The organism is Mycobacterium adipatum (assembly GCF_001644575.1).
Classification (GTDB): domain Bacteria; phylum Actinomycetota; class Actinomycetes; order Mycobacteriales; family Mycobacteriaceae; genus Mycobacterium; species Mycobacterium adipatum.
The window spans coordinates 2,163,937-2,221,607 of record NZ_CP015596.1; the positions used below are offsets into that span (position 1 = coordinate 2,163,937).

At 68.5% G+C, this 57,671-nt stretch carries 50 protein-coding genes (2 of these 50 only partly in view); 28 read left to right on the top strand and 22 right to left on the bottom strand.

Annotation, left to right across the window (positions count from 1 at the left end; translation table 11 throughout):
* The 4 genes in view from A7U43_RS10315 to A7U43_RS10330 are tightly spaced (at most 11 nt apart) and all read right to left on the bottom strand, a layout consistent with a single transcriptional unit that may run on beyond the window.
* Nucleotides 1–644: the 5' end (the start) of an ABC transporter family substrate-binding protein gene (locus A7U43_RS10315; RefSeq protein WP_067994385.1), read on the bottom strand. The gene continues 1,024 nt to the left of window position 1, outside the view; only the first 644 of its 1,668 coding nucleotides appear in the window; its start codon is at nt 642–644; its stop codon lies beyond the left edge, outside the window.
* Between the two features lie 11 nt (nt 645–655).
* On the bottom strand, nt 656–2,494 hold the full coding sequence (locus tag A7U43_RS10320) for a dipeptide ABC transporter ATP-binding protein (RefSeq protein WP_067994388.1): 1,839 nt from the start codon (nt 2,492–2,494) through the stop codon (nt 656–658).
* Nucleotides 2,491–3,375: an ABC transporter permease gene (locus A7U43_RS10325; RefSeq protein WP_067994391.1), complete on the bottom strand. Its 885-nt coding sequence runs from the start codon at nt 3,373–3,375 to the stop codon at nt 2,491–2,493. The genes A7U43_RS10320 and A7U43_RS10325 overlap by 4 nt, the downstream gene beginning before the upstream one ends.
* Entirely contained in the window at nt 3,372–4,349 is a 978-nt protein-coding gene (locus tag A7U43_RS10330; protein ID WP_067994394.1) for an ABC transporter permease, read from the bottom strand. Before A7U43_RS10330 ends, A7U43_RS10325 begins: the two co-directional genes overlap by 4 nt.
* Nucleotides 4,350–4,524: 175 nt before the next feature.
* Here A7U43_RS10330 and A7U43_RS29655 point away from each other — a divergent pair, with 175 nt between their 5' ends.
* The 10 genes from A7U43_RS29655 (at nt 4,525) to A7U43_RS10375 (ending at nt 17,341) form a co-directional block, all read left to right on the top strand.
* Nucleotides 4,525–4,695: a hypothetical protein gene (locus A7U43_RS29655; RefSeq protein ID WP_156525883.1), complete on the top strand. Its 171-nt coding sequence runs from the start codon at nt 4,525–4,527 to the stop codon at nt 4,693–4,695.
* Between the two features lie 320 nt (nt 4,696–5,015).
* On the top strand, nt 5,016–5,720 hold the full coding sequence (locus A7U43_RS10335; protein WP_082902401.1) for a response regulator transcription factor: 705 nt from the start codon (nt 5,016–5,018) through the stop codon (nt 5,718–5,720).
* A 4-nt stretch (nt 5,721–5,724) separates the two neighbouring features.
* The gene (locus tag A7U43_RS10340) at nt 5,725–7,257 is read left to right on the top strand and encodes a sensor histidine kinase (RefSeq protein ID WP_067994400.1); all 1,533 of its coding nucleotides are present in this window, start codon (nt 5,725–5,727) and stop codon (nt 7,255–7,257) included.
* 51 nt (nt 7,258–7,308) lie between these two features.
* Complete coding sequence (locus A7U43_RS10345; protein WP_067994403.1) at nt 7,309–9,126, top strand: glycosyltransferase family 39 protein; 1,818 nt, start codon at nt 7,309–7,311, stop codon at nt 9,124–9,126.
* Between the two features lie 56 nt (nt 9,127–9,182).
* Nucleotides 9,183–10,400 carry a glycosyltransferase gene (locus A7U43_RS10350; protein ID WP_231963562.1) on the top strand — a complete coding sequence of 406 codons (1,218 nt, stop codon included), beginning with the start codon at nt 9,183–9,185 and terminating at the stop codon, nt 10,398–10,400.
* A 29-nt stretch (nt 10,401–10,429) separates the two neighbouring features.
* Complete coding sequence (locus tag A7U43_RS10355) at nt 10,430–12,310, top strand: ArnT family glycosyltransferase (RefSeq protein WP_082902402.1); 1,881 nt, start codon at nt 10,430–10,432, stop codon at nt 12,308–12,310.
* 76 nt (nt 12,311–12,386) lie between these two features.
* Complete coding sequence (locus tag A7U43_RS10360; RefSeq protein ID WP_067994414.1) at nt 12,387–13,718, top strand: MFS transporter; 1,332 nt, start codon at nt 12,387–12,389, stop codon at nt 13,716–13,718.
* A gap of 116 nt (nt 13,719–13,834) precedes the next feature.
* Entirely contained in the window at nt 13,835–14,764 is a 930-nt protein-coding gene (gene cysD / locus A7U43_RS10365) for a sulfate adenylyltransferase subunit CysD (protein ID WP_067994418.1), read from the top strand.
* Complete coding sequence (cysN, locus tag A7U43_RS10370; RefSeq protein WP_067994419.1) at nt 14,764–16,614, top strand: sulfate adenylyltransferase subunit CysN; 1,851 nt, start codon at nt 14,764–14,766, stop codon at nt 16,612–16,614. Before cysD ends, cysN begins: the two co-directional genes overlap by 1 nt.
* On the top strand, nt 16,607–17,341 hold the full coding sequence (locus A7U43_RS10375; protein ID WP_067994422.1) for a 3'(2'),5'-bisphosphate nucleotidase CysQ: 735 nt from the start codon (nt 16,607–16,609) through the stop codon (nt 17,339–17,341). Before cysN ends, A7U43_RS10375 begins: the two co-directional genes overlap by 8 nt.
* A gap of 14 nt (nt 17,342–17,355) precedes the next feature.
* Here the strand turns inward: A7U43_RS10375 and A7U43_RS10380 are convergent, their stop codons facing one another.
* Together A7U43_RS10380 and A7U43_RS10385 are read right to left on the bottom strand one after the other, a co-directional pair.
* Nucleotides 17,356–18,228, bottom strand: a complete 873-nt coding sequence (locus tag A7U43_RS10380) for a universal stress protein (protein WP_067994426.1) — start codon at nt 18,226–18,228, stop codon at nt 17,356–17,358.
* 111 nt (nt 18,229–18,339) lie between these two features.
* Entirely contained in the window at nt 18,340–18,933 is a 594-nt protein-coding gene (locus A7U43_RS10385; protein ID WP_197499993.1) for a hypothetical protein, read from the bottom strand.
* 201 nt (nt 18,934–19,134) lie between these two features.
* On the opposite strand from A7U43_RS10385, the gene A7U43_RS10390 reads away from it, so the two are divergent.
* On the top strand, nt 19,135–20,007 hold the full coding sequence (locus tag A7U43_RS10390) for a universal stress protein (protein ID WP_197499994.1): 873 nt from the start codon (nt 19,135–19,137) through the stop codon (nt 20,005–20,007).
* 33 nt (nt 20,008–20,040) lie between these two features.
* Here the strand turns inward: A7U43_RS10390 and A7U43_RS10395 are convergent, their stop codons facing one another.
* The 7 genes from A7U43_RS10395 to A7U43_RS10425 form a co-directional block, all read right to left on the bottom strand.
* Nucleotides 20,041–21,051: a zinc-binding alcohol dehydrogenase family protein gene (locus A7U43_RS10395; RefSeq protein ID WP_068002376.1), complete on the bottom strand. Its 1,011-nt coding sequence runs from the start codon at nt 21,049–21,051 to the stop codon at nt 20,041–20,043.
* A 20-nt stretch (nt 21,052–21,071) separates the two neighbouring features.
* Nucleotides 21,072–21,554 (bottom strand): universal stress protein, encoded by a 483-nt coding sequence (locus A7U43_RS10400; RefSeq protein WP_067994431.1) that lies wholly within the window; start codon nt 21,552–21,554, stop codon nt 21,072–21,074.
* A gap of 140 nt (nt 21,555–21,694) precedes the next feature.
* The gene (locus tag A7U43_RS10405) at nt 21,695–22,933 is read right to left on the bottom strand and encodes an NRAMP family divalent metal transporter (RefSeq protein ID WP_231963563.1); all 1,239 of its coding nucleotides are present in this window, start codon (nt 22,931–22,933) and stop codon (nt 21,695–21,697) included.
* Nucleotides 22,930–23,763: a magnesium transporter MgtE N-terminal domain-containing protein gene (locus A7U43_RS10410; protein WP_231963564.1), complete on the bottom strand. Its 834-nt coding sequence runs from the start codon at nt 23,761–23,763 to the stop codon at nt 22,930–22,932. Before A7U43_RS10410 ends, A7U43_RS10405 begins: the two co-directional genes overlap by 4 nt.
* A 62-nt stretch (nt 23,764–23,825) precedes the next feature.
* On the bottom strand, nt 23,826–24,263 hold the full coding sequence (locus A7U43_RS10415; RefSeq protein WP_156525884.1) for a hypothetical protein: 438 nt from the start codon (nt 24,261–24,263) through the stop codon (nt 23,826–23,828).
* Nucleotides 24,264–24,401: 138 nt separating this feature from the next.
* On the bottom strand, nt 24,402–27,011 hold the full coding sequence (locus tag A7U43_RS10420) for a cation-translocating P-type ATPase (RefSeq protein WP_067994441.1): 2,610 nt from the start codon (nt 27,009–27,011) through the stop codon (nt 24,402–24,404).
* The gene (locus tag A7U43_RS10425) at nt 27,008–29,353 is read right to left on the bottom strand and encodes a heavy metal translocating P-type ATPase (protein WP_067994445.1); all 2,346 of its coding nucleotides are present in this window, start codon (nt 29,351–29,353) and stop codon (nt 27,008–27,010) included. Before A7U43_RS10425 ends, A7U43_RS10420 begins: the two co-directional genes overlap by 4 nt.
* Nucleotides 29,354–29,709: 356 nt before the next feature.
* On the opposite strand from A7U43_RS10425, the gene A7U43_RS10430 reads away from it, so the two are divergent.
* The 4 genes from A7U43_RS10430 to A7U43_RS10445 all read left to right on the top strand — a co-directional run bounded on the left by A7U43_RS10430 (nt 29,710) and on the right by A7U43_RS10445 (nt 33,023).
* Entirely contained in the window at nt 29,710–30,702 is a 993-nt protein-coding gene (locus A7U43_RS10430) for an Acg family FMN-binding oxidoreductase (RefSeq protein ID WP_067994447.1), read from the top strand.
* A 28-nt stretch (nt 30,703–30,730) separates the two neighbouring features.
* Nucleotides 30,731–31,321, top strand: a complete 591-nt coding sequence (locus A7U43_RS10435; RefSeq protein ID WP_068002380.1) for an Rv1733c family protein — start codon at nt 30,731–30,733, stop codon at nt 31,319–31,321.
* 169 nt (nt 31,322–31,490) lie between these two features.
* The gene (locus tag A7U43_RS10440; RefSeq protein WP_067994450.1) at nt 31,491–31,928 is read left to right on the top strand and encodes a pyridoxamine 5'-phosphate oxidase family protein; all 438 of its coding nucleotides are present in this window, start codon (nt 31,491–31,493) and stop codon (nt 31,926–31,928) included.
* Nucleotides 31,929–32,024: 96 nt separating this feature from the next.
* Nucleotides 32,025–33,023 carry an Acg family FMN-binding oxidoreductase gene (locus A7U43_RS10445; RefSeq protein WP_067994453.1) on the top strand — a complete coding sequence of 333 codons (999 nt, stop codon included), beginning with the start codon at nt 32,025–32,027 and terminating at the stop codon, nt 33,021–33,023.
* Between the two features lie 9 nt (nt 33,024–33,032).
* Here the strand turns inward: A7U43_RS10445 and otsB are convergent, their stop codons facing one another.
* The 3 genes from otsB to A7U43_RS10460 are packed head-to-tail and all read right to left on the bottom strand — an operon-like array spanning nt 33,033 to nt 38,557.
* A complete protein-coding gene (otsB, locus tag A7U43_RS10450; RefSeq protein ID WP_082902083.1) occupies nt 33,033–37,031 on the bottom strand; it encodes a trehalose-phosphatase in 3,999 nt (1,332 codons plus the stop codon).
* Between the two features lie 28 nt (nt 37,032–37,059).
* Nucleotides 37,060–37,662: a hypothetical protein gene (locus A7U43_RS10455; RefSeq protein WP_067994456.1), complete on the bottom strand. Its 603-nt coding sequence runs from the start codon at nt 37,660–37,662 to the stop codon at nt 37,060–37,062.
* 19 nt (nt 37,663–37,681) lie between these two features.
* Nucleotides 37,682–38,557, bottom strand: a complete 876-nt coding sequence (locus A7U43_RS10460) for a universal stress protein (RefSeq protein WP_067994459.1) — start codon at nt 38,555–38,557, stop codon at nt 37,682–37,684.
* 292 nt (nt 38,558–38,849) lie between these two features.
* Between A7U43_RS10460 and A7U43_RS10465 the strand changes: the two genes are divergently transcribed.
* From A7U43_RS10465 to A7U43_RS10480, 4 genes are read left to right on the top strand one after another with little or no spacing between them, the layout of a single operon-like run.
* Nucleotides 38,850–40,895, top strand: coding sequence for an erythromycin esterase family protein (locus A7U43_RS10465; protein WP_067994462.1), 2,046 nt, complete (start codon nt 38,850–38,852; stop codon nt 40,893–40,895).
* An 8-nt stretch (nt 40,896–40,903) separates the two neighbouring features.
* Nucleotides 40,904–41,905, top strand: coding sequence for a 1-phosphofructokinase family hexose kinase (locus A7U43_RS10470; RefSeq protein ID WP_067994465.1), 1,002 nt, complete (start codon nt 40,904–40,906; stop codon nt 41,903–41,905).
* Between the two features lie 25 nt (nt 41,906–41,930).
* A complete protein-coding gene (locus A7U43_RS10475; RefSeq protein WP_067994468.1) occupies nt 41,931–42,827 on the top strand; it encodes a universal stress protein in 897 nt (298 codons plus the stop codon).
* Between the two features lie 2 nt (nt 42,828–42,829).
* Entirely contained in the window at nt 42,830–43,186 is a 357-nt protein-coding gene (locus A7U43_RS10480) for a hypothetical protein (RefSeq protein WP_067994470.1), read from the top strand.
* A 45-nt stretch (nt 43,187–43,231) separates the two neighbouring features.
* On the opposite strand, the gene A7U43_RS10485 is transcribed toward A7U43_RS10480, so the two are convergent.
* The 3 genes from A7U43_RS10485 to A7U43_RS10495 are packed head-to-tail and all read right to left on the bottom strand — an operon-like array spanning nt 43,232 to nt 46,699.
* A complete protein-coding gene (locus A7U43_RS10485) occupies nt 43,232–44,953 on the bottom strand; it encodes a sensor histidine kinase (RefSeq protein WP_067994473.1) in 1,722 nt (573 codons plus the stop codon).
* Nucleotides 44,954–45,008: 55 nt separating this feature from the next.
* The gene (locus A7U43_RS10490; protein ID WP_067994478.1) at nt 45,009–45,656 is read right to left on the bottom strand and encodes a response regulator transcription factor; all 648 of its coding nucleotides are present in this window, start codon (nt 45,654–45,656) and stop codon (nt 45,009–45,011) included.
* Nucleotides 45,657–45,709: 53 nt separating this feature from the next.
* Entirely contained in the window at nt 45,710–46,699 is a 990-nt protein-coding gene (locus tag A7U43_RS10495; RefSeq protein ID WP_067994481.1) for an Acg family FMN-binding oxidoreductase, read from the bottom strand.
* Nucleotides 46,700–46,938: 239 nt separating this feature from the next.
* Here A7U43_RS10495 and A7U43_RS10500 point away from each other — a divergent pair, with 239 nt between their 5' ends.
* From A7U43_RS10500 to A7U43_RS10520, 5 genes are all read left to right on the top strand, one after another.
* On the top strand, nt 46,939–48,435 hold the full coding sequence (locus A7U43_RS10500) for a bifunctional aminoglycoside phosphotransferase/ATP-binding protein (protein ID WP_068002386.1): 1,497 nt from the start codon (nt 46,939–46,941) through the stop codon (nt 48,433–48,435).
* Nucleotides 48,436–48,476: 41 nt separating this feature from the next.
* On the top strand, nt 48,477–49,523 hold the full coding sequence (locus tag A7U43_RS10505) for a zinc-dependent alcohol dehydrogenase family protein (RefSeq protein WP_067994484.1): 1,047 nt from the start codon (nt 48,477–48,479) through the stop codon (nt 49,521–49,523).
* Nucleotides 49,520–51,868, top strand: a complete 2,349-nt coding sequence (gene ppsA / locus A7U43_RS10510) for a phosphoenolpyruvate synthase (protein WP_067994487.1) — start codon at nt 49,520–49,522, stop codon at nt 51,866–51,868. Before A7U43_RS10505 ends, ppsA begins: the two co-directional genes overlap by 4 nt.
* The gene (locus A7U43_RS10515) at nt 51,861–52,796 is read left to right on the top strand and encodes a universal stress protein (RefSeq protein WP_067994490.1); all 936 of its coding nucleotides are present in this window, start codon (nt 51,861–51,863) and stop codon (nt 52,794–52,796) included. Before ppsA ends, A7U43_RS10515 begins: the two co-directional genes overlap by 8 nt.
* A 98-nt stretch (nt 52,797–52,894) precedes the next feature.
* A complete protein-coding gene (locus tag A7U43_RS10520) occupies nt 52,895–53,716 on the top strand; it encodes a universal stress protein (RefSeq protein ID WP_067994491.1) in 822 nt (273 codons plus the stop codon).
* Nucleotides 53,717–53,764: 48 nt separating this feature from the next.
* On the opposite strand, the gene A7U43_RS10525 is transcribed toward A7U43_RS10520, so the two are convergent.
* Nucleotides 53,765–54,238 carry a DinB family protein gene (locus A7U43_RS10525; protein ID WP_067994497.1) on the bottom strand — a complete coding sequence of 158 codons (474 nt, stop codon included), beginning with the start codon at nt 54,236–54,238 and terminating at the stop codon, nt 53,765–53,767.
* Nucleotides 54,239–54,312: 74 nt separating this feature from the next.
* Here A7U43_RS10525 and A7U43_RS10530 point away from each other — a divergent pair, with 74 nt between their 5' ends.
* The 4 genes from A7U43_RS10530 to A7U43_RS10545 are packed head-to-tail and all read left to right on the top strand — an operon-like array spanning nt 54,313 to nt 56,741.
* The gene (locus A7U43_RS10530) at nt 54,313–54,906 is read left to right on the top strand and encodes a cysteine hydrolase family protein (protein ID WP_067994499.1); all 594 of its coding nucleotides are present in this window, start codon (nt 54,313–54,315) and stop codon (nt 54,904–54,906) included.
* Between the two features lie 12 nt (nt 54,907–54,918).
* The gene (locus A7U43_RS10535; RefSeq protein ID WP_156525885.1) at nt 54,919–55,503 is read left to right on the top strand and encodes a hypothetical protein; all 585 of its coding nucleotides are present in this window, start codon (nt 54,919–54,921) and stop codon (nt 55,501–55,503) included.
* A complete protein-coding gene (locus tag A7U43_RS10540) occupies nt 55,460–56,233 on the top strand; it encodes a pyridoxamine 5'-phosphate oxidase family protein (protein WP_082902085.1) in 774 nt (257 codons plus the stop codon). The genes A7U43_RS10535 and A7U43_RS10540 overlap by 44 nt, the downstream gene beginning before the upstream one ends.
* A gap of 31 nt (nt 56,234–56,264) precedes the next feature.
* Nucleotides 56,265–56,741 (top strand): Rrf2 family transcriptional regulator, encoded by a 477-nt coding sequence (locus A7U43_RS10545; RefSeq protein WP_067994502.1) that lies wholly within the window; start codon nt 56,265–56,267, stop codon nt 56,739–56,741.
* A gap of 21 nt (nt 56,742–56,762) precedes the next feature.
* Here the strand turns inward: A7U43_RS10545 and A7U43_RS10550 are convergent, their stop codons facing one another.
* Together A7U43_RS10550 and A7U43_RS10555 are read right to left on the bottom strand one after the other, a co-directional pair.
* Nucleotides 56,763–57,635: a DUF4097 family beta strand repeat-containing protein gene (locus tag A7U43_RS10550; RefSeq protein ID WP_067994505.1), complete on the bottom strand. Its 873-nt coding sequence runs from the start codon at nt 57,633–57,635 to the stop codon at nt 56,763–56,765.
* 26 nt (nt 57,636–57,661) lie between these two features.
* Nucleotides 57,662–57,671: the 3' end of a response regulator transcription factor gene (locus A7U43_RS10555; RefSeq protein WP_067994508.1), read on the bottom strand. It continues 635 nt past the right edge of the window; 10 of the gene's 645 nt are visible here — the last part of the coding sequence; its start codon lies beyond the right edge, outside the window; the stop codon is at nt 57,662–57,664.

Sequence of the window (57,671 nt, forward strand, 5' to 3'; positions counted from 1 at the left end):
AAGCCCTTGTTGAAGGCCTCCGGGTCCGAGGTCACCGCCTTGGACGCCAGCATCGCGTTGCCGGCGAACATGCCGCGCCAGTCGGCGAAGTGCCGGTCGAAGGTGATGACGGCCTGCCGGTCGTCCACGCCCTTGGTGACCGAGGCGACCCGCTCGCTGCCGTTCGGGGAGGCGAACAGGAACCGCTTGTCCTTGCCACTGGTGGCGTTGATCTGGGCGGCCATGTCCTCCCAGGTGATCGGCGACCCGTCCGACCAGACCGCCTTGGGGTTGATCGTGTACGTGACGACCTGTGGGTCGGTGCTGGTGAGTTCGACACTGGTGAAGTAGTCGCTGTTGACGGTCATCTCGCCGTCGGGCTTGATGACGAACGCGCGCGGCAGCGTCGCCCGCAGCATCCTGCCCAGCTCGGCGAGATTGCCGTCGACGTGCAGGTAGTTGAAGTTGGGCGGGAAGCCGGTCAGCGCCAGCCGCAGATTTCCGCCCTGCGCCAGGGTGGCCGGGTCCTGTGGGTTGATATCGGCGGTCGCGCCGAGTTCGGCTTCACCTCCGGCCGATGGCACCGAGGTGTCCGGGCTCGAGCAACCGGTCAGGGCAAGTGTCACCGCTGCGCCCACCGCGAGTAGACGCCTAATCGCACTCATGCGTTCAGACTCTAACCGGCATCGGGCCGGTGGCGGGGGACCGCCGAGAGCAGGCGGCGGGTGTACTCGTGCTGCGGCGCGTCGAACACAGCCTCGCTGTCGCCCTGTTCCACGATGCGGCCGCGGTGCATCACGGCCACCCGGTGGGCCAGGTGGCGCACCACCGACAGGTCGTGGGAGACGAACAGGTAGGCCAGTCCGAACCGCTCCTGCAGATCGAGCAGCAGGTTGATGATGCCCGCCTGGATCGACACGTCCAGTGCGGACACCGGCTCGTCGAGGGCCAGGATCTTGGGCTGGGTGGCCAATGCCCTGGCGATGCCGATGCGCTGCTTCTGCCCGCCGGAGAACTCCGCGGGGTAACGGCCGGCGTCCTCGCGGCGCAGGCCGACCAGGCTCAGCAGTTCGGCCACTCGGGGTTCGATATCGGGCTTTCCGGAACCGTTGGCGAGCAACGGTTCCGATAACACGTCGAAGACCGGAAGGCGCGGGTCCAGCGACGCGACCGGATCCTGGAACACCACCTGCAGATCGCCGCGCAGCAGTCGCCGGCCGCGGCGGTCCAGTTCGGCCACATCGGTGCCGAGTACCTCGATGGAGCCGGCCTGTGGGGCAGCCAGCTCCAGGATCTGGTGCAGTGTCGTGGACTTGCCGGAACCGGACTCGCCGACGATGCCCAGCGTGCGGCCCTGGTGCAGATCGAAACTGACCCCGTCGACGGCGCGCACCTCACCGACCCGGCGGCGGAACACCACACCCTTGGTCAGCGGGTAGGTCTTGGCCAGGTCGCGCACTCGCAGCACGATCTCACCGTCTGTCCCGGCGGTGTCCGCGGTGGCGGGGGCGGGCGGCAGCCCGTAGATATCGGCGGCGCTGCGTCCGCCGACCTGATCGCTGTTGATGCAGGCGACCTGATGGGCGGGGCCCACCGTGACGAGTTCCGGTTCGGCGGTGCGGCACTCGTCGATCGCCAGCGGGCAGCGCGGGTGAAACGGGCAGCCCGGCGGCAACGCCGCCAACGACGGGGGAGCCCCAGGGATGGGCACCAGACGCTCCCCGCGCGGAGCGTCCAGGCGCGGGACCGAGCCGAGCAGCCCTGCGGTGTAGGGCATCCGGCGGCTGCGGTACAGCTCGGCCACCGGTGCGGTCTCGACCGCGCGCCCGGCGTACATGACCAGTGCACGGTCGGCGAATTCGGCGACGACGCCCAGGTCATGGGTGATGATCAGCACCCCGGCGCCGGTGACATCGCGTGCGGTGCGCAGCACGTCGAGGATCTGGGCCTGCACGGTCACGTCGAGCGCGGTCGTCGGCTCGTCACAGATCAGCAGATCCGGGTCGTTGGCGATGGCGATGGCGATGACGACGCGTTGCCGCTCGCCACCGGACAATTCGTGCGGGAAGGCCCGCGCGCGCTGTTCGGGCTGGGCGATGCCGACGAGTTCGAGCAGTTCGATGGCGCGGGTACGGGCCTGCCGGGCGCCGGTGCCACGGTGGTGGATGCGGATGGCCTCGGCGATCTGGTCGCCGACGGTGTACACCGGCGTCAAGGCCGACATCGGGTCCTGGAAGACGGTGCCGATCCGGGCGCCGCGGATGCGCGACATCTGGGTGTCCGGTAGCCCGATGAGCTCGTCGCCGTGCAGCTTCACCGAACCGGACACCGACGCGAATTCGGGAAGTAGCCCGATGACGGCCATCGCACCCGCCGATTTACCCGCTCCGGATTCCCCCACCAGGGCGACGACCTCGCCGGCATCGACGTGATAGCTCAGACCGCGGACGGCGGCGACGGTCTCGGTGTCGGTGGGAAACTCGACCCGCAGATCGCGCACGTCAAGCAGCGTCATCTGCGCCGCCTGCGGGGCTGGGCCGCCGGGTCGATCGCATCTCGCAGACCGTCGCCGATCAGGTTGGCGCACAGCACGATCAGTACCAGGACGCCGGCGGGGAACAGGAACACCCACGGGAAGGTCGTCACCGAGCGGGTGCCGTCGGCGATCAGGGTGCCCAGCGATACGTCGGGCGGTTGCACGCCGAATCCCAGAAAGCTCAGGCCGGTCTCGGCAAGGATCGCGATGCCGACGTTCAGCGCGGTGTCGATGATCAGGATGGAGGCCACGTTGGGCAGGATGTGGCGAACGATGATCCGCCAGTGGGGGACACCCATATACCGCGCCGCGGAGACGAATTCACGTTCCCGCAGGCTCATCGTCATACCGCGCACGATGCGCGAGCTGATCATCCAGCTGAACACCGACAGCAGCAGGATCAGCCACAGGATGCTGCCCGATTCCCGGGTGCGGGGTGTCACGATCGCGATGAGCAGGAAGCTCGGGACGACGAGCAACAGATCGACGAGCCACATCAGGGCGCGGTCACGCCAGCCGCCGAAGTAGCCGGCGACCGCACCGACCGTCGCGGCGATGAGCGTCGAGATGAATGCGACGGCCACACCGATCAGCAGCGACTTCTGCATACCGCGCAACGTCTGCGCCAGCAGGTCCTGCCCGATCGAGTTGGTGCCGAACCAATGCACGGTGCTCGGCGGTTGTTGCAACGCGTAGTAGTCCAGGTCGGTATGCGAGTAGGGCAGCAGCGGCGGCAAGACCCAGCAGCTCACGAACAGCAGGATCAGCACGGCGAGCGAGATCACCGCGGGACGGTTGCGCAGGAACCGGCGCAACACCAGCGTGCGCCGGGACACGAAGCGGTACTCGGTGTCGGTCATCGCACCCGCACCCGGGGATCGAGGGCGGCGTAGATGACGTCCGACAACAGACCCGCCAGCAGGATCGTCACCCCGGTGAAGACGGTGATGGCGACGACGATGTTGGTGTCCTGGGTGGTGATGCCCTGAATGACCCACTCGCCCATGCCGTGCCAGCCGAAGATCTTCTCGACGAACACCGCGCCGGTGAAGAGCCCGCCCACGCTGTAGGCGAACAGCGTGGCCATCGGGATGAGCGCGGTGCGCAATCCGTGTTTGAACAGCGCCTCGCGCCGGGTGAGGCCCTTGGCCCGCGCCGTGCGGATGAAGTCCTGCCCCAGCACATCCAGCATGGCGTTGCGCTGGTAGCGGCTGAACCCGGCTATCGAGGCCAACGCCAAGGTGAAGGTGGGCAGCACCAGATGCTGTACGCGGTCGACGAACTGGTTCCACCAACCCCCGACGGCGTCGGACGAGGTCTCCCCGGTGTATTCGAACAGTTGCACCCCGAGTATCGAGTTGACCTTGAGCGCTCCCAGGATCAACAGGTTGGCGATCACGAAGGTGGGTGCGCTGATCACGAGCAGCGAGGCCATGGTGATGGCGCGATCGGAGAACCGGTACTGCCGGATCGCTCCCCAGGCGCCGACGACGACGCCGACGATCGTGCCGATGACCGAGCCGATCAGCACCAGGCGCAGGCTGACCCCGATGCGGCGCCACAGCTCGTCGGACACCGGCTGACCGGTGACGGTGGTGCCGAAGTCGCCGCGGACGGCCCCGGACACCCAATCCGCGTAGCGCAGCGGAATCGGCTGGTCGAGGTTCAATTCGGCGGCCTTGGCATCGATGACCGCCTGCGGCGGGCGCGGGTTGCGTTCCAGCAGGCTGTCCAGCGGCGAGAAGGTCAGCGAGGTCAGCGTGAACGTGAGTATCGAGGCAAGCGCCAACAGGACGATGTAGTTGAGCAGCCGGCGCGCCAGGAACCGGGTCATGCGGCGGATCCGCTGCTGGGCTGCATGCGGACAGGGTAGGAGATGGATGCGCACTCGGTGCGTCAGGCGCGGCGATATGCGTTTCATGCCGGGCAGCGCGGGTAATCACCCGGGCATGACATCGAACAGACTGAAGCTGCTTTGTGCCAGCGCGGGCGTCGGTGCAGTACTAGCCATGACCGGCCTGTCCGTCGCCCAGACCACCACCTTCACCGCCGATCCGGCACTGCCGGACCCGGTGGTGCCAGGCATCGTGACCGAGGTGACGGAGGCGCCCACCGAGGGGCCCACCCTGCAGGCCGAGACGCCCACCTACACCACGACCACCACCACGCCCGCGCCCTGATCGCTACTCGCTCGCCGATCTCGGCGGGTAGCCGGGCGGACCGAACCCGCCGGGGCCACTGCCGTGGTCGGTGGCGGCGGAGATCGCCCCGCCGCCGATGATGCCGCCGCCACCAGCACCGCCAGGGCCGTCTGGCGCGGATTCCACTCATCTGCCATCTGGGACAGCGTGCCCTGCGCGCCTGTGTCCGGGCTGTGCACGGGGTGGGTGGGCGATCAGCGGAAATTTCACAGCTCGCGCATAGCGTTGGCACAGATTCCGCCCACCGGGGCGCCGATAATGGAGATATGACGTCTCATGAGGCACCGGCGCGTGCGGTGATGCGCCGTGCCGACGGTAGGCCGATCCAGGTGCTCGTCGTCGACGACGAGCCCGTGCTGGCCGAGTTGGTGTCGATGGCGCTGCGGTACGAAGGCTGGGATATCGCCACCGCCGGAGACGGCGCGGGCGCCATCGAGCTGGCGCGCGGCAATCCGCCGGACGTGGTGGTGCTGGACGTGATGCTGCCGGACATGAGCGGACTCGATGTGCTGCGCCGGCTGCGGGAGATGCAACCCGGGCTTCCGCTGCTGTTGCTCACCGCCAAGGACTCCGTGGAGGACCGGATAGCCGGCCTCACCGCCGGCGGCGACGATTACGTCACCAAACCGTTCAGCGTCGAGGAAGTGGTGCTGCGGTTGCGGGCGCTGCTGCGCCGCACCGGGGTCGCCAATGACGCCAGCGACGCCCAGATCGTCGTCGGCGATCTGGTGCTCGACGAGGACAGCCACGAGGTGACCCGGGCCGGCGACCCGATCTCGCTGACCGCAACGGAATTCGAGTTGTTGCGGTTCATGATGCGCAACGCCAAGCGGGTGCTGAGCAAGGCCCAGATCCTGGACCGGGTGTGGAGCTACGACTTCGGCGGCCGGTCCAACATCGTCGAGTTGTACGTGTCATATCTGCGCAAGAAGATCGACAGCGGGCGCGAGCCGATGATCCACACCCTGCGCGGCGCCGGGTACGTCCTGCGCCCACCGCGTTGATCCGATGAACAGCCGCCTGCTCGCCCCGCGCACCTGGTCGCTGCGGATGCGGCTGCTGGTCACCCAGGTGGCCTTGCTGGCCCTGGTCTGTGTGGCCATCGGGGTTGCCACCGAATTCGCATTGCAGCGCTTCCTGATGCGCCAACTCGACACGCAGGTGGTGGAGGCGGCTCGGCGGTCGGTCGGGATCATGGAACTGCCGCCGCCGCCGCTGCACCTGCCGCCGCCCCCGCCGGGAGGCCCGGTGCCGCGGATCCGATTCCGGTTCGATCCCGAGCAGGGCCCGGGGCCAGGTTTCCTGAACGCGCCGGGGCAGGCGATCAACACCGTCGGGGCGGTGATCGGCAGCGGGGGAGCAATCGACAGCGGTGTGATCACTTCCGATGGCGTCACCGCCGATATCAGCCCGGCGGCCTCCGCGCAGTTGACCCAGGTGCCCCCGGGCCGCACCCCCGTGACCATCAGCCTCGACGGCCTGGGCTCCTATCGGGTGTTGTCGGTGCAACCGCGTCGCGGAGCGCACACCGTCGTCGTCGGGCTGCCCACCACCGTCGTCGACGAAACCCTGCTGTGGGTGCTCCTGATGTTCTGCGTGGTTTCGGCGGCCGCGCTGGCCGCCGCCACGGCGGCCGGGATCTGGATCATCCGGCGCCAATTGGAGCCGCTGGCAAAGGTTTCCGCGGCCGCCCGCGATGTCGCCGACCTCGAACTCGACAAGGGGGAGGTTCGGTTGCCGACGCCGATCGTCGTGGTCGACCCCGACAGCGCGCACACCGAGGTCGGTCAGCTGGGTTCGGCACTGAACCGGATGCTGGACCGGATCGCCGGCGCGCTGACCGCGCGCCACCACAGTGAGACCCGGGTGCGCCAGTTCGTGTCCGATGCCAGCCACGAACTGCGCACCCCGTTGGCGGCTATCCGCGGTTATACCGAACTGGCACAGCGCAAACGGGACGACCTTCCACACGACGTCGCGTATGCGATGAGTCGGGTGGAATCCGAGACCCAACGGTTGACCACGCTGGTCGAGGACATGCTGCTGCTGGCCCGTCTCGACGAGGGTCGCCCCTTGGAACGCGCCCAGGTCGATCTGGTGCGGGTGGTGGCCGACGCGGTCAGCGACGCCCACGCCGCCGGCCCGGAGCACGAGTGGACCCTGGAGCTGCCCGATGACCCCGTGCAGGTCACCGGTGATGACGCCCGCCTGCACCAGGTGTTGACCAACCTGCTGACCAATGCGCGGGTGCACACCCCGGCGGGCACCACGGTGACCACCTCGGTGACCACGCGCCGCGACGGTGCCGCGGTGGTGACGGTGGCCGACGACGGCCCGGGTATCCCGGATGCGTTGCAGCCGGAGGTCTTCGAACGGTTCGCCCGCGGCGACTCGTCGCGCTCGCGGCGCGGTGGCAGTACCGGCCTCGGGCTGGCGATCGTCGCTGCCGTGGTGAAGGCCCACGGTGGCTCGATCGAGATGCGCAGTGTCCCCGGCGACACCCGGTTCATGATCACCCTGCCCGCAGGCGGTCACAGCTGACGCACAGCCGGGACCCATTCGGCGCGTAGCCGCGCGCACCAGACTCGTCGGATGGTTGCCGTACCGGGGCGCGTTCCCGACGTGTCCGCACCGCCCCGGCAGGTGCGCGAGCGTGTCGCACTCGGTGTGCTGCTTGTGGTCACCGCCGCGGTGTACCTGTGGAATCTGTCGATCAGCGGGTGGGCGAACAGCTTCTACTCCGCGGCCGTGCAGGCGGGCAGTCAGAGCTGGACAGCCCTGTTCTTCGGTTCCAGCGACGCGGCCAACGCGATCACCGTCGACAAGACCCCCGCCGCGCTGTGGGTGATGGGGCTCTCGGTGCGGTTGTTCGGGTTCAGTTCCTGGACGGTGCTGGCGCCCCAGGCGGTGATGGGAGTGCTGGCGGTCGCCGTGCTGTACGCGTCCGTGCGACGGGTCAGCGGTCCCGGGCCGGCTCTGCTCGCCGGGACGGTGCTCGCCTTCACACCGGTGGCGGCGCTGATGTTCCGGTTCAACAATCCGGATGCTCTGCTGGTGGTGTTACTGGTCGCCGCGGCGTACTGCACGCAGCGCGCCTGCGCGCCCGGGGCCGGACGGTGGTGGCTGGTCGCCACCGGCACACTGGTGGGTGGCGCATTCCTGGCCAAGATGTTGCAGGCCGTCCTGGTGCTGCCCGCATTCGGCGCCGCCTACCTGATCTGCGCCTCGGCGCCGCTGCCGTCGCGGATCCGGCGGCTCGGCGCCGGTGTGGCGGCGCTGGTTCTCTCCGGCGGCTGGTATCTGCTGCTGGTCGAGCTGTGGCCGGCCGCACACCGGCCCTATATCGGTGGGTCGCAGGGCAACAGCATCGTCGAGCTGGCCCTCGGCTACAACGGGGTGGGGCGGCTCACCGGGGCCGAGACGGGGGGACTGGGCAACCTGAACTTCGACGTCGGCTGGGGCAGGCTGCTGGGCGCCGGCATGGGCGCCGAGATCGGGTGGCTGCTGCCGGCCGCACTGATCGGCGCCGCAGCCGGATTCATCCTGACCCGCCGCGCCCCGCGCACCGATCCGGCCCGGGCGGCGCTGATCATCTGGGCCGGCTGGCTGGCGGTGACGGCCGTGGTGTTCAGCTACGCCAACGGCATCGTGCACTCGTACTACACGGTGGCCCTTGCGCCGGCGATCGCCGCCTGCCTGGCCATCGGTGCAAACCTGTTGTGGCGCAACCGTACCAGGCCGCCCTGTGCGGTGGCGCTGGCGGCGACGCTGCTGGTGACGGTCACCTTGGCGGTGGTGCTGCTGGCCCGCCGGCCCGACTGGATGCCATGGCTGCGGCCGTTGATCGCGGTGGTCGGCGTGGCCGCCGCCGTCCTGCTGCTGGTGTCGGCCCGGTTGCCCGGCGCCGTCGCGGGCGTCGTCGCCGCGCTGGCCGCGGTGTCCATCCTGGCCGGACCGGTGGCCTATTCGGTGGCCACCGCGGCGGCCCCGCACCAGGGCGCGATCCCGATGGCCGGACCGGCCCGCGGTGGCGGCTTCGGTCCCGGGTTCCTGCACGCACCCGAGCCCACACCCGACCTGGCCGCACTGCTCACCGAGGACGCCGACCGGTACACCTGGCCGGCCGCGGTGGTGGGCTCCAACAACGCGGCCGGGTATCAGCTGGCCACCGGGGTCCCGGTGATGGCGGTCGGCGGATTCAACGGCACCGACCCGGCGCCCACCCTGAAGGTGTTCCGTGACCTGGTGGCGCAGGGGCGCATCCACTACTTCATCGAATCGCGCATCATGGCCGGCGCGCGCGCCGATCACGGCGGCAGCGAGGCCGCGGTGCAGATCGCGGACTGGGTGGCGCGCACGTTCAGTCCGAGGACCGTCGGCGGCACCGTCGTCTACGACCTCACCTCATAGCCGGCTCACAGCGTGCGCCCACCGGCGGCACACCGTACGCGCCGAGCATGGAGATCATGACCGAGATCCTCTCCGCGGCACGCCCCAACGTCGCACTGACCACCCCCGGTGTGCCGGTGGTCGATATCGTGGTGCCCGTCTTCAACGAACAGGCTTCGCTGGAGAATTCGGTGCGCAGGCTGCACCGGCACCTGCGGGACAACTTCACCTTCGCCGTCCGCATCACCATCGCCGACAACGCCAGCACCGACGCCACCGGGCGCATCGCCGCCGCGCTCGCCGCTGAGCTCGAGGGTGTGCGCACGGTGCGCCTGGAGGAGAAGGGCCGGGGCCGCGCGCTGCACAGGGTGTGGAGCGAATCGGAGGCGCCGGTGCTCGCGTACATGGATGTGGACCTGTCCACCGACCTGGCCGCGCTGGCACCACTGGTGGCCCCGCTGTTGTCCGGTCATTCGGATCTGGCCATCGGCACCCGGCTCAACCGCAGCTCACGTGTCGTCCGCGGCGCCAAGCGCGAGATCATCTCGCGCTGCTACAACCTGATCCTCAAGTCCACACTGTCCGCCGGGTTCTCGGACGCGCAGTGCGGATTCAAGGCGATCCGCGCCGATGTCGCCCGCGAACTGCTGCCCTATGTGGCCGACACAGGTTGGTTCTTCGACACCGAATTGCTGGTCCTGGCCGAGCGCAGCGGACTGCGCATCCACGAGGTGCCCGTCGACTGGGTGGACGACCCGGACAGCCGGGTGGACATCGTCGCCACCGCCAAGGCCGACCTGCGGGGCATCGGACGGCTGCTGCGCGGATTCGGCGACGGATCGATCCCGGTCAACACCATTGCCGCGCAGCTGGGTTCGCGCCGATCGGCGGCGCCGGGTTCGCTGCTGCGCCAGGTCGTGCGGTTCGCCGCGGTGGGGGTGCTGTCCACCGCGGCGTATCTGCTGATCTTCCTGGGCTTGCACGGTGTGGTCGGGGCGCAGTGGGCCAACCTGCTTTCCCTGCTGCTGACCGCGATCGGTAACACCGCGGCCAACCGGCGGTTCACCTTCGGGGTCCGCGGTGCCGGTGCGGTGGCTCGCCACCACCTCGAAGGTCTCATCGTGTTCGCTATCGCGCTCGCCATCACCAGCGGTTCGCTGGCCGGGTTGCACGCGGTGACGGATCGGCCCGATCAGCTACTGGAGACCACGGTGCTGGTGATCGCCAATCTGGTGGCCACCGCGGCGCGGTTCGTCCTGCTGCGCGGCTGGGTCTTTCACCCGCGCCGCCGCTGACTCCCACGACATGAAGGATTGACATGACGATGACTGCAGAAGTTCAGATACCGCCGGAGCAGGTCGTGCCCGGCGTGCACCCACGCTGGGAACGCCCGGGGCTGCTGGCACTGCTCGCCGGCACCGCCGCGCTCTACCTGTGGGGGTTGGGCTCGGGCGGCTGGGCCAACAGCTATTACGCCGCGGCCGCGCAGGCGGGCACCCAGGACTGGAAGGCCTGGCTGTTCGGCTCCTTCGACGCGGGCAACGCCATCACGGTGGACAAGCCACCGGCCGCGCTGTGGGCAATGGCGTTGTCCGGCAGAGTATTCGGCTTCAATGAGTTCACCATGCTGCTGCCGCAGGCGCTGATGGGTGTCGCGGCCGTCGCGGTGCTGTTCGGCACGGTGCGGCGCACCAGTGGTCCGGCGGCGGGACTCATCGCCGGTGCCGTGCTGGCGCTGACGCCGGTGGCGGCGCTGATGTTCCGGTACAACAATCCGGACGCGCTGCTGGTGCTGCTGCTGGTGGTGGCGGCCTACTGCATGGTGCGGGCGACCCAGCAGGGCAGCATGCGGTGGGTGGCGCTGTCGGGCGGCGCGGTCGGTTTCGCGTTTCTGACCAAGATGCTGCAGGCGTTCCTGGTGGTGCCCGCGCTGAGTCTGGTGTTCCTGGTGGCCGCCCCGATGGGTTTCTGGAAACGGGTTGGAGCATTGCTTGTCGCACTGGTCTCGGCGGTGGTCTCGGCGGGCTGGTATATCGCGCTGGTCAGCCTGTGGCCGACGGACGCCCGGCCCTATATCGCCGGGTCGAGTGATAACAGCCTGTTGCAGTTGGCATTCGGGTACAACGGAGTCGATCGCATCGTTGGTCGGGGCCAACCCGGGGGCGGTGCCGGACCGGGCGGACCCGGCGGCGGGGGAGCGAACCTGTTCTTCGGTGGGGATCCGGGCGTCGGCAGGTTGTTCGGGGCGTCCATGGGCGCCGAGGCGTCCTGGCTGTTGCCCGCGGCACTGCTCGGGCTGGTCGCCGTGCTGTGGCTCACCCGGCGCGCCGCGCGCACCGATATGGTGCGCGCCGCCACCCTGATGTGGGGGACGTGGCTGCTGGTCACCGGCGCGGTGTTCAGCTTCATGGACGGCACCATCCACCCCTACTACACCGTGGCACTCGCTCCGGCGATCGCTGCGCTGGTGGGGATTTCGTCGGTCGAGCTGTGGCACCGCCGGCACCATCCGGCGGCGCGTGCGGTACTCGCACTGAGCCTCGTGGGTACGGGTGGGTGGGCCTTTGTGCTGCTGGGCCGCAACCCGGATTGGTGGCCGGTGCTGCGCTGGTCGGTGCTGATCGCGTCCGTGGTCGTCGCGGCGGTCCTGGCGTTCGGCGTGCAGCGGCTGGGCCGGTCCGCCGAGGCCGTCCTGGTGGCCGCGGCCCTGCTGGCCGGTGGTGCGGGCAGCGCCGGATGGGCGCTGGCGACGGTTGCCGACGGCAACAGCGGCGGCCCGATGGCGGTCTCCGGTCCGGCGACCCAGCAACACGAGTTCGGGCCGGGCGGGCACACCGGTCGGCCGGGCGGCCCGGGCACCCGCGTCGACGACACGGCGCTGGCCGAGCTGGTGACCGGACTGGACAACCGGTGGGCGGCAGCGACCGTCGGCTCCATGATGGCCGGTGACCTGGAACTCAAGAGCGGGGCCTCGATCATGTCGATCGGCGGGTTCGCGGGCGGCGACAATTCGCCGACGCTGCAACAGTTCCAGGACTACGTAGCGGCCGGGGATGTGCGCTACTTCATCGCCGGTGAGCGGTTCGGGCCCGGCGGGCACCGGGACGGGTCGGGCACCCAGATCACCGAGTGGGTGCAGCAGCACTTCGCCACGCTCGACGTCGGTGGCACCACGGTCTACGACCTGAGCAGGCCGCTGCGCTAGCGACGTGCGCACCGCGGGGTCGACTAGATTTCCTGCCGTGTCCGAGCCCCAGCGCCCGCCGCCGTTCCCTCGCGGGATGGCGCTGCTGGTGGCCGGCGCGTTCTTCATGGAGATCCTCGACGCCACGATCATCACGCCCGCCATCCCGCTGATCGCGGCGTCCCTCGGTGTCGACGCGGTCGACGTGAACGTGGCGATCTCGGCCTACCTCGTCACCGTGGCGGTGCTGATTCCGGCCACCGGCTGGATGGCCGACCGATTCGGCATCCGGCGGGTGTTCCTGGCCGCGATCGTGGTGTTCACCGCGGCCTCGGTGGGCTGCGCGCTGAGTACCTCGCTGCCGATGCTGGTCGGGATGCGGGTCCTGCAGGGCATCGGCGGCGCGATGATGGTGCCGGTCGGGCGGCTGGCCGTGTTGCGTTCCAGCGCGAAGACCGATCTGGTGCGTGCCATCGCTCTGCTCACCTGGCCGGCATTGGCGGCCCCGGTGCTGGCCCCGGTGCTGGGCGGCGGCATCGCGACGGTCGGCAGCTGGCGGTGGATCTTCATCGTCAACATCCCGCTGGGGATCATCGGTTTCCTGTTGGCGCTCAAGCTGGTGCGCGGCGGCCCGGCCGAGACGCCGCGCACGTTGGACTGGCCGGGCCTGCTGCTGCTCGGTGGCGGTATCGCCGCGGCGCTAATCTCCCTGGAGAGCATTCGCGTCGCGGGGACGGACTGGCTGCTGGTCGGTGCCTGCGGTGCCGGTGCGGTGGTGCTGCTCGGCGTGGCGCTGTGGCATCTGCTGCGCACGACGGCACCGTTGATCGCGCTGCCGGTGCTGCGGGTGCGGACCCTGCGCATCACCGTCACCGCCGGGTCGCTGTACCGAATGGTCATCACCGCGGTGCCGTTCCTGCTGCCGCTGAAATTCGTGCTGGAGATCGGCTGGACGCCGTTTCGAGCCGGGTTGATGGTGGCGGTGCTGTTCGCGGGCAACCTGACCATCAAGCCGGCCACCACGCCGCTGATGCGTCGATTCGGGATCCGCGCGGTGCTGGTGGTCAACGGCATCGTCTCGGTGCTGTGGTTCGGGTTGCTGGCGCTCATCGAGCCTGGCATGCCCGCGGTGCTCATCGGCGTCGTGCTCTATGTCAGCGGCGCGTTGCGCTCGATCGGTTTCACCGCCTACAACAGCCTGGCATTCGCCGATGTCGACGGTGACGACCTGACCCACGCCAACACGTTGAACGCATCGGTGCAGGAACTGGCTGCCGGTCTGGGTATCGCGGTGGCAGCGCTGCTGGTGAGCCAGCTGGCGTCGTATTCGGTGACGTTCCTGGTGCTCGGGGCACTGCTGGCGGTGACGCTGGTGGAATCGATCCGGCTGCCCCGGGCGGCCGGAGCACAGGTGACCGGCCGGCAGTGATCTGTGCAGATCACCGGGGTGGGCGCGCCCGATCGTTGACATGACGGATGCCGGAGCGTTAAATACCCAACTATGATTGCAATCTTGGTCATATCTACCAACTTTATGGAGATGCAATGACGGCCTCCGCCGAGCTCGACCCGGCCGCCGCCCGCTACGAGCTCAGCCACCTGCGCGCGCTGGAAGCCGAGGCGATCCACATCATCCGCGAGGTCGCCGCGGAGTTCGAGAAGCCGGTGTTGCTGTTCTCCGGCGGCAAGGACTCCATCGTCATGCTGCACCTGGCCATCAAGGCTTTCGCGCCCGGCCGCCTGCCGTTCCCGGTGATGCACGTCGACACCGGCCACAACTTCGACGAGGTGCTCCAGATCCGCGACGAAATGGCCGCCGAGCACGGGGTGCGCCTGGTGATCGCGAGCGTGCAGGACGATATCGACGCCGGCCGCGTGGTCGAGACCATCCCGTCGCGCAACCCCATGCAGACCTTCACACTGCTGCGCGCCATCCGCGAGAACAAGTTCGACGCCGCCTTCGGCGGGGCGCGGCGCGACGAGGAGAAGGCGCGCGCCAAGGAGCGCGTGTTCAGCTTCCGCGACGAGTTCGGACAGTGGGACCCCAAGGCGCAGCGACCCGAACTGTGGAACCTGTACAACGGGCGGCACCACAAGGGCGAGCACATCCGGGCCTTCCCGATCTCGAACTGGACCGAATTCGACATCTGGTCCTATATCGGTGCCGAGAAGATCAAGCTCCCGTCGATCTACTACGCGCACCAGCGCCAGGTCTTCGAACGCGACGGCATGCTGCTGGCCGTGCACAAATTCATGCAGCCGCGCAAGGACGAGCCGGTCGTCGAGAAGACCGTGCGGTTCCGCACGGTGGGAGACGTGACCTGCACCGGCTGTGTGGAATCGTTGGCGGGCACCGTGTCCGAGGTGATCGCCGAGACCGCGGTGTCCCGGCTGACCGAGCGCGGAGCGACCCGCGCCGATGACCGAATCTCCGAAGCAGGTATGGAAGATCGCAAGCGCGAGGGGTACTTCTGATGGCCACTTTGTTACGCATCGCGACCGCAGGCTCCGTCGACGACGGTAAGTCGACGCTGATCGGTCGGCTGCTGTTCGACTCCAAGGCCGTCATGGAAGATCAGCTGGCCGCCGTCGAACGCACCTCCAAGGAACGCGGAAACGATTACACCGACCTGGCTTTGGTGACCGACGGCCTGCGCGCGGAGCGTGAGCAGGGCATCACCATCGATGTCGCCTACCGCTACTTCGCGACGGCCAAGCGCAAGTTCATCATCGCCGACACCCCGGGCCATGTGCAGTACACCCGCAACATGGTGACGGGGGCTTCCACTGCGCAGCTGGTGATCGTGCTGGTCGACGCCCGGCACGGGCTGTTGGAACAGTCGCGCCGGCACGCCTTCCTGGCCTCGCTGCTGGGCATCCAGCACATCGTGCTGGCGGTCAACAAGATGGACCTGGTGGACTGGGATGAGCAGCGGTTCAACAAGATTCGTGATGACTTCCACGAGTTCGCGGCGCGGTTGGACATCCACGATGTGACCACGATCCCGATGTCGGCGCTCAACGGCGACAACGTCGTCACCAAGTCCGATGTGGCGCCCTGGTACGAGGGGCCGGCGCTGCTCAACCACCTCGAAGAGGTGTACGTCGCCGGTGACCGCAACCTGGTCGACGTCCGCTTCCCGGTGCAGTACGTCATCCGGCCGCAGACCCGCGAGCACGCAGACCATCGCAGCTATGCGGGCACCGTTGCCGGCGGCGTCATGCGCACCGGGGATGACGTCATCGTGCTTCCGGCCGGCAAGACCAGCCGTATCACCGAGATTGCCGGGCCCTCCGGACCGGTCGACGAGGCGTTTGCATCCATGGCGGTGTCGATCAGTCTCGCCGACGATATCGACATCTCGCGGGGCGACATGATCGCCAGGCCGAACAACCAGCCCGATGTCACACAGGAATTCGACGCCACCGTGTGCTGGATGGCCGACGGTTCGGCACTCGAACCCGGCCGTGACTACATCATCAAGCACACCACCCGGACCACCCGGGCGCGGGTGTCGGCGCTGGACTATCGTCTCGACGTCAACACGCTGCATCGCGACAAGAGCGCCACGGCGCTCAAGCTCAACGAACTCGGGCGCGTCACGCTGCGCACCCAGGTCCCGCTGCTGCTCGACGAATACTCGCGCAACCCGGCCACCGGGTCGTTCATCCTCATCGATCCGGACAACAACGGCACCGTCGCCGCGGGCATGGTGCGCGACACCGAACCGGCGGCCAACCGCGCCGCCAGCCCCAACGCGGTGCGCCACCAGAATCTGGTCTCCGCCAACGACCGGCTGTCCAAGGGCTCGACGGTGTGGTTCACCGGGCTGTCTGGTTCCGGGAAGTCCTCGGTGGCAATGCTCGTCGAGCAGAAGTTGCTGGCCGCCGGCCGCCCGGCCTATGTGCTCGACGGGGACAACCTGCGGCACGGGCTGAACGCCGATCTGGGCTTCTCGATGGACGACCGCGCCGAGAACCTGCGCCGGCTCGCCCATATCGCGACGCTGCTGGCCGACTCCGGACAGATCGTGCTGGTCCCGGCGATCAGCCCGCTGGAGGCGCACCGGGAGCTGGCCCGCAAGGTGCACGCCGAGCAGGGCTTCGATTTCTACGAGGTGTTCTGCGACACCCCGCTGGAGGATTGCGAACGCCGCGACCCGAAGGGGCTCTACGCCAAGGCGCGTCGTGGCGAGATCACTCATTTCACCGGCATCGACAGCCCGTATCAGCGGCCGAAGAACCCGGACCTGCGGTTGACACCGGATCTGTCGCCGGAGGACCTGGCGCAGCAGGTTGTGGATCTGCTGGGCAAGAATGACTGACCACGAACTGGCGGCCCGGCTGGCTACCGAAGCCGGGGAACTGCTGCTGACGGTGCGTGCGGAATTCGCCGACGCCGACGCCAAGGAACGAAAGGCTGCCGGCGACAAGCGGTCCCACGATTTCCTGGTGGCTGCGCTGGCCCAGCACCGCCCGGCGGACGCCGTGCTCTCCGAGGAGGGCGCCGATGACCCGGTCCGACTGAACGCCGAGCGGGTATGGATCGTCGACCCGCTGGACGGCACCCGTGAGTTCTCCGAACTCGGCCGCCAGGACTGGGCTGTGCACGTGGCGCTGTGGGAGCGCGGCGAACTCGCGGCCGGTGCGGTCGCGCTGCCGGCTCAGGGCGTCACACTTGCCACCCCCGTGGTGGAGGCGCCGCCGAGCGCCCCCGGCGCCCCGCGTGTGGTGGTGTCGCGCACCCGGCCGCCCGCGGTCGCGCTCGCCGTGCGGGATGCCCTCGGTGGCACCCTGGTCGAAATGGGTTCGGCCGGTGCCAAGGTCGCCTCGGTGGTGCAGGGCATCTCCGATGTCTACGTGCATGCCGGTGGCCAATACGAGTGGGACTCGGCGGCCCCGGTGGCGGTGGCCCGCGCGGCGGGACTGTTCACCGCCCGTATCGACGGTTCGCCGCTGGCCTACAACCAGTCCGACGTGTCGCTACCCGATCTGATCGTCTGCCGGCCCGAGCTCGCCGATGCCGTGCTGGCGGTCACCACGGCGCACTGACGCCGCACGGGGGGTTATCCCGACCGCGCGATGATCACCGGCACCCGTGCCGCGTGCGCGACAGCCGAACTCACCGAGCCCAGCAGCAACCCGGCGAAACCGCCGCGACCGTGGCTGCCCACCACCAGCAACTGGGCGTCCTTCGACTGCTCCAGCAACTGATTCGCGGGCCAGTCGCGGGTGACCACCCGCCGCACCGTCACATCGGGGTAGCGCTCTTGCCACCCGGCCAGCCGCTCCGCCAGGGCCTCCTCGGCCTGCTCGACGACCATCGTCCAGTTGGCGTAGGCGAAGCCGGCGTCGGCGACGGCGTCGCTGTAGGTGTGCACGGCCACCAGCGGAACGCCGCGCCGGGACGCCTCGTCGAAGGCGATCGCCACCGCGGATTCCGACGTCGGCGAACCGTCGATGCCGACGACCACGGGGCCTGTTGCGCGCTCCTCGTCGTGGAACACCGCGATCGGGCAATGCCCGTGGTGCACCAGTCCGGTACTGACCGACCCGAGCAGTCGGCCGCTGATCGCGCCGAGGCCGCGGCACCCGACGACCACCATGGTCGCGTCCTTGGACAGATCCGCCAGCGTCGCGACGGCGTTTCCGGATACCGCCAGGGTCTCGACCGTGACCTCGTCGTGGGTGGCCAGATTGGCGATGCGGGCGGCTTCGGTGAGGATCTCGGTGCTTCTCCGGTCACGGGCCTGCAACCATTCCTCGCTGACGGGCACATCGAGCCACATGGCCGCCTCGATGGTGGGAAGCACGTGGACCAGCGTGAGGGGAATGTTGCGAAGGTGCGCATCCCGGGCGGCCCAGTCCACGGCCTGCTCGGAGGCGGGGGATCCGTCGACTCCTACGATGATGCCGTGATGTGTTGACTGAGAGGGCATTTCAAGTCCTTTCCACTGTGCTTGGCGGCGTGCCGGCAGGTTCAGACTCAACCTATGCCGGTGCCCCCCGGGCGGTCTGCACACCTAGGTCCCGGGTGCAGGGGTCTAAGGTCATTCGCGTCGGGCCCGAGCGTTCGCCTCGATCTGACGCAGGGTCGCTCGCATGATGTGACCCACAAACGGCCGGATCAGCCACCAATAGCGCAGAAACCGTCGCCGTGAAGCCGGATCGGTCGTCACTGTTCGACATTCGTAGCTGAGCAGCGTGGCCTTCGCGCCGTAGGGCAGGATGGAGAAATTGGCGGCGATCTTGCCCCATCCAGGTTCGCGAAAGCCGGGGAAGTCGGCCGCCGCGATGTCGCGCCATTCGATGGTGGGCTGCCAGAATTTTCCCACCGCGGCGAAGGCGACTTCGCGATCGCGCTGTTCGCCGAGGAATGTCCACCCCGGCAGCCCCATGTCGGGACCGATGACGATCCGGGGCGCGGGGGCGGGCACACCCTTACGGGAGAGCCGGGCCGGTAGGCCCCGAAGCCACATTGCCGTATCCAACAACGGCGAATGCACCGTCAGCAGGTCGAGTTCCCGCGCGGCCGCAAATGTCGTCGCCGGATCGGACTGCACGATGATGTGCTCGGAGATGGTGACGTCATAGGTCGGCATGGTCGCGTCGATCAGAAGCGCGGTGGACTCGCACGTGGTCATGTCCCCATGTTCGGCCGGTCCTTGGCTTGTCACCAGTGCCGTTGGTCCTCGATGGCGCGCCGAACGGGCCGAAACTCGATCCGGTACCGGCGTGCGGCCGGGACGTGTCGCCAAGAAGGGACTTTCGGCCCGTCCGTGGGCGGCCCGCGTTCCATAGGCTCACGGGTGGAACGCCACAGGCCAGGAACCTTGGAGACGCGAATGACCCGCACGCAGCCGCCGAGATCGATCGTGGTCGGTATCGATGGATCGGACGCCGGTCTGCGGGCGGCCCGGTGGGCGGTGGACGAGGCGGCGAACCGGGGGTTGGCACTGCGCCTGGTGCACGTCATCGAGCCCGGCTCGCAAGCCGTCCGGCTGGAGACCGAGTACGCCCATATCGCGCTACGGTCCGCTCGAGCTGCCGCGTACGCCGTCAGCCCGCGGGTGAGCATCGACACCGTCGTCAAGCGCGGTGGCATCGATACCGTGCTTGCCCGCGAGTCGCGCACCGCGGAGATGCTGTGCATCGGATCGGCGGCCACCGACGAGCGTGACGAGTCGACAGGCCCGTTGCTTTCGGCCCGTTTGGCTCATACCGCCCGGTGCCCGGTCGCGGTGATCGGCGTTGCCGACGAGCGTGCCGCTGCGCAGGGCCCTTGTCTGGCCGTCGTCACGACCGATTCGTCCGCGCGAGAAGCGATGCTGCGGGACGCGCTGGACCAAGCGCGGCGGCGGAGGTTGCCGCTGCTGGTGGTGGACGCGGCAACGGCCGGCCGTCTCGACCCCGACGACGATGCGATGCGTATCCGCGAGGCGCAGCTTTGCCGGAGCTATCCCGATGTCGTGGTGCATCGGGTGGTGGTGCAGACCGATATCGGTGCGTTTCTGGCCCAGATCACGCCAGCCGTGGCGCTGACGATGGTCGACGCGGATGCGCTGCGGCACGGTGTGGGTGCCGTCCGAGCCGAGTTGACTCGAGCCGAGCACCGCCGGTGCGGGACTGCTCCCGACGACCGATCCCGGTTCACGACCAACGACATTGCCGCGGAACTAGTTTCGACAGGTGAGCGGGCGGATACGGTATCGCGTTGACGCCGGCGATGTCCGGTGTTCGGTTGCCGGCGATCATGCTCCGGTGTCACACCGGAGCACCGCGGCCCCGTCGAAACGGCCGGCCTTGAGATCGACGAGAGCCTGCTGCGCCTGGGCCAGTGGGTACTCGTGGGTGGTCACCGCCAGGTGGTGCTCGGCGGCGAAGCGCAGGAACGCTTCCCCGTCGGCGCGGGTATTGGCTGTCACGCTACGGATTTCGCGTTCGTAGAACAGCTCGCGTTGGTAGTTGAGCACCGGTACATCGCTGAGATGGATGCCGGCGATCGACAGGATCCCGCCGCGGTCCAGCGCGCGCATCGCCACGGGCACCAGATCGCCGACGGGGGCGAAAAGGACGGCGCTGTCCAGCGGCTCCGGGGGCTCGTCGTAGGCACCGGTTGCCGACGCGGCGCCAAGATCCAGTGCCAGCCGCTGCGCCTGCTCACCGCGGGTCATCACGTGCACGGTGGCCCCCTGGGCCAACGCGATCTGTGCGGTCAGGTGTGCGCTGCCGCCGAACCCGTAGATGCCGAGGCGTCCGCCTCTCGGCAGGCCCGCGCGTTGCAGTGCGCGGTAGCCGATGATGCCGGCACACAACAGCGGAGCCAGTTCGACATCGGTGTACCCAGGGGGCAGTCGGTAGGCGAACGCCGCCGGGACGGTGGCGTACTCGGCGTAGCCGCCGTCCCTGTCCCACCCGGTGTACAACGATTGCGGGCACAGGTTCTCGGCGCCCCGCCGGCAGTATCGGCACGTCCCGCAGGTCTGGCGGAGCCAGGCGACACCCACCCGGTCACCGACGGAGTAGTCCGAGACGTCGGGTCCGAATGCGGCCACGGTGCCGACGATCTCGTGTCCCGGGGTGACGTGTGCGCTGTGTGGTGCCAGATCACCCTCGGTGACGTGCAGGTCGGTGCGACATACCCCGCAGGTGCGTACCTGCACCAGTAGTTCGCCCGGCCGGGGCCGGGGGATCGGCTTGCCTGCGTAGCGCATCGGGCCCGCGTCGATCGGGCCGGGCTCACGCACCACCCATGCCTTCATGCTGTCCGGCTGACGCGCGGTCATCGGTTGACCAGCAAGACCGATGACGGGGTGTCGCAGAGGGCGAACCGGCCGAAGGGACCTGTCAGACGTCCGGCCGCGTCTTCTCCGTAGTTGCCCGAGACCATCAGTTGCACCGGTGGGTCATGCTCGAGCAGGAATGTCGGTATATCGTCGGGTACGTCCAAGATGTGGGTCTGGACGTCGGGGTACGCGCCGGCCGATTCGGCCACCAGCGTCCCGACCACCGATCCACGAGCGATGACGGTTTCGATCTGCACCGGTACGCCGGTGCGGGTGGCCGCCGCGCGGGCCGCCCGCAGCGCGACCTCGGCAGCCGCCGCCGGCCGGGCGTGTGCCGACGTCGGCTCGACGACGTGCACCAGACGTAAGCGCACATCACGATCGACGGCTTCCTCGACGGCCCATTCCGCGGCATGCAGCGCCGACGCCGACTCATCGATGCCGACGACGACGGCCGCCGGCGGGTGCGTATGGGTCATCGTGTGCTCCAGGTCGACCGGTCAGCCGGGGAAGGGCCTCACCGGGTGACGGTACTGCACGCCGCCGCCCGCCGAAGCGGTCATCGGACCCCGATCCGCGAGGCGAAAGACCCGCCCGCCTTCTCCCGCGCGGGGTTCGGTCACCCGATGACGGCTGTGATCGCCAGGGCGGCGACGCACACGACGACGACGGCGGTGGTGACGCAGTAGGCGATGAAACTCGGACGGCCGATCGTGAAGCGCCCCATGAGATCGCGGTCCCGGGAGATACCGATCATCGCGAACAGGATCGGTACCAGAAGCACCGCGTTGAGCACCTGGGTGGCCAGCAGGATGGTGACGAGCGGGACGGTGGGGACGAGCACGGCCGACGCGCCGAGCACGGTGACCGCGCCGAACGTCACATAGAACGTCTTGGCCTCGGCGAAGGAGTCGTCGACGGCCGCCTCCGTGCCGGCAAACTCGCACACGGAGTACGCCGTCGACAGCGGCAGCACCGACGCGGCCAGCAACGCGGCGCCGATCAAGCCGGCGGCGAACAGGGTCGACGCTGCCCCTCCGGCGAGCGGCTCCAGCGCCCGCGCGGCATCGGCGGCATCGCGGATGGAGTGGCCGCCACTGTGCAACGTCGCCGCGCACGCGATCACGACGAAAAATCCGATGACGCCGGTGAGCACCGCACCGGTGACGACGTCGACCCGCTCAAGCACGAGATCGGACGTGCGCAATTTCTTGTCGACGGCGTAGGACTGGATGAACGACAGCCCCCAGGGAGCGAGTGTGGTGCCGACGGTGGCCGTCACGATGGCCAGCGCGGCACCGTCGATGGGCATGCTGGGAACCAGCAACCCCTGCGCGGCAGCACCCCAGTCCGGTCGCGCCAGCACACCCGAAGCGATGTACGCCAGGAAGACGGTCGACAGCAGGAGAAGCACGTGTTCCACGCGGTGGAAGCTGCCCCTGAGCACCAGCAGCGAGACGATGATCGCTGCCGCGGGCACGCTCACGTACCGGCTGATCCCGAAGAGTTCTGAACCGGCCGCGATCCCGGCGAACTCGGCGCAGGTGGTTCCGATATTGGCGACGACAAGGGCGGCCAGCGTCGCGCCGCCGACCCGGACGCCGTAGCGCTGACGGACCAGGCCGATCAGCCCCTGTCCGGTGACGACGCCCATGCGGGCGGCCAGCCCGTGGAACAGGATCAGCGCGACGGTGGACAGCAGCAGCACCCACAACAGTTGGTAGCCATAGTCGGCGCCCAGCACGGAGTAGGTGGTGATGCCGGCCGGGTCGTCATCGGAGAGTCCCGCGAGCAGCCCGGGACCGACGACGGCCACCAGTGCGCCCAGGGTGAGTCGCCTGCGGCGGATCCGCGTCACTGCGCGGCTCTGCTCCGCCGGTGGCGGCGACGGGGCCAGACATGGGAGCGCAGGAAACGCCGACCGCGCAACACGGGTGTGCTGGCCAACCGGGCGCGCCACCGTGCCGCGTGGTCGGCCGGCATTTCGGCAACGATGTCGGTGGCGTTCGAGCTGGGCATCGCCCGCAGGATCCGTTCGCCCACGCCGGGGTCCACCCGGATGGCTTCCGCGGCCACGGCGGGCGCCGTCGCGGCGAGCACCTCGGCGGCCGCCTCGGTGGCGAGACGCTCGACCATCGCCGCGAGCTCGGTGGCACCGAGGTGGTGCACGGCGGACCGGGGCGTCGCCAGTTGCACGGTGTGACCGCGGCCGGAGGTCATATGCAGGGCGTTCCATTCCACGATATCGCGTGGTGCCCGCGCCGCCAGCTGGGTCAGGCCGAGTCGTCGCAGTACTGCGCCGAAACCGACTTCGACGCCGATCAATTCGAGTCGATCCCCGGCCACCGAGGTGAGCGCGACGTCGGCCACCCTGGCGAGTCGCCGACCGACGATATCGACGATCTGGGTGTCGAGGACATCTCGCACGATCAGAATCTCGTGGCGATGCAGCGCGGCATCGGCGCAAGCAATCTCGAACGCGGCGACGTCGACTCCGGTGCGCAGCGAAATTCCACCCGCGCCGACATTCTCGGTGACCGACCACGGCAGGAGCAGATCGTGTGCCCGCCGGCGCCGAACCAGCAGTCGCTGTACCCGCGGCGGGCCGGCTTGGATGTCGAGGCCGACGGACAGGTCGGCGAGTCGTCCGATCGTGCGGCCGTCGGTTCCGATGACACGCCGGCCCACCGCGTCGCTGAGCAGAAGAAGGCCGGGCGGTGCTGAGGCGCTCGCCGGCTTCCTGGAGCTGTTCAGTGCCCGCCTCCTATGGCAGTTCGGGTCGAGCGCGACGGTGGCGAGCGCAACACCGCCCAGACCTCCCAGCCGTGCTGGAAGCGGTCACATCCCCAGGAGGCTGCCAGATGCCGCACCGCAGTAGAACATCGGGCCGGCCTCGTATCGGTCCGATCATCGAACAGCGGCGTCCTGGCCTGGGCATCGAACACGCGGACAGCGATCTGTCCGGCCATCAGCTCGATGTCGACCTCGACGTCGTGATGGCGCCGCCGGATGCTCTCCGCGACGAGTTCGCCGACGACGAATGCGGCATCGTCGACGACGCGTTGCGGCAGATCGGCGGGGTCGCCCAGTTCGTGGACCAGCCTGCGGGAGATTCGCGGTGCGAAGACGGTCGGGTGCAGACGCAACCGACATCTCGTGGAAGCCGGTCCGGCGTCGATGGCCTGCATTGGTTCCGATCTCCTGTCCGCGTGGCGATCTGTCGCCGACGATTCGCCGGGCTTCGAGGACCAGTGTCGCGGCCGTGCCCGGGCCCGCATAGTGCCATTGGTCCCGGGCTGGCCGTCGACACGGCGCCGGGGTCGGGATCAGGGCGACCGTCGGCCGTGGCCCGAACCCGCCCGCGTCCTGCGAAGCCATTTGTGCGTGGCGTCCGCCACGAGAATCGCCGGTATCGCGGCGGCGGCCACGGCGTAGCCCGCCGGGGGCGGTCCGGTGTGGCCCAGGATTTCGGCAATCGGGGGCACATACAGCAGCAGCACCAGCAGACCGAGCTCGGCGGCCACCGCCGCGACGAGGAGCCGGTTGGTCCACGGCGCCACGGTCCACGCCGGGCGCTCGGCACTTCGGCAGGCGAACGCGTTTGCCGCCTGGCCCAAGACGATCGCGGTGAAGGCGGCCCCGGAAGCCATCAGCAGAACGTGGGTGCTGACCGGGTCGGTGCCGAAATGCCAACCGCCCGCTTGTAACACCGTCACGAACGCCGCGAGCGCCACCACCGCCTCGGTCATCCCCAGAACGGCGAATGCCCGCAAGATCAGCGCGCGGTCCAAGAGATGGCCTTTGGTCGGCGGACCCTGCAGCGATCGGTTGTCGGGCGGCTCGGCGCCCAGCGCGAGGGCGGGCAACACGTCGGTTCCGATGTCGAGGGCCAACACTTGCAGCACGCCAATCGCAAGCGGAAAGTGGCCGGCGGTGAGCGCCCAGACCACGAACGGGGCCAGCTCGGCGACGTTGTCCGCGAGGTGATAGGTGAGGAACCTGCGAATGTTCGCGAACGTCGAGCGTCCCTGGGCGATGGCGGTGACGATCGTCTCGAAGTTGTCGTCGAGCAGGACAACGTCGGCGGCTTCCCGGGCGACGTCGGTACCGCTGCGGCCCATGGCCACGCCGATCGCCGCCTCTCTGAGCGCGGGAGCGTCGTTGACACCGTCGCCGGTCATCGCCACCACATGTCCCCGCAGCCGCAGTGCTCGGGCGATCCGCAGCTTGTCCTCCGGGGTCACCCGGGCAACGACCACGCCGTCCCGGTCGAGCAGCTCGCCCAGGGCGCCGAGTTCCGCGGGGAGATCGGCGCCGACCAGCACCGAGGCGTCCCCGCGCGAGAGCCCGATCTCGCGGGCGATGGCCCCCGCGGTCGCCGGATGGTCTCCGGTCACCATGGCGACGCGGATACCCGCAGTGCGGCAACGGTCGAGAACCTCGCTCACCCCGGGACGCGGTGGATCCTCCAGTGCCACCAGGCCCAGCAGGTGCAGGTCGCGTTCGGCGTCGGCGCAATCCTGCGGTGAGCCTTCGTCGTGCGCGACGTCACGGCGGGCGACGGCGAGCACCCGCAGTCCCCGGCCCGTCAATTCCTCGAGTGCCGGTGCGGCGGCGGCAGCGTTGTCACACAGCGGCAGAACCGCATCCGGTGCACCCTTGGTCAGAATGCTGTCACCGACGACCACGGACATCCGGCGTCGGCGCGGGTCGAACGGGAACTTCATCCGCGGTGCCGCCGGCCCGTTGTCGGCGCTCACCCGACGCGCGAAGGCGTCCAGTGCCGCCTCCATCGGATCACCGTGGGCGACCCAGATTCCGTCGGTCTCTTCCACCCGCCCGGATGAGCACATCCGGGCGGCCCAGGCCAGCACGCCGAGAGCATCGCGTGCCTCTGGGCGCGCGCAGTGCACGTCAGCGGTCGGCCGATAGCCGACGCCCTGGATTCGGGCGGAGCCGTGCGGCGTCCACACCTGCACCACCGACATCTCGTTCTGCGTCAGGGTGCCGGTCTTGTCGGTGCAGATGAACGTCGTGGAACCAAGCGTCTCGACGGCCTCCAGGTGCCGGACGAGCGCTTGCTTGCGGGCCATCCGTTGAGCGCCGATCGCCAGCGCGAGCGTCACGGTGGGAAGCAGGCCTTCCGGCACCACCGCCACGGTGACCCCGACGGCGAACAGGAAGCCGTCCGAGGGCGGCATGCCGATCAGCACTGCCGTCACGAAGAATGTCGCACCGATCCCGACGGCCACCGCCGCGATGACCCGTGACAGCCGGTCGAGTTCACGCCGCAGCGGTGTCGGTGAATGCCGTTGTGCCTGTGTCAGCTTGGAGATGGCGGCCAGTCGCGTTGCAGGACCGGTGGCCGTGACCCGGGTCCGCGCCTCACCCTCCACCACGAAGCAGCCGGCATAGACCGCGTCGCCCGACCCCGGGTGCTCGGCCAGGCTTTCACCGGTGAGTGCGGAGGAGTCGACGGCCAGGCCCGCGCCGTCGAGCACCACGGCGTCCGCCGACACTCGGTCCCCTTCGGCGAGCAGCACGATGTCACCGATCACGAGTTCATCGGCCCAGACTTGTCGGGTCAGCCCGTCGCGGACCACCGTCGCCTTGCGCGGCAACATCTGCTGCAATCCCTGTGCGGCGTGCTGGGCCCGTTCTTCCTGCGCGAAGGCGAAGATCGCGTTGAGCAGCACCACGGCGAAGATCGCGATGCCCAATTCCGGCATACCGGCGACGAAAGCCAAACCGCCCGCGATCCAGAACAACACCGCGAAGAAATGGACCAGGTTGGCGGCGAACCGCCGCCACCATCGCTGGTTACGTTGCAGCGGAGGGCTATTGGGTCCGTTCGATGCCAGCAGTGCGGCGGCCTGCGACGAGGTCAAACCACCGGTGTCGCCGACGACGTCGGCGTTGACGGACCCGCCCGTCATGTCGAGGACCGCCCCGTCGACGGGGATGCGTCGGGCAGCAACGTGAAGTAGCTCTCCTCCTCGGCGGCGAAGTGCAGCGACAGCAGGGCATGCAATCCGTACAGGCAGGCCAGCAGATCCTCGGTTTGTGCGAGCGCCACCGAACCGGTTGCCTCCGCTTGATCGAGGTGGGCATGCAGGCGGTAGGCCAGCCGGTCGATCTCGGCGTGCATCCGGCTCATCGTGGCCGTTGCTTCGGGGCTGCCCAGCGGTCGCGTGAGAGCCGGGTACAGGGAGCGATCCTCGGCGTGCTCGTGCGGTAGCAGGGTGTCCTGTACGAAGGCATCGGTGCGGCGCAGCGCGACCAGCGCCGCGGCGCGGTCGCCGACGGCCAATTCATGCGCGGTGTCCCGCAACAGGGACAGGTCGGCCCGCATCACATCGTGTTCGGCGGAGAACCGGCGAATCAACCCCTGGGTGCCGGCGGTCAACGCCGGCCGCTCTCCCGCACCCGCGCGTAGCGCCCGCAGCGCGTTGAGGATCACCGACAGGTCGATGACCTCCTGCAGCAGCGCACCGAGCGCCGGGGGAAGCAGACCCACCGCCGCGAACCCCATCGCCACAATGGACAGCACCATGCCGATGGCGGCGCTCTGCAAGGCAATTCGGCGTGAACGGCGTGCGATCAACATGGCGTCGGCCAACCGATCGAGCCGGTCCGTCGTCAGCACGACGTCGGCCGCTTCCGAACTCGCGGTGGCGCCGCGGGCACCCATCGCGACGCCCACCGTGGCGGTGGCGAGTGCGGGTGCGTCGTTGACACCGTCGCCGACCATGACGGTCACCGCGCGTTCCCGCTCGGCGGCCACGCGGGCCACCTTCTCGGCAGGAGTCTGCCCGGACCGCACCTCGTCGAATCCCAGTACCGCACCGATCTGCTCGGCGGGGGCGGCACGATCACCGGTCAGCATGATCACGCGGTCGATGCCCGCGGTGCGCAGTCGACGTATCGTGCGGGGAGCGTCGGACCGTATCGGATCCATCAACAGGATCGCTCCCACCAGTCGTCCGTCCACGGTGACCCATGCGATGGCGGCGGCATCGAACGACGCCTGAGACAGTGCGGCGGCCACCCACGGGGGCGGATCGTCGGACAGCTCACGATTTCCCACGGTGACCCGCGTACCATCGACGACCGCCGAAATGCCCTTTCCTGCTTCTTCGGTGACGTCCGTCGGCGGGCTGAGCGCGAGTCCGCGCTCGCGCGCCTCGTCGACAATTGCCCTGGCCAGTACGTGCGGAGAGAACTGATCGGCCGACGCGGCGAGGCGCAACACCGACGACGGCGACCATCCTTGCGCGACCACGATGTCGGTGCCACGTGGTCGACCGCTGGTCACCGTGCCGGTCTTGTCCAGCACCAGTGTGGTGGCCCGGGCCAGATTCTCCAATGCGCCACCGCCGCGGACGATTACGCCCATCCGGGAGGCCCGCGACAGTCCCGACACGATCGCCACGGGTGCCGCCAACAGCAGCGGGCAGGGTGTTGCCACCACCAGCACGGCGACGGCCCGCGCGGCGGATCCACTCCACCACCATGCCGTCGCGGCGACCACCAGGGTGAGTGGGAGGAACCACTGCGCCAAGCGATCGGCCAGCCGTACGACGGGCGCGCTGGTGGCGGCGGCCTCGCGCGCCAAACGCACGATCCCGGCATAGGTGCTGTCGTCGGCGGTGGCGGTCGCGCGGATCTCGATCACACCGCCGGCGTTGATCGCACCGCTGCGGACTTCGTGGCCGGCCGGCACGTCGACGTGCACCGATTCACCAGTAAGCGCCGATTCATCGAGCATTGCCCACTCCGAGGCGACCCTGGCGTCGACGGGCAACATCTCGCCCGGCCCGACCACGAGAACGTCATCGATGGCGACCTCGGCGAGGGGCACCGTCTCCACATCGTCGCCGTGACGGCGGCGGGCCTCCTTCGGCGCTCGCTCCAGCAGGGCCCGCAGATCCTTGGTTGCGCGTCGCTCGGCGGCGTGTTCGAGTGCCTGGCCGGTGGCCAGCATGACACCGATCAACGCGCCGGCGAGATACTCGCCGACGGCGAGCGTGCCGCCCAGCGAGAGCACCGCGATGACATCGACACCGAACTTTCCACGCCGCAGTGCGATGACCAACCACCACACCGCGGCCACCAGCGCCACCACGGTGCCCGCGGTCCAGAACGTGTCAGCCGCCGTGGTGGCGCCCAGAGACCAGGCCAGTCCGCCGGCCGCCAGCGCGCTGACCGTGGCGCCGACCAGCGCTACCAGCAGCACCTGGGACAGCGAGTCTCGACGGCGGGACGGAGACGCTCCCACGGAAATTACTCGGCCGCGACGGGCTGGGGTGTCCGGGGTCCGGCGGCTCGGCCTGCCCGCATCCCACCCGACGCCACGTCGATCGTCACTTGGCCGCGCATCGTCGGCCATCGCATGGTCATACGCACGAGTCTCGGTGCCGGAGCGTCACCCGACTAGGGCCTCTGGTCCCTTGTGCCGACCGCGAACGTCCCCGACCGGCGTGCGTGGGGTGGCGACGGGCTCGGGGCGGAAATACGCCGGGCCCCGAGAGAATGGCAAACAGCGCCCACAGAAGTGACTTCCGGCCCTCGTGGGCGCGAGTCCCGGCGGTACATCGTGGAGTGAACCGCCAAGTTCAACGAAGGTCGTTTCCGATGAGCGCTGAGTTCCCCGATGCCGCAACGCTGCGCGCCGCCCTGGCGCTGGCCGCCCGCGCGCCCTCGGTGCACAATGTGCAGCCCTGGCAGTGGCGCGTCGGCGCCGACCGCCTGCACTTGCACGTCGACCCAGCGCGACGGCTCGTCCACACCGATCCGGACGGCCGCGAGACGATGATCAGTTGCGGCGCGGCGCTTCATCATTGTGTCATCGCCCTCGCCGCCCTCGGCTGGCAGAGCAGGGTGCGTCGGTTCCCGGATCCGGACGACCCTCTGTGCCTGGGCACCATCGAACTGCGCCGCCAACCTGCCGCCGAGGTCGACATCACGCTGGCGGCGGCCATCCCGCGGCGACGCACGGATCGGCGCCACTTCAGCAATTGGCCGGTGGGGCACGGCGACATCTCGCTGCTGGGGGTGCGTGCCGCGCGGATGGGTATTGTCATGCGCCGCCTCGAACCTTCGGTGGATCTGCGCGCCGCGCTGGCGCAGGCCGTCTGGCAACATGCAACCGACCCCGATTATCTCAATGAGCTGACGGTCTGGACCGGGCGATACGCATCCAGTGCCGGGGTGCCCGCGCGTAATACGCCGCAGTCTGATCCGGCGTCACCTGTGCCGGCCAGGATCTTCGCCGGCGCGGCGTTGGCGCAGCCGCCGGACGTGCCCCCTGAACAGGACAGTGGCGCACTGGTGGCGCTGGGGACGGCGCGCGATGACGACTTGGCTCGCCTGCGTGCGGGGGAGGCCACCAGTCTGCTGTTGTTGACCGCGACCGCCCAGGGCCTGGCCAGCTGCCCGGTCACCGAACCACTGGAGATTCCGGAAACCCGGGCCGGCATTCGTGCGGACGCCTTCGACGACGGCAGCTACCCGCAGATGCTGCTGCGCATCGGCTGGGCACCGGTGAACGCCGATCCGTTGCCCGCGCCTCCACGCCGGCCACTGGAGGAACAGGTGCTCCACCTGGATGGGTCGCGATTCTTCTGAGGAACACCTCGCTCAAGGAGTGGAGCCGATGGAGACGTTCACGCTCGGCTGGGGGCGCAGTTGGCTGGTGCGGCTGTTCGGTCGCAACGAGCTGATACGCGGCAATGATCGTCTTGAGGCGTGCTGCGCCGCGTTGGCCGTCCTCGCGGTGATCGTCGCGCTGCCCGTCAGCGCGGCGTGGGGGACGCACGTCAAGGAGTCGCGCGAGTCCATCTATGCCGGGCAGTGGCAGACCCGGCACCAAACTGCCGCAGTGGCAACCGAAGACGCCACCGTGGACGTGGAGGCGGCCGGCCGAACCCTGACGGTACCGGCGCGCTGGACCACCGGTGGACGCACGCACGCCGCAATCGTCAGTCCCGCAGGCACGGTGCGCGCGGGCGACCGATTCGACATCTGGGTCGACGAGAGCGGTGACCATGTGAAAGCGCCGACACCGCTGGGCCGGGCGGTATCGGATGCGATCGGGTCGGCCGTCCTGTCCTGGCTCGCGGTGGCCTCGACACTGGCCCTTTGTACGTCCCTGCTGCACCGAAGACTGACCCGGGCCCGCTATGGCGCGTGGGACCGCGAACTCGATGCGCTGGCCGGCGACGGGGGCGGGCGCGCCAGTCATTGATCCTCCTGATGCAGGTCTGCGATAACCGATCTCGCGGCCCTATGGTGACCTTCGGCCCTGCCGGTGGTGACCATTGCCTCCGGAGAGCTGCGGGCGCCCGGCCGTAGGTTCGACCGAGAGGTTCACCGACCAACAGGGTCACCGAACTCGACCTGCCCGGGGCGCCGCCATGACTTCGTTGTACCCGCAGCCCGCCGTCGCCATGACCACCGACGAGTGCTGGGCGCGGCTGTCCAGCATGTCATTGGGCAGGCTGGTCACCGTGGCCGGCGGTGAGCCCGAGATCGTTCCGGTCAACTTCGCCGTACAGCGGCGAACGGTCATCATCAGGACCGGGCCGGGAACCAAGCTGCGTGACGTGCAGACGAATCCGCGCGTGTTGTTCGAAGTCGACGACCACACCTTCGAGACGGGGTGGAGTGTCGTGGTCAGGGGGGAGGCGTCGGTGCTCACCGACGCCGACGAGATCGCCGGTGCCGAACGTGCCCAGGTGTTGCCGTGGATAGCCTCGCCCAAGGACACCTTCATCCGGATCGATCCGACGGCCATCCACGGCCGCGTGTTCAGTTTCCTTTCCCAGCAGAACATCTCGTATGAGTCCCGCTGACCGAGCGTTGCGCATGTGCTTGCCGCGCGGGCGTTCGGCGCTCGTCGGCCGCGCCGGCCGACGAGACCGATTCAGGAACGAGGATTCGACAGCATCATGAGCGCCCATCATCCCGACGCCGAGACGGTGCAGGCCGCTCTCGCCTTGGCGGTGCGGGCACCGTCGATACACAACTCGCAGCCGTGGCGCTGGCGAGTCGGTCCGCACAGCATGCATCTGTACGCGGACCCGGCGATGCATCTGGTCCACACCGACCCGGACGGGCGGGACTTGATACTCAGCTGCGGCCTGGTCTTGGATCACTGTGCCGTGGCGTTGGCGGCATTGGGTTGGCAGGCCAAGATTCACCGATTCCCCAATCCCGCCGATCGAGATCACCTCGCGTCGATCGAATACCACCGGCGCAGTCCCGCGGAGACGGACATCGCGCTGGCCGCGGCTATTCCGAACCGGCGGACGGATCGACGACACTTCAGCGGTTGGCCCGTCCCGTCGGGGCACCTGGCCACGATGAGCGCCCGAGCCGCACGGATGGGCGCCGTCGTGCGGCGAGTGGTGACCGACTCGGCTTTCGAGTCGATCCTGCAACAGGCCGAAACCCTGCACCTGGACGACAAGAACTATCTGAGCGAACTTGCGCAGTGGAGTGGCCGGCACGCGGCGACGCTCGGCGTGCCTGCCCGGAACGCGCCGGAACCCGGCCTGGACGGTAGTGCGTACCGGTTGTTCGTCGGAGGCGAACTCAAGCAGCCCTCGACGGAGCCGCCGGCGGCCGACAACGGCGTGGTCGTCGCGCTGGGCACCGACGGTGACGACATTCTGGCCCAGTTGCGAGCCGGAGAGGCTGCCAGTCAGCTTGTGCTGACGGCGACCTCGCTCGGCCTGGCCAGCTGTATCGGCACCGAGCCGCTGGAGCTGACGTCCACGCGCGACGCGCTGCGGCAGCACATTTTCGGGGCGAGTCACTTTCCGCAGATGCTGCTGCGCATCGGGTGGGCGCCGGTGAATGCGGAACCACTGTCCGCCACCCCGCGGCGTCCGCTGGGCGATGTGGTGAGCTGGTTGGGCGGGACGCCGTTCGATCCGCTGCGGTGAGTGGCGAATTCACCTGACCTGGATCGTCTGTCCGGACGACAGTCGCTGGATGCGGCCCCGGCATTCGACTTCGATGGTCGACGCCCCGCTGGGGTCGGCAGTGACCTCGGCCGTTCGACCGCAGATGCTCAGGTGCAGTCGGTGCCCCCGATACCACAGCGAATACGTCAGCTCCCCGGCGCTTTCCGGCCACATCGGGCCGAGCACCAGACGATCACCCCGGGTTTCCAGGCCGGAGAAACAGCGCTGCAACAGGTCGATGCTGCCGGCCATCGCGGCCAGGTGGATGCCCTCGGTGGTGGAACCGCCCTGGCTGTCCGTCACATCTGAATCGAGAACGCGCTGGAAATAGTGCAGGGCCTGATCGCGGTCGCCACGTGCGAGTACCCAGGAATGCACCACCGCACTCAAGGTGGACCCGTGCGATGTGCGGTTCAGGTAGTAGTCGATCGTGCGGGGGATCTGTTGTGGTCGGAACTCATATCCCAGGTGGGCGAACAGCTCTCGCAGTTCGTCTGCGGAGAAGAGGTAGAACAGCATCAAGGTGTCGGCCTGCTTGGCGGCCCGGTATCTGTTGATGTCGTCGTTCTCGGCCTCCAGTATCCGGTCCAGGCGTCCGATGTCGCCGTATCTGCTCCGGTAGCGTTCCCAGTCCAGTTCGCGAAGGTCCTGATAGCCCTCGAACTGGCTGATGACACCGTCGTGGAAGGGGACGAACATGTACCGGCTCACCGAGTCCCACTGCGCCAAATCGCTATTGGATACGTCGAGGCGCTCCAGAAGGTTCAACCGGTCGGGTAGCGGCAGTGCAGCGAGGGCGTCGAGGGCCCGCAGGATCACCCACACCGCCATCACATTGGTGTACGCGTTGTTGTCGATTCCCTCGTGTGGACGCTGCGGGTAGCCGGAGTGAAACTCGTCGGGGCCGATCACGCCGTTGATCACATACCGCTGCCGGTCGGCATCGAACTGGGCCCGGCTGGACCAGAATCGGGCAACCTCGATCAGTGTCTCGGCGCCGTGATCGAGCAGGTACTGGCGATCGCCGGTGATCTGGTAGTAGTGCCACACGTTGTAGGCTACGGCGGAGCCGATATGGTGCGCCAGGTGGCTGGCGTCCGGATTCCAGTGTCCCGAAAGCGGATTCAGATGCAGACGCTGGCTTTGCTCACTACCGTCACTGCCGGACTGCCACGGGTACATGGCTCCCGCGTAGCCGGCTGCGGCCGCGTTGCGCCGGGCCTGATCCAGCCGCCGGTAGCGGTAACCGAGCAGTGCACGCGACACCTGCGGCAGCCGCAGCGTCAACACCGGCACGATGAACAACTCATCCCAGAAGATGTGACCGCGGTAGGCCTCACCGTGCAGACCTCGAGCGGGAATGCCGGTGTCGATGTCCGCGCTGTGGCCCGAAACCGACTGCAGCAGATGCATGATGTGCAGTCTGAGTATCGTGAGGCGATCGGGTGAACCGGGCAGATCGATATCGAATGACGTCCACAGTTGCGACCAGATCGTCGCGTGGTCCTCCAACAGGTCGCCGTACCGGCCCGCCTCGGTGACCAGCTCGCTCGCGGCCTCCTGCGGTGCCGACAGCGCGCGGTCATGCCCGGTGAAAATCGCTGCCACCTTCTCGACGGTGAGTGGACGGTCCGCGCTGATATCGGTGCTGACGATGTGGCCGGCGGTCGCCGGATCTCCGAGGAACTGTGCTGTGTTCGGTACCCGGCGGTCGGCCTGCCACACCGATGTCCGAGTGGCCACCGCCACGGGTGTCTGGGATTGGGTGGTGCGAGCGCCCACCACGACCGTGCCGTCGGCCGCCTCCGTCACGGTGATGCTGCAGAGGTGCTGTCCCGACAGAAGCTGGTATCGCTGCACACCGCTGTTGGACACCGTTGCGTCGATCGTCGATCGGATTTCAATGGTGCCCGACCAGTTCTCGGCGCGAATGTCCGTTCGCAGCGCGCCGATGTGCGGGTTGTGCATCGATACGAAGCGTCGTTGGGTCACCGCCGTCTGGCGTCCCGCGGCATCGCGGTACCGCAGCTCGCGGATGTGCTCGGCGCGGCCGATGTTCATGGTCTGGCGATAGGAGAGAAGCTCGCAGTCATCCACATCGAACCATCGGCCGCCCTGCGGGCGGATCGTGAGGGGCAACCAGTTGGGCAGGTTCACCAAGCTCTCGTTGCTGACGGTCTTCCCGGCGATGGTGTCGGTCAAGCGGTTGTACAGGCCCGCAACATATGTTCCCGCGTAGTGGGCCGGCCCGATGGGGCACTCTGGCGCCGCCCCGCGGGTACCGGCGTAGCCATTGCCGACCGTGCACAGCACCTCTCGAAGTCGTTCCGATGCCGGACGATAGCCCTCGAACTCGAGTCGCCAGTGGCGATCGTCGGCCGGTGATCCGGCCTGCAGCAGACGAGTCAGACGCGCGAGCAGTGCCACCACCCGGCTCGGTGCCGACAGCGTGAATTGTGCGGTGCTGGAACGCTCCTGGTCCTCGTCATGGCGGACCAGAATACCGATCCCGGTCAGCTTGACCGCGTCGAAGCCGTCTTCGTCGGTCACGTCGTCGCCGATGTAGATGGGTGTGAACGCGGCAGGCAACTGCAACCTGCCGGCTATCGACGTGACGGCTGCACCGCGGTCCCACATCACATCCGGGCGCAGCTCGACCATCATGCGGGCATATGTGACCCGTAGACCGTGACGCTGACCGACCGCCCGGGCCACTGACAGCACATGGGTGAGTTTTTCGGGTGCCACGTTGCGGTAATGAACCGCCACGGCGAAGGGTTGTTCCTCCAGAAGGGTCCCGCGTATGTCACCGAGCGTGCAGCGCAGCTCGGCGGCGGCATCGCGCAACGGCTGCACACTCCCGGTGCCGAGTTCCGTGCGGTACACCCGGCCATCCGGGCCTGCCAGATCGAGTCCGTGCGAGCCCGCGTACCACAGCCCAGGCACCCCCACCCTGGCCCGGACATCGTCCAGCGCACGGCCGCTGACGATGGCGACCGGACACACCAGGCTCAAGGCGCGCAATGTTTCGTCGGCACCGGCCACCAGGGTGGCGTCGACCGGATCCTCGACGAGGTCGGACAAGGTTGCGTCGAAATCGATGACGATCGCCGCTCGCCGGCCGGCCAGGACCGGCTCGATCTGGGCGAGGCTGTCAAGGGCATCCGGCAACGCGGACGCGCGCCGGTCACCGGTACGGACATCGATATCGGCCACGTCGCACACCGCTGTATCGGCACCTGCCGCGGTCAACTGAGCCCCGTTGCCGTACAGGGCGATTCCCACAACCAGTGCGAATCCGCCGGCGTGGCCCGCCCGCGTTCCCGAGGCCGCGTCATCGGCGATCACGCACCGGTCCGGCCGCACCCCTAACCGACGAGCCGCCTCCAGCAGCAGTGCCGGGTGCGGCTTGCCCGGCAGGCCGAGCATATCGGCGGTTTCGCCGTCGACCCGAACGGCGAAGAGGTCCAGGACGCCGGCCGCACGCAGGACGCGCTCACAGTTCTTGCTCGACGAGTACACCGCGGAGGCGATACCGACATCGCTGAGCCGGCGGACCAGTGCGATCGTCGAATCGACGGCGGTCACCCCGCCGTCCAACAGTCCCAGATAGAGCTGCTGTTTGCGGCCGGCCAGCTCAGCAACGGTGCGGTCGGTGGCCTCGCCGGGTACCAGCGCGATACCCCGCGAGGTGAGGAAGTCCCGGATGCCGTCCGCTCGGGGCTTCCCGTCCACATGACCGCGGTAGTCCTCGGCGGTGAAGGGGCCGTGATCCTCATGTGGCAGCGGCGGCCGTTCGGCCAGGAAGCTGTCGAAGAGGGCTTTCCATGCCCGTTGGTGCAGTTTCGCGGTGTCGGTGACGACCCCGTCCAGATCGAACAGCACCCCGTCGTGATGGCGCGGATCGATGATGACGCGGGTACCGCGGGCACCGCTGTTGGGCCGGGTCGACGGGCGCGCAGGGTCGTGGTGCACCGGTGCCGACATCGACCGATGTTCCGGTGTGCTCGTCACGTCAGCCCGCCGTGAGTGATTTGTTGATCCTGCGGTAGGCGGAGTGCAGCAGACGGTTCGTCTGGTCGAGTTCGGCGACGAACTCGCCGTCGTAGTTGTTGGCCGAACCGGCCGCGACGGACAAACAGTGATGCGCTGCGGTGTGACCGTCCTCGATGGCGGCGCGCAATTCGCTCGTCACAACGGGATCCGGGCTGGGCAGGGTGCCGGCCAGCTCGACCTCCGCCGTGCGGTGCATCGTTTGGCAGGCCTGCAGCAGGCCTCCCGGGTTGAGGCCCTCCAAGGCCTGTTGGGCGTCCTGAACGCTGCCCTGCAGATCGGTGAACGGCTGCTCTGCGGCGGTCCACCACTCCCGCAGCGACGGTGTTCCTTGCGTTGCGGTCTGGGAGCCGGGTCGCAACGGCGCATTCGCGGCCAGCTGGCCGAGGCCCACCCCGACCGCCAGCACGAGCATGATCAGTGCGGTGGTCGCGAGCAGCCCGGTGCGCCGGGGCCGGGTCATGGTGGGTTCGGGCGTGGTGATGGGGCAGCCGCATTGCCCGCACAGTTCCCAATCCGGCGGATTGACATGATGATTGGGGCAGACCCCCGCATCGCGGCTCACCCTGTGCATGGTCGCCCCGTCAGTTCCGCACCACGATCACCGGTGCTTGCGACTTGCGAGCCACCGCAGAGCTCACCGACCCCAGCAGCAGGCCGGCGAACCCACCGCGACCGCGGTTGCCGACGACCACCAACTGTGCGTGCTCGGATTCGGCGACGAGCCAATGCGCCGGCCGGTCGCACGGCAGGCGGCGCTGGACGTGGACGTCCGGGTACTGCTCCTGCCAACCAGCCAGCCGCTCGGCGAGGTTCTCCTCGGCCTCATCCCGATACAGATGCCAGTCGATCTCGATCGCCGGAAACACCGTGCTGTCGCTCCAGGCGTGCATGGCGACCAGATCGGCCCCGCGCAGCGATGCCTCTTCGAAGGCCAAGCGCGTCGCCGCCTCCGATGCCGGCGATCCATCGATGCCCAGCACCACGGGGCCGGCCGAGTCGGCGGCATCGCGGGTATGGACGACGACCACCGGGCAGTGTGCGTGGTGAAGTAGACCCGCCGTCACCGAGCCCAGCGCGAGCCGTTCTTGCGAGCCGGTGCCCCGATTGCCCACCACGACCATGAGCGCGGCCCGTGTCGCTTCGATGAGTGCCGGAACGATCGGTGCGGCCACGGATTCGGTGCGGACGCGGACCGCGTCCGATGCGGGGGCATGGGAGTGAAAGATCTTCTCCGCACGTTCGAGGATCTGGCGCGAACTGTCACCTTGCCACTCCGCGATGGCCGACTCGGCAGTGCTGATCGGCCAGGTCACCAGGACCGGTGCCTGGACATGGAGCAGCGTCACACTGGCTTTGCGCAATGCGGCTTCCCGCACCGCCCAGGACACGGCGGTGTCGGATTCCGGCGATCCGTCCACGGCCACCAGAATTCCGTACTGCGTTGGGTTGTCGGACATCGCTGCTCCCGGTCAGGTGGACGTTTCTGTTCCCATCGTTGCCCCGTGCGCACGTACCCGCTAGGGGCCAAAGTCATGAGTGCTGGCGCAGTGGTGCCGTACCGGCGGCCAGGACCAACGGCCGCGGGGATGTGACTTCGGTCCCTATCGGGCGTCGGGGTCACTTGGTGGAATACCCCTAGGAACGGCGCCCGACTGTTTCCAGGCTGCTGTTCTGACCGCGGCTGTCTCGCCCGCGTGGTCGTGCATCTCAGCGCCGGCGGTCCGAAACTCCGAACTCCGAGGAGCCATCATGACCCTGGCCACAGATGGACGGCGCCATTCGCCACGACGCGTGTTCCGGGACCGTCGAGAGGCCGGCCGTGTGCTGGCCGGCCTGCTCGACGCCTACCGCGGGGACCCGGACGTGCTGGTCCTCGGTTTGGCGCGCGGCGGCATCCCGGTGGCCTGGGAGGTCGCCGCCGCGATCGGTGCGCCTCTGGACGCGTTCGTGGTGCGCAAGCTCGGCGCGCCCGGGCACGAAGAGTTCGCCGTCGGGGCCTTGGCCAGTGGGGGACGGGTGGTTGTCAACGACGACATGCTGCGCGCGCTGCGGGTCACCCCGCAGCAGCTCCGTGATATCGCCGAGCGTGAAGGCCGCGAATTGGTCCGTCGTGAGGCTGCCTACCGAGGGGGCCGTGGCCCCGCCGAGATTGCCGGCAAGACAGTGATTCTGGTCGATGACGGACTGGCGACCGGCGCCAGCATGCTGGCGGCGGTGCAAGCCCTGCGCGAGCGCGAACCGGCCCGCATCGTGATCGCGGTGCCTGCCGCTCCCGAATCGACATGCCGGGAGTTCGCGGGGCTGGTCGACGATATGGTCTGTGCCAGTATGCCCACGCCGTTTCGTGCTGTCGGGGAATCATTCTGGGATTTCGCCCAGGTCACCGACGACGAGGTCCGCGCACTGCTGACCACGCCGACAACCGGCACCGCCGTCCTGCCCGCCGCGATCGGTCCGTCGGCCGCCGAGCTGCTGGGTCACGCGGTGATCGACGCCCCGGCGGGTGTCCCGCCGACGGAGGCGCTGGAGGAACTGATCGGCGACGCGCGGATCGTGCTGATCGGCGAAAGCTCGCACGGTACGCACGAATTCTACGAAGCCCGCGCAGCGATCACGCGCTGGCTCATCGAGGAGAAGGGCTTCGACGGAGTCGCGGCGGAGGCGGACTGGCCGGACGCCTACCGGGTGAACCGCTATGTCCGGGGGCTGGGCGAGGACACCTCCGCCGACGCCGCACTGACCGGGTTCCAACGATTCCCCGCCTGGATGTGGCGCAACACGGTGGTGCGCGATTTCGTCGAGTGGCTGCACGCGCACAACCAGCGCTGCCGTGCCGACGACCGCAAGCAAACCGGCTTCTACGGCCTGGATCTCTACAGCCTGCACCGGTCGATGAAGGAGGTCATCGACTATCTGGAGAATGTGGACCCGGTGGCTGCCGAGCGGGCGCGACATCGCTACGGGTGTTTCGACCACGCGTCGGCCGACGACGGTCAGGCGTACGGATACGCCGCGGCATTCGGGGCCGGACCCTCGTGCGAGGGCCAGGTCATCGAGCAGTTGGTGGAAATGCAGCGCAACGGTCTGCAGTACGCGCGCCGCGACGGACTGCTCGCCGAGGACGAGGCCTTCTACGCCCAGATGAATGCCCAGACCGTGCGGGACGCGGAGGCGTATTACCGGGCAATGTTCGGTGGCCGCGTCACATCGTGGAACATGCGTGACCAACACATGGCGCACACGTTGCGGGCGCTGCTGGCCCACCTCGACCGCGATTCCGGGGGGCGTCCCTCTCGAATCGTGGTGTGGGCGCACAACTCGCATGTCGGTGACGCACGCGCCACGGAGGTGTCCGGAGACGGTCAGCTCACCCTCGGACAGCTGGTGCGTGAGCAGTACGGTGACGACTGTCGTCTGATCGGGCTGACCACCTACGGGGGCACCGTGACCGCGGCGAGCAGTTGGGGCGGCATCGCCGAGCGCAAGACCGTCCGGCCGGCGCTGCACGGCAGCATCGAGGAGCTCTTGCACCACGCCGGAAGTCCGGCGTTTCTGGTGTCGTGTGCGCTCAGCCGCGATGCCGAACAGCCACTGGGCGCGGTTCGGCTGGGCCGGGCCATCGGGGTGATCTATCTGCCGGAAACCGAACGGCAAAGCCACTACTACCACGTCCGGCCCGCGGACCAGTTCGACGCGATCATCCACATCGACCGCACCCGGGCGCTGGAGCCGCTGGAGGTCACCAGTCGATGGGTGGCGGGCCAGACTCCGGAAACCTACCCGTCCGGGTTGTAGGCCGGTCGATGAAACCCGAAGCGGCCGTGGCGGTTGTCCCGCCGTCGATTGTCACGGTGACGATGAATCCCGCGCTGGACATCAGCACCGATACCGACATCGTGCGGGCCACCGAGAAGATTCGTTGCGGGGCCGTCCGGTACGACCCGGGAGGCGGCGGTGTCAACGTCGCCAGGGTCGCCCAGGAGCTCGGTGCGCGGGTCTGTGCGGTCCTGCCGGTGGGCGGATCGACCGGCGCGACAGTGGCCGGCCTGCTCGAGGAGGCGCACGTTCCCTTCCAAGCGGTCCGAATCGGTGGTACGACGCGGGAGAGCTTCACGGTCAACGAGCGGTCGTCCGGGCGTCAGTTCCGCTTCGTCCTGCCCGGTCCGCTGCTGACGCTCACCGAACAGCAGGCCTGCCTGGACCGCATCCGCACCGCGTCCGCGGGTGCCCGGTTCGTCGTCGCCAGCGGCAGCCTTCCCCCCGGCGTCGCGCCGGACTTCTATCAACGCGTCGCGGACATCGCCCACGCGTCGAATGCCCGATTGATACTGGACGCCTCGGGCTGCGGACTGGCAGGGATCTCCTCGGGTGCATTCATGGTCAAACCGAGCCTGCGTGAGCTGGCGGAGTTGACCGGGCGGCCGCTGGAAACCCAGGCCGACCAGATCGAGGCGGCGCGCGGGCTCATCGACCGCGGGATCACCGAAACGGTGGTGGTCTCCTGCGGATCGCGTGGGGCGCTGCTGGTCACCGCCGGCGGCGGTCGGCATGTCGCGCCGATACCGGTTGCCGGTGGCAGCGGCGTGGGAGCCGGCGACGCCATGGTCGCGGCGATCGCGGTCGCGCTGTGCCGGGCGTGGACGCTCGATGACGCTGTGCGCTACGGGGTGGCGGCCGGCGCGGCGATGCTCATGACGCCCGGCACCGCGACATGTCGTGGCGCCGATGTCGAGCAGTTCTTCGGTGGATCGTCGGATTGCGCCGACCCCGCCGAACCACCAGGTGCCCACGCGGCTCCGGGTTGACCGCACCGAACGAGACGGAGGAACAATGTCCACCACAACACGGTCCACCACAACACACCACGGCGTCATCGTCGGCGTCGACGGATCGTCGGCCAGTGATGCCGCCGTGCGCTGGGCCGCCCACGATGCCGCACTGCGGCATGTGCCGCTGACCCTGGTGCACGTGCAGCTCATGCCGATGGCGCTGACATTGCCCGAGATGGTGATGGCCTACGGGGTCGTCGAGGAGAGAGTCGACCGGCACGGGCGCGACGTGCTCGAGCGGGCGGCCCAGGTGGCGCAGCAGTCACCGGCGGGCAGCAATGTCGAGGTCCGGATCAAGATGCCGACCGGCAACATCGTCGCGACCCTGTCGGACATGTCCAAGGAGGCGACCATGCTGGTGGTCGGCGGACAGGGTGAGAATGCGCGTCAGCAAAGGCATCTCGGCTCGGTGAGTCAGGGCGTGGTGCACCATGCCCACTGCCCCGTGGCAATCATCGACGATAGCGAGCCGGGAGCCGGGCCGACCGCACCCGTCCTGGTCGGAATCGACGGATCACCCGCCTCCGAGGCGGCCACCGCGGTGGCCTTCGATGAAGCCTCGCGGCGCGGGGTCGGGCTGATCGCCCTGCACTCCTGGTCGGACTTCGGCCCGTACCGAATCCCCACCGTGGACTGGGAACCCCAGCTCGAGGCCGGGAAGGAGGCGTTGGCAGAGCGGATGGCCGGTTGGCAGGAACGCTATCCCGACGTGGCCGTGGAGCGTCGCCTGGTCTGGGGAGAGCCGGCCCACACGCTCGCCGCGGCTTCCGAAGAGGCCCAGCTGCTGGTGGTCGGTAGCCACGGGCGGGGCGGCTTCGCGGGAATGCTGCTCGGTTCGGTGAGCTCGACGGTCGTCCAGATTGCCCGGGTACCGTTGATCGTGGCACGGGCGGTCTGACCGTGGATGCGTCCGGCGGTTCGACTACCCCAGGGGTGGCGGTGGGCCACCACGGCAGTCCGGTATGGCTCAACTGGGTACTGGCACTGTTGACAGTTCCGGTGGCAATGGCGGTGTCGCTGTTCGCATTCGGTTCGGTCATGGGTTTGGCCCGCTGCACGTCGGTCGGCTGTCAGCACGCCGGGCCCGGCGAGTTCTGGTTCGGGATACTTGCCTACGGTCCGCCCTTCGTGGCGTTGGCGACCATCGGGTTGTCGTTCCTGACCGCGGCGCGTCGACACGGTGTCTGGATCCCGGTCGTGGGGCTGGCCATTCTGCTCACCGACCTTGCGGTGCTTGCCGTCACGTTCCGGCCCTAGCGTCACCCGCGATCGTCGCGCAGGTGTGAGCACTCGTCGGCCGGATCAGAGCAGCGGTGCGCTCCAGCGCAGCACGGTGCCACCCGACGGCGCGCTGTCGACGGACAACTCACCGCCGACCTGTTCGGCGCGGGTCCGGAGATTGACCAGACCGCTGGTGGCCGTGTTCTCGCCCATACCGCAACCATTGTCAGAAATGGTGAGGCACAGGTCGTCCTCGACCCGGACCACGATCGCGAGTTCGCTGGCACCGGAATGGCGCACGGCGTTGCTGACCGCCTCCCGTACCACGGCTTCGGCGTGGTCGGCCAAACTCGGCTCGATGACGGACAACGGGCCGATGAACTGGACACTCATCCGCAGTTCGGTGTTGGTGAACTGCTCGATGATCTCGTTTACGCGCTGTCGGAACCGCGTTGTTGAGGCGGCGCCGCCGTGCAGGTCGAAGATCGCGGTGCGAATCTCTTGGATGACAGCCTGAAGATCATCGACAGAGTTCGAAAGCCGTTGTTGGACATCGGATGAACGGGCGCGCGGAATGGTCCCCTGGATTGCCAGGCCGATCGCGAAGAGTCGCTGGATGACATGGTCATGCAGATCTCGTGCGATACGATCGCGATCGGTGAGCACATTGAGTTCATGCATCTGACGCTGGGTTGATGCGAGCTGCCACGCCAACGCCGCTTGACCGGCGAATGCTGCCGCCATGTCCAACTGATCCTCGGTGAACGCCGGGGAGCCCTGGCGGCGCAGTGCGACGAGTATGCCGGCGACCGATCCTCCGGCGTGCAGCGGAAGAACCAGCGCGGGCCCGGCATCGTCGACGAGCCCAGGGACGCCGTCGAACACATCGCACTGGTAGGGCTCGCGTGACCGAAATGCCGCGCCGACAGCCGTTTCGGCTACGGCGATCGGCGCAACCCGGTCGGCGGAGACCAGGCTCTCGCCGGCAATCTCGGTGACGATGAGTTCGTTTACCTCATCGGCCGGCAGCTCGTCATCGTCGGGCACCGCGACGAATGCGGTGTTGGCGCCGGTCAGCTTCAGCGCCTCGTCCGCGATCGCCTGAAATACCCGGCTCGGGTCGCTGCCGGAGAGCAATTCGGTGGCGATATCGCGGGTTGCCTCGATCCATGACTGCCGCGCCCGCGATTGCTCGTACAGCCGGGCATTGTCGATCGCGATGCCGGCCGCCGCGGCCAGCGCCTCGGCGAGCACCTCGTCATCCTCGCTGAAGGGCTGACCCGAGGTCTTCTCGGTCAGGTAGAGGTTGCCGTACACCTCTTGCCGGATGCGTACCGGGACGCCGAGGAAGCTCCGCATCGGGGGGTGGTTGGGCGGGAACCCGACCGACGCCGGATGGTCGTGGATATTCTCCAGCCGGATCGGGGTGGGTTCGGATATCAGGACCCCCAGCACACCAAGGCCCTGGGGGAGCGGTCCGATTCGCTGGCGGGTGGCTTCGTCGATGCCCTCGTAGATGAACGCCTCGAGTTCGTTGCCGCGCCCGCGGACGCCGAGGGCGGCATAGCGCGCGTCGAGCAGCTCGCGGGCGGTATGAACGATGGTGCGCAGTGTGACGTCCAGGTCGAGGCCCGCCGTCACGGCGAGCATGGCGTCGACGAGGCCGCCTACCCGGTCGCGGTCCTCCGCGATCTGGGCGATGCGATCCTGCACCTCGCTGAGCAGTTCGCGGAGCCGCAGCTGCGAGAGCGCGGCGCGCAGTGGACGCGCACCTTCATCGTCAGTCGCCTGGCTCCCCTTCACTGATCCAAGTCTGGCACCGGTGCGCCCTGATGGGCAAGCACTGTGGTCAGCGCGCTCAGGGCTTGCGGGGTGCCGGACGGTCCAGCTTGGACACGAAGACCGCCGCCTGGGTCCGGCGCTGCATACCCAACTTGGTCAACAGTCGGGAGACGTAATTCTTCACAGTCTTCTCGGCGAGGAACATTCTGGCAGCGATCTGCTTGTTGGTGAGACCCTCACCCAGCAACTCCAGCAGGACGCGCTCCTGGTCGGTGAGCTCGGCAAGCGGATCCGGACGTTCGGCGCCGCTACGCAATTTGGTCATCAGGGCGGCCGCGGCGCGGTTGTCCAACAGCGATCGACCCGCGCCGACCTCCTTGATCGCATGGGCGAGTTCCATGCCCTTGATGTCCTTGATGACGTAGCCGCTGGCACCGGCCAGGATCGCGTCCAGCATCGCCTCGTCGGTGGTCAGCGAGGTCAATATCAGGCATCGCAACGAGGGCAACTGTGACAGCAGGTCGCGGCACAGTTCGATGCCGTTACCGTCGGGCAACCGGACGTCGAGGACTGCCACATCTGGCTGCAGCGAGGGGATCCGCGCCATCGCCTGCGCCACCGAACCGGCCTCGCCGACGATCTCCAGTTCGGGATCGGCACCGAGCAGCCCGATCAGGCCACGCCGGACCACTTCGTGGTCGTCCACCAGAAATACCCTGATCACCGATGCCCCTCCCGCAGGGTGTGAAACACCCCCAGGATAGCTGTGTGATCGGCTCAGTCCGGCCGGCTTGGGTGATCGGCGGTGAAAACCTCGCGCAGGGGTCTGCGCGGTGTGGGGGCCGGGGATTCCTCGCCGGCGGGCGCCACGCCTATTCGGATCAGTACCTGCGGTAGCTCCCGGCCTGTCAATGCGCGCACCACCGCGAGTCCGGAGGGCAACTCGGTCAGGTGGGTCAACGTGCAGGACGCCGCCCCGGCCATGGTGGCGTCCAACAGAACCGCAGACAAAGCCTCACCGCACCTGAGTACGTCGAGGCGGGTGTCCTCATGGGCGGACAGGACGACGATCTCGGCGCGGTCATCGCCGACCTCGGGGCGCCGATCACCGTGATGGGTGACGGGGAACTGGCGTCCCAGACCGACCCGGTCGCCTTCAGCAGACGACACCAGTGCGCTGTGCGGTATGCCGACGGCCGGATCGAATGATGATGTCCACCAGTCGAGATCCGCATGATAGGCGACGTCGTAGAGCCGGTCGGCCTCGGCGAGTGCCGAGGCTCTGACCAGTTCGGGGCGCGCACCGTCACCGAGCACATCGACGATGGCGGCGTCGCCGACGGCTTGCCGCACCGTGGACTCGAGCCGGTCCCAGTCCGGCGGGGCCGCATATGCCAGGCGGTCGGTGCGGCGCGTGCGAATGGCATGGGCCCGCTGCTTGTGGCCGTCGGTGACGAACGGCGCCGCAGTGAAGTCCAGCGATGCGATGTGCTTGTGGTCGTTCGGGTTGGGATAGTAATCGACGTTGGTCGTCCAGCCGGCCGCCCGCATCGCGACCCGCAGATGATCGAGTACCGCGCCGCAGCTCAACAGCGCCAGTCGCCCCGAGGTATCGGATTGCACCAACCGGGCCGGGTCGAGATGTAGTTCGAGCGCCTGCCCGGTGTCGATCCACCGCCACGGTTGACTGTTGTGAAAAGACGGTGCCCGACAGGCAAATTGGATGGTTTCTTCGAGCACTGCGGTACTCACCGTGGTGTGCGACATCGGCACTCCTTTCCGGCGTGATGTACCGACTCGTCAACCATCGCGCATCCGGGGCACGCCCGGAAGGGCCATAGGTCCCACATTCCGGTGTGGACGGCAGGGGCCTGCTGGGTAACAATCCGCGTGCGAAGGGACCCGCTGGAAAGGACTTTGTGCCCTGCAGCGTCATGACCTTTAGGGCGGATCAGGGGCCGGTCGGCCACAGACGCCGATGGGTGCCGAACGCGACGATCATCTGCATGGACGCAGTATCGGCCATCCTCGGACGCGCCGAAATCACCACCGGGTCGGAACTTGGCGCGACCCTGCACGAGACACACACCGGAATCGTCGTCCTTGTCGGTGATCGCGCCTACAAGGCGAAAAAGCCTGTGATCACCGACTTCTTGGACTTCAGCACCCCGCAGGCACGTGAGCATGCGTGTCAACGCGAAGTCACGCTGAACCGCCGGCTGGCGCCCTCGAGCTATCTGGGTGTCGCCCATCTCACCGATGTGGAGGGCGGCCCGCCCGAACCGGTCATCGTGATGCGTCGCCACCCGGATGCGAGACGCCTGGCCACCATGGCCCGCGGCGGGCAACCCGTTGCCACCCACCTCGACGACATCGCCGGTGTCTTGTCGCGCTTCCACGCGAGCGCCGACCGGGGGCGTGAAATCGACGCGTGCGCGACGGTGGATGCGTTGACCGCTCGCTGGCGGGAGAACCTCACCGAGTTGCACCGCTACGAGGGCCGGCTCCTGCCGGTCGACACCATCGCCGCACTCGAGCGGATGGCACTGCGATTCCTGGCGGGCAGGGCGGTGTTGTTCGCACAGCGCATCGCCGAGCGCCGGATCCTCGACGGCCACGGTGATCTGCTGGCCACCGACATCTTCTGTATGCCGGACGGACCGGCCATGCTGGACTGTCTGGAGTTCGACGATCAGCTGCGCTACGTGGACGGTATCGACGATGCCGCTTTCCTGGCAATGGATTTGGAGTTCCTGGGCCGACCGGAACTGGCCGCGCACTTCTTGGGCGCCTACCGCGGGCTCGCCGATGACCCGGCGCCCCAAGCCCTGCAGCACTTCTATATCGCCTATCGCGCGGTGGTTCGTGCGAAGGTCGAGTGTATCCGTGCGGATCAAGGAGGCGCGGACGCCGTGGCCGATGCCCGCCGGCACCTGGACATCGCGGTCGCACACCTGCGGGCCGGCACGGTCCAGTTGATCATCGTCGGTGGCGGCCCGGGTACCGGGAAGACGACCCTGTCGCGCGCGCTTGCCGAAGAGTTGGGCGCCCAGGTTATTTCGACAGACGACGTGCGGCGTGAGCTCCGTCAGCAGGGCGTCATCGACGGCGATGCCGGTGATCTGTGCGCCGGCCTGTACACCCCGGCGAACGTCGACATCGTCTACGACGAAATACTGCGCAGGGCGCACCTGCTACTGGCCGGGGGTCACTCGGTGATACTCGACGGGACCTGGCGCGACGCCCGGCACCGCGAAGCGGCGCAGCTGCTCGGCGCGGAGTCGGCGGCACCGGTGCTGGAATTCCTCTGCACCACAACGCTTGCCGATGCCATGTCGCGGATACAGACGCGAACCCACACCACTTCCGATGCCACACCCGAGATTGCGGCGCAGCTGACAACGGACGGCGCGCACTGGAACACCGCACATCGCCTCGACACGAGCCGACCACTCGGTCGCAGCGTTGCCGAGGCCCGACAGATCTGCTGTTCGGCGATCTGACGTCCTCGCCGGGCAACACACCTCGCCGAAAGGAATTGCTCATGAAAGCGCTGGTCTACCACGGTCCCGGAGAGCGGAGCTGGCAGGAAGTCCCCGATCCCCGTATCCAGGAACCCACCGACGCCGTGGTGCGCGTCGACGCGGTCACCATCTGTGGAACGGATCTGCACATTCTCAAAGGTGACGTGCCGGAGGTTGCGCCGGGACGGATCCTCGGACATGAGGCGGTCGGCACCGTCACCGCCGTGGGAGCCGCGGTACGCAACCTCACCCCGGGCGACCGCGTGCTGGTGTCCTGCATCAGCGCCTGTGGCAGCTGCCGATTCTGCCGGGACGGGAGCTACGGGCAGTGCCTCGGAGGTGGGGGATGGATCCTCGGCCACCTGATCGACGGCACCCAGGCCGAATACGTGCGTGTCCCGTTCGCCGATCATTCGACGCACAAGGTCCCCGACGGGGTCACTGACGGTGACATGCTGATGCTGGCTGACATCTTGCCGACGTCCTATGAGGTGGGTGTGCTGAACGGGGCGGTTCGCCCGGGGGACGTCGTCGCGATCGTCGGTGCCGGGCCGATCGGTCTGGCCGCCATTCTCACCGCCCGCCTGTTCAGCCCCAGCCACATCGTGTCGATCGACGTGGCCGATACCCGCCTGGAGGCGGCCCGTACGTTCGGTGCCGACATCGTGGTGAATGCCGGCACGCAGTCGGCACGATCGGTGATCGACGGGCTGACCGGCGGGCTGGGGGCGGATTGCGCGATGGAGGCCGTCGGCACCCCTGGCACCTTCGAAGACGCTGTGAACCTGGTTCGGCCCGGCGGACATGTTGCCAATATCGGGGTGCACGGTGCCCCCGCCACGCTGCATCTGGAAGACATCTGGATCAAGAACCTGACGATCACCACCGGTCTGGTCGACACCTACTCCACTCCGACGCTCATCGGCCTGGTCGCCGGCCGCCAACTCGACACCTCGGCGATGATCACCCACCGGTTCACCTTCGATGAATTCGAGGACGCCTACGACGTGTTCAGCCGTGCCGGACAGACTGGTGCGCTGAAAGTACTTGTGGCGGAGTCGAAATGACGGTTCAGAGTTCGGTGGTGAAACGTGACACCGGTGGATCCGACGTCGTCCGCACCATCGCGGATCTGCGGCTCGCCGACGCCGGCCGGGCGGGCGGCAAGGGCGCCAACCTCGGCGAGTTGCATGCGGCGGATTTGCCTGTGCCACCCGGATTCGTGGTGTTGTGCGACGCCTACCGGCAGTCGACGCGCGGGGTGGCCGAGGAACTGGCCGCCCTGCACCGGGAGGCACTGACGTGCGTGGCCGACGCGCCACGTCTGGAGGAACTGTGCCGGCGGATGCGCCATCTGGTCGAGACCGCAGGGGTGGACGACCGAACGCGCCCGCAGATCGTCGAGGCCTACCGGGCTCTCGGGCCCGGCGCCGTGGTCGCCGTGCGGTCCTCGGCGGCCGGTGAGGACGGTAGCGATGCCTCGTTCGCCGGCATGAACCAGACGATCACCAACGTGACGGGTGATGCCGACCTGATCGATGCGGTGGTGCGCTGCTGGGAGTCGCTGTTCACCCCGCGGGTGCTCACCTATCGCGCCAGCCGGGGGTTCGCCGACGATCCCGAGATGGCGGTGGTCGTGCAGACGATGGTCGCCGCCGACCGCGCGGGGGTGGCGTTCACCGTCGATCCCGGCACCGGGAATCCGGATCATCTGGTGATCGAGGCGGCGTTCGGGCAAGGTGAGGTCGTGGTGGCCGGCAGCGTCATTCCCGACACCTACGTGATCGACAAGCGGACCCTGCGCGTGGTGGACACCCGGATCGGCAGCAAGCCCTTCAAGATCGTCAAGGGCAGTGACGGGCACGACACGATCGTGGAGATCGGCCGCGACCAGATCGACGCGCAGGTCCTGACCGATGGTGACGTACGCGGCATCGCCGAGCTCGCGGTCGCCGTGGAACGCCACTACGGCTGTCCCCAGGACATCGAATGGGTGGTCAGCGGCGACGCCACCTGGCTGGTCCAATCCCGGCCGATCACCACCTTGCACAAGGTGTCCGGCGCTGAGTCCGACGACCAATCGGCGGACGTGTTGGTCCGCGGGCTGGCCGCCGCGCCCGGCACGGCCACCGGACGTGTCCGGGTGCTGCAGACTCCGCAGGACGGAGCACAATTGCGCGACGGCGAGATCCTCGTCGCGCCGATGACCAATCCGGACTGGTTACCCACCATCCGGCGGGCCGGCGCGCTGGTCACCGAGGGTGGTGGGATGACCTGTCATGCCGCGATCGTCGCTCGCGAACTGTCCGTTCCGTGTGTCGTCGGAGCCCGTTCGGCGACCACCGTGCTCCGCCCGGGAGCCCTGGTGACGGTGGACGGGACACACGGCCAGGTGCGGGCGGCGAAAGCCGCTGCTGTGGTGGGGTCCGGCAGTGGTCGCGCGGTGCCCGATGGCGCTCCCGCCGCGGGTGGGCCGACGACCGCGACACGGATCTACGTCAACCTCGCGCTGCCCGAGGCCGCCGAGAAGATCGCCGCCGGGGATGTCGACGGCGTGGGGTTGCTGCGCGCGGAACTCATGCTCACCGATGCGCTGGCCGGTGAGCATCCACGCGCCCTGATGGCCCGCGGCGAACAGGACCGGATGGTGCGCGCCATGACCGCCGCGATCGGCCGAATCGCCGCCGCCTTCACGCCCCGCCCGGTGATCTACCGAACAACGGACTTCCGCAGCAACGAGTTTCGCAATCTCGGCGGCGGCGCGGACTACGAGCCGGTGGAGAGCAATCCCATGATCGGCTACCGCGGTTGCTACCGCTACATCAAGGAACCGGATCTGTTCGCACTGGAACTGCGGGCCCTTGCCGAGGTGCGCGACCAGTATCCCAATGTCCACGTGATGATCCCGTTCGTACGGACCCGGTGGGAACTGGAGCAATGTCTGGAACTCATCGACGCCAGCCGACTCGGGCGGCAGCGCGGCCTACATCGCTGGGTGATGGCCGAGGTGCCCTCGGTGGTGCACTGGTTGCCGACCTATATCGGCATGGGTATCGACGGTGTCTCCATCGGCAGCAACGACCTCACCCAGCTGGTACTCGGTGTCGATCGCGATTCCGAGATCTGCGCGGAAGTCTTCGACGAGTCCGACCCGGCGGTGCTGGAGGCGATCGGGCGGATCATCGATACGGCCAACAAGTACGGCGTGTCGTCCTCGCTGTGCGGGCAGGCGCCGTCGCGGGACCCGGTCTTCGCCGAACACCTGGTCAACATGGGCATCACGTCGATCTCGGTGAACCCGGACGCGGTCGGGGCGGCACGTTACGCCGTGGCCGCGGCCGAGCAGCGTCTGCTGCTGCGATCCGCTCGGCGCCCGTCGAGTGCGCACAGCGACGAGCGCGGACATGACTGACACATCCAAGCCCGTCGTCGTCGGCGTCGACGGCACCGCCGCGGCCCTGCGCGCCGCGCGGTGGGCCGGTGCCATCGCGGCGAAGATGGGCTCGCCGCTGCGGATCGTGCACGCCGGCCCGTACCTGGGGCACAGCCTGACCGATGCGGCGGCCGCCATTCGCGCCGCGGTCATCGACGAGCAACGTGGCTCCGCCGAGACCTACCTGAAGGACGCCGCGGAGGCCGTGGGCGAGCATGAACCGGATCTGGCCATCAGCACAGTGGCGCTCACCGCACCCGTCGACGAGGCATTGGTGTCGCTGAGCCTCGACGCACGACTGATAGTGCTGGGCAGTGACGAGATCACCACGGCCGCAGCCATGTTGGTGGGGTCGCTCACCCTGGTGGTGGCGGCCCGGTCCAGATGTCCGCTCGTCGCGTGGCGCGGTGATGCGTTACGGCCGACCGGGCAACCGGTCGTCGTCGGAGTCGACGGATCGAGCCGGGTGGCCATATCGCTTGCATTCGAGCTGGCCGACGCGCTGGGGTCGCCGCTGTGGGTGGTGCATTCCTGGTCGACAAGGCTGCCGGCGGGGGAGATCACCGTCCCGTTCATGATCGACTGGAAAGCGCTGGAGGACACGGTGCGCCGGGAGGTCACCGAATCCGTCGCACCGTGGTGCGCGCGATACCCCGACGTCGCCGTCAGCGTGTTCGTCGATCAGGCCAAGCCGAGCAAGGCCATCCTGGGGCACTTGGCGGGTGCACAGCTGGTCATCGTCGGTAGCCGGGGTCGCAACCTGCTGGCAGCCGCGCTGCTGGGCTCGACCAGCCTGAACCTGCTGCACCACGCACCGCTACCCGTCGTGGTCTGCCATCCGGACGGCGCCGGGCCCCGGGCATCGTTGACCGCCCGCACCCCGGTTCCGCGCGCCACCGGGACCTAAAGCACGGTATTGAGGACCAATGGCCGTGACCGCCGCGCCGTCGGGTGCATAGCCTCGATGTGTCCCTCCACATGTAAGCCCGCCATCGGAAGTGCGCCATGACCACATCGGGATCAACCGCCATCGTCGTCGGTATCGACGGCTCCAAATCGGCCGTCAAGGCCGCTCTCTGGGCCGCCGACGAGGCGGTCAGCCGCGACATTCCGCTGCGGCTGATTCATGTCGTTGCTCCCCACCAACACGACCATGACCGTGCCGACGAGTACGGGCATCGGGTGCTACGTGCGGCCGCAGACGAATTGAGCGGTACCGGACAACAGGTCAAGGTGGAGATCGACGTGTTGCACGGGGACCCCGTCGACGTCCTCGCCGAAGCCTCACGTTCGGCCGAAATGGTGTGTGTCGGTTGGAAAGGCCGCCACGACTCGGGGTCAGCGGGGCGCGGCGCGACCGCCGCCCGGTTGGCTGTCGCGGCGCACTGTTCGGTGGCGATCGTGCGGCGGCGCCGGATTCACCACGCGGTGGGCCCGCATCGATGGGTCGTCGCGGTGCTCGGGAGCGAGGCTCGGCCGCACGGCGTCGTGAACCGGGCGGTCGAGGAGGCCCTTCTGCGTGGCGCCGAGATTCTGGCGCTGTCGCCGTGGGGAGCCGAATCGGCGGAAACGGAAGCGATCCGGGCCGAATTCATCGCCCAACTCGACGATCGCGACTCAGCTGCCGACATCACGCTCTGCGTGCTGCCGCGGCCCGACGATATCGCTGACCTGCTGGCCCAGAGCGCCGATATCGATCAGCTCGTCATCGCCTCGGCCGACGACGGCGACGTCGTGGATCAACTGCGCAGCGCGGGCGTGCGGGACACGTTGCGCGGCACGAACTGCTCGGTCCTGCTTGTCCACGTGGACCGCAAGGACAGCTGAGGCGGTCACACCGCGCGGCGGGCATCCGGCGCCGTGCTCGAACCCGACTCAGCGTCCGGTCGAGCCGTCGATCAGCTCGCGCAGGATGTCGGCGTGCCCGGCGTGCCGGGCGGTCTCTTCGATCATGTGGGTGAGCGCCCAACGGGCACTTCGCGACTCTCGTCCGGGCACCGGGGCGGCGAGGTCGGTACCGCGATCGAGGACCTCGTTGGCCTGCCGCACGGTCGCACGGTAGCGCTCGACGACATCGGCCACGGTGGCGCCGGGGTCGGCATGAAACGTCGCGGGCCATCGGGCGACCGTCTCCCCGAGGAAAATCCAGCGTTCCACCCAGGTGACGTGGGTGAGCAGGCCGAGCAGATTGGTGCCGGATGCCACGAGTGCGGTCCGTGCCCGGGACTCGGGGGCACCCTCGACCTTCGCGGCGATCGAGTCGCGCAGGTAGTCGAGAAAGCCGCGCAAGGTCTCGATCTCGCCGCCGCCGGTGCGCGGTGGCGGGGTATCGCGTTTGCGCGCCGGCACCGTTCAAGTGTCGCGCAGGCGAGCCGTGCATGACGGGGCCTTGCCGTTCTGGCAAGCCCAACTACGCTGGCCGGATGAGCCGTCCCACCCTGCGCCACCTGGCCGATCTGCCGTCCACGCCGCCGTCGATTCGAGACTCGGCGCTGGTCCTGGTGGACTGTCAGAACACGTACACCTACGGGGTGATGGAGCTCGACGGTGTGCAGGCCGCGCTCGAGGAAACGGCCACCCTGCTGGAGCGGGCCCGCAGCGCGGGCATCCCGATCATCCACATCCAGCACAACGACGGACCGGGAACGCCGTATGACATCACCGCCGAGGTGGGCGCCATCGTCGGATCGGTCGCCCCGCGTGACGGTGAGCCGGTGGTCGTCAAGCAGTTCCCCAACGCGTTCGTCCAGACCGATCTCGACGAACGCCTCAAAGCCGTCGGCGCGACCAACCTGGTGCTCGCCGGTTTCATGACGCACATGTGCATCAACTCCACCGCGCGCGGCGCGTTCAACCTCGGCTACGCCCCGACCGTCGTCGCCGCGGCCACCGCGACCCGGTCGCTGCCCGGTGTCGGCGGCGCGGTGTCCGCGGCCGCGCTGCAGGCGGCCAGCCTCGCGGCGCTCTCGGACCTGTTTGCCGTCGTCGTCCCCGATGCCGCCGCCGTGCCGGACTGAACGGTGCACGGAGTGCGGCGGCTGGTCCTGCGACGCTGGCACGCCTTCGTCGGGCCGGAGGCCAGCGGCATCGACAACTCCGTCACGCTGACGCTGGGGGCGGTGGGCGGGCTGGCGGCGCACCGGCTGTCCCGTCACGAGCTCAGTAAGACCCACGAGCTGGTGCTCGACGGGCTGGCCGGTGACCTGTGGGGTGGCGCGTGGGCCAACAACACCAGGGCATGCGCGCGTTGGTACGAACGATCCGGCCAGACCGGGCGCGATCACCTGGCATTCGCCGCTGCGCATCTGCATCCGGTGGTCTGCGCGTGGATCGACCGCCGCGACAGGAGTGACGCGGCGGTGTGGGCGGCCACGCACTACGGCTATCTGTTGGCAGCGACCGTGGTGATCCGCGCATGGCCCCGGCATCGTCGCCCGCTCGGGGTGCTGACGACGGTGGGCGGGGTGGCGCTGGACCGCGCACTCGGTTCCTCGGGGGCGGCGCCATGGTTCGCGCCGGTGTTCTACCTCAAACTCCTGCTCGGCCATGCGTCGGCGGCGCGATGGTCCGATGCGGATCTCACGGCGCCACCCGATCTCGCTGCGCGCCGGTGATGGCCGCGAAATTGCCGTGCACAACCGCGTCGGACCGGTCAAGCTGGTCGTCGTGAACACCGAGCGTCCATCCACCCGTGTCAGCAGGCTTCGCGAGAAGCAACGCACGGATCGTGCCGGACTCGACGACCTGCTCGACAGCACGCCGCTGGCCACCGTCGCGCTGATCCGCGACGGGCACCCGGTGGCCTTCCCGACCGGGTTCGGCCGTGTCGGTGACGAACTGGTGATCCATGGCTCCACCGGTTCGCCGTGGATGCGCGCCCTGGGGGCCGGTGCGCAGGCCGCGGTATCGGTGACCGCATTGGACGGAGTCATGGTGGCGCGCAGCGGGTTCGAATCCTCCTTCCATTACCGCAGCGCGACGCTGTTCGGCACGTTCACCGTCGTCCCCGACGCGGAGAAGAACCGCTATCTCGAAGCGCTGACCGATGCCTTCATCCCGGGTCGGGTTGCCGAACTGCGGCCCAGCACCACCCGCGAACTGGCGGCCAGCCTGGCGCTGCGGTTGCCGATCGGCGCGGACAACTGGTCACTGAAGGTCAGCGCCGGCTGGCCCGAGGATGCGGAGTCCGATGTGGCCGGCGGCGCCTGGGCCGGGGTGGTGCCGCTGACCGTCAGCTACGGCACCCCGCAACGCGCGCCGGATTGTGACCCGGCCATCCCGGAGCCCGCCTCGGTGCAGGGGATGATCGGCCCGCTGCGCAACGTCGCGCCGCCACTTCGCTGATCGGGGCGCCCGCAATGGCACAATTCGCACTATGCGGATGTCGGCGAAGGCGGAGTACGCCGTCCGCGCCATGATCGAGCTGGCCACCGTCGAGGGCGGTGAACTGGTCAAAACCGACGATCTGGCCAAGGCGCAGGGCATCCCGGCGCAGTTCCTGGTCGACATCCTGTCCGACCTGAGGACCGACCGACTGGTGCGCAGCCACCGTGGTCGCGACGGCGGCTATGAGCTGGCCCGCGCGGCCGCCGATATCAGCATCGCCGACGTGCTGCGCTGCATCGACGGGCCACTGGCCAGTGTCCGTGACATCGGCCTGGGCGATCTGCCGTATTCCGGACCCACGGCAGCGCTGACCGACGTGTGGCGGGCGTTGCGGGCGAGCATGCGTTCGGTGCTGGAGGAGACCAGCTTGGCCGATGTGGCCGTCGGAGCACTGCCCGCTCATGTGGCCATGCTGGCCAGCGACTACCGCAATCAGGAGTCCGCCCGCGGGCATGCGGCTACCTGACGGCCGCGGCGATCCCTCGGATCACCGATCGATGACCCGCAGCGGGTCGACCGAGATATCGCCGTTCCGCGTGGTCGCGGTGACCGTCGCACTGGCCCGCGCCGCATCGGTGGTCTGCGGCACCCGCACCCTGGCCGAGCCGTCACCGGACTGCGCCCGCACCAGATAGGGGCCCGGCTCCGGCAGTGCGATGTCGATGTCCCCGTCGCGGGTGCTGGCCTCGATCTGCGACGGCACCTCGGCGAACCGCATCTGGACGTCCCCATCCCTGGTCTCGGCGATGAATGACTCGGTGACCGAGACGGCGCGGCGGGCATGGACCTCGCTGTCGCGTCCACGCACTTCGATGCGGCGCACCGTGCCACTCAGCAGCACCGCACCGTCGGTGTTGGTGGCGGTGAGTACGTCGAGATCGGCATCGGCGATGAGTAGCCCGGTTTCCTGGCGCACCGTCACGGCGAGCCGTCTGCCGAGGTCCGGCGGGACCGTGATGGTGATCTCGCCCGGGTCACCGAACGACAGCATTCCGGGCTGCGCGTCGACGCGGATCTGCGTGTCGTCGCCGCTGCTGGTGACCGCAAGTTCGTCGCGGTCGTCGCGCTGGGTGGTCACCATCCGCAGGTCGATCCTGGGTTCGGTGGCGTCCCGGTCGGTGACGATCCGGACGGCCGTCGGTGCGCCGGCGGTGTCGACCGTCAGCGTGCGCATGCCGGCGGGCAGGTTCTGGTGATCGGTCACCAGGCGAAGTGAGCTCAGGCCCCAGGCCGCCGCCGACAGCAGGGCCACGGTGACCGCGACGATTGCGGTGGCCGCGATCACCAGCGCCGCGCGCACGGCGGTTCGTCCGCCCGGGGATACCGGCGGCGGCCCGGGGGCAGTGAGTGTGGTGGTCATGTGGTTCCCTCTCGGGTCGGCACGGATCAGGATTCG

Excerpts from the sequence above, each read along its gene's own strand:
- A7U43_RS10320 (WP_067994388.1), bottom strand. The coding sequence starts at position 2,494 with ATGACGCTGCTTGACGTGCGCGATCTGCGGGTCGAGTTTCCCACCGAC.
- A7U43_RS10325 (WP_067994391.1), bottom strand. The coding sequence starts at position 3,375 with ATGACCGACACCGAGTACCGCTTCGTGTCCCGGCGCACGCTGGTGTTG.
- A7U43_RS10330 (WP_067994394.1), bottom strand. The coding sequence starts at position 4,349 with ATGACCCGGTTCCTGGCGCGCCGGCTGCTCAACTACATCGTCCTGTTG.
- A7U43_RS29655 (WP_156525883.1), top strand. The coding sequence starts at position 4,525 with ATGACCGGCCTGTCCGTCGCCCAGACCACCACCTTCACCGCCGATCCG.
- A7U43_RS10335 (WP_082902401.1), top strand. The coding sequence starts at position 5,016 with ATGCGCCGTGCCGACGGTAGGCCGATCCAGGTGCTCGTCGTCGACGAC.
- A7U43_RS10340 (WP_067994400.1), top strand. The coding sequence starts at position 5,725 with ATGAACAGCCGCCTGCTCGCCCCGCGCACCTGGTCGCTGCGGATGCGG.
- A7U43_RS10345 (WP_067994403.1), top strand. The coding sequence starts at position 7,309 with ATGGTTGCCGTACCGGGGCGCGTTCCCGACGTGTCCGCACCGCCCCGG.
- A7U43_RS10350 (WP_231963562.1), top strand. The coding sequence starts at position 9,183 with ATGACCGAGATCCTCTCCGCGGCACGCCCCAACGTCGCACTGACCACC.
- A7U43_RS10355 (WP_082902402.1), top strand. The coding sequence starts at position 10,430 with ATGACTGCAGAAGTTCAGATACCGCCGGAGCAGGTCGTGCCCGGCGTG.
- A7U43_RS10360 (WP_067994414.1), top strand. The coding sequence starts at position 12,387 with ATGGCGCTGCTGGTGGCCGGCGCGTTCTTCATGGAGATCCTCGACGCC.
- cysD (WP_067994418.1), top strand. The coding sequence starts at position 13,835 with ATGACGGCCTCCGCCGAGCTCGACCCGGCCGCCGCCCGCTACGAGCTC.
- cysN (WP_067994419.1), top strand. The coding sequence starts at position 14,764 with ATGGCCACTTTGTTACGCATCGCGACCGCAGGCTCCGTCGACGACGGT.
- A7U43_RS10375 (WP_067994422.1), top strand. The coding sequence starts at position 16,607 with ATGACTGACCACGAACTGGCGGCCCGGCTGGCTACCGAAGCCGGGGAA.
- A7U43_RS10380 (WP_067994426.1), bottom strand. The coding sequence starts at position 18,228 with ATGCCCTCTCAGTCAACACATCACGGCATCATCGTAGGAGTCGACGGA.
- A7U43_RS10385 (WP_197499993.1), bottom strand. The coding sequence starts at position 18,933 with ATGACCACGTGCGAGTCCACCGCGCTTCTGATCGACGCGACCATGCCG.
- A7U43_RS10390 (WP_197499994.1), top strand. The coding sequence starts at position 19,135 with ATGACCCGCACGCAGCCGCCGAGATCGATCGTGGTCGGTATCGATGGA.
- A7U43_RS10395 (WP_068002376.1), bottom strand. The coding sequence starts at position 21,051 with ATGAAGGCATGGGTGGTGCGTGAGCCCGGCCCGATCGACGCGGGCCCG.
- A7U43_RS10400 (WP_067994431.1), bottom strand. The coding sequence starts at position 21,554 with ATGACCCATACGCACCCGCCGGCGGCCGTCGTCGTCGGCATCGATGAG.
- A7U43_RS10415 (WP_156525884.1), bottom strand. The coding sequence starts at position 24,263 with ATGCAGGCCATCGACGCCGGACCGGCTTCCACGAGATGTCGGTTGCGT.
- A7U43_RS10420 (WP_067994441.1), bottom strand. The coding sequence starts at position 27,011 with ATGACGGGCGGGTCCGTCAACGCCGACGTCGTCGGCGACACCGGTGGT.
- A7U43_RS10430 (WP_067994447.1), top strand. The coding sequence starts at position 29,710 with ATGAGCGCTGAGTTCCCCGATGCCGCAACGCTGCGCGCCGCCCTGGCG.
- A7U43_RS10435 (WP_068002380.1), top strand. The coding sequence starts at position 30,731 with ATGGAGACGTTCACGCTCGGCTGGGGGCGCAGTTGGCTGGTGCGGCTG.
- A7U43_RS10440 (WP_067994450.1), top strand. The coding sequence starts at position 31,491 with ATGACTTCGTTGTACCCGCAGCCCGCCGTCGCCATGACCACCGACGAG.
- A7U43_RS10445 (WP_067994453.1), top strand. The coding sequence starts at position 32,025 with ATGAGCGCCCATCATCCCGACGCCGAGACGGTGCAGGCCGCTCTCGCC.
- otsB (WP_082902083.1), bottom strand. The coding sequence starts at position 37,031 with ATGTCGGCACCGGTGCACCACGACCCTGCGCGCCCGTCGACCCGGCCC.
- A7U43_RS10460 (WP_067994459.1), bottom strand. The coding sequence starts at position 38,557 with ATGTCCGACAACCCAACGCAGTACGGAATTCTGGTGGCCGTGGACGGA.
- A7U43_RS10465 (WP_067994462.1), top strand. The coding sequence starts at position 38,850 with ATGACCCTGGCCACAGATGGACGGCGCCATTCGCCACGACGCGTGTTC.
- A7U43_RS10470 (WP_067994465.1), top strand. The coding sequence starts at position 40,904 with ATGAAACCCGAAGCGGCCGTGGCGGTTGTCCCGCCGTCGATTGTCACG.
- A7U43_RS10475 (WP_067994468.1), top strand. The coding sequence starts at position 41,931 with ATGTCCACCACAACACGGTCCACCACAACACACCACGGCGTCATCGTC.
- A7U43_RS10495 (WP_067994481.1), bottom strand. The coding sequence starts at position 46,699 with ATGTCGCACACCACGGTGAGTACCGCAGTGCTCGAAGAAACCATCCAA.
- A7U43_RS10500 (WP_068002386.1), top strand. The coding sequence starts at position 46,939 with ATGGACGCAGTATCGGCCATCCTCGGACGCGCCGAAATCACCACCGGG.
- A7U43_RS10505 (WP_067994484.1), top strand. The coding sequence starts at position 48,477 with ATGAAAGCGCTGGTCTACCACGGTCCCGGAGAGCGGAGCTGGCAGGAA.
- ppsA (WP_067994487.1), top strand. The coding sequence starts at position 49,520 with ATGACGGTTCAGAGTTCGGTGGTGAAACGTGACACCGGTGGATCCGAC.
- A7U43_RS10515 (WP_067994490.1), top strand. The coding sequence starts at position 51,861 with ATGACTGACACATCCAAGCCCGTCGTCGTCGGCGTCGACGGCACCGCC.
- A7U43_RS10520 (WP_067994491.1), top strand. The coding sequence starts at position 52,895 with ATGACCACATCGGGATCAACCGCCATCGTCGTCGGTATCGACGGCTCC.
- A7U43_RS10530 (WP_067994499.1), top strand. The coding sequence starts at position 54,313 with ATGAGCCGTCCCACCCTGCGCCACCTGGCCGATCTGCCGTCCACGCCG.
- A7U43_RS10540 (WP_082902085.1), top strand. The coding sequence starts at position 55,460 with ATGCGGATCTCACGGCGCCACCCGATCTCGCTGCGCGCCGGTGATGGC.
- A7U43_RS10545 (WP_067994502.1), top strand. The coding sequence starts at position 56,265 with ATGCGGATGTCGGCGAAGGCGGAGTACGCCGTCCGCGCCATGATCGAG.
- A7U43_RS10550 (WP_067994505.1), bottom strand. The coding sequence starts at position 57,635 with ATGACCACCACACTCACTGCCCCCGGGCCGCCGCCGGTATCCCCGGGC.